The organism is Hydrogenophaga sp. (assembly GCF_050182545.1).
Lineage (GTDB): Bacteria > Pseudomonadota > Gammaproteobacteria > Burkholderiales > Burkholderiaceae_C > Hydrogenophaga.
Map to the genome: position 1 here is coordinate 1 of NZ_JBFXCD010000002.1, position 55,764 is coordinate 55,764.

Genomic DNA, 55,764 nt, shown 5'->3' on the forward strand with positions numbered 1-55,764 from the left:
GTGGCTGCTCGGCGGCCTGTACGTCGCGGTGCTGCTGGCGCTGGCGCTGGGCAGCGTCAGCGGCGTGTGGGCCTTTCCCGCCATCTGGCCGCAGTCCTGGACGCTGGCGGCCTGGCATCAGGTGGCCAGCAGCAGCACGACCACCGTGACCACGCTGTGGCTCGCGGCGGGCAGCAGCGCCATCGCACTGGTCTGGAGCGTGGCCTGGCTGGAGCTCGCCCCGCGCCGCTGGGACGAGGCCCTGCGCCCCCTGCTCTACCTGCCGCTGGTGCTGCCCGCCGTGTTGTGGGTGGTGGGCCTGTACGCCGTGGGCCTGCGCTTGCGGCTGGAAGGCCAGGCCCTGGGCGTGCTGCTCGCACACACGCTCATGGTGCTGCCCTATGTGCTGCTGGCGCTCAGTCCGGCCTACCTGGGTTTCGACGCGCGCTACGCCCAGCTCAATGCCAGCCTGGGCCACGGCGCCTGGCGCTTTCTGTGGCGCGTGAAATGGCCACTGTTGCGGCGCTCGCTGGCATCGGCCGCGGCCGTGGGCTTCGCCGTCAGCGTGGCACAGTACCTGCCCACGCTCTACCTGGGCGCGGGCCGCTACGCCAGCGTGACCACCGAAGCCGTCACACTCGCATCGGGCGGCCAGCGATCGCTCACCAGCGCCTATGCCGGCCTGCAGATCCTGCTGCCGGTGCTGGCCTTCGCGCTGGCGGCCTGGGTGGGCCGGCCCCGCCGTTTCAGACGCAACCCCGCATGACGCTTGCCATTCACATCCACCGCCTGGCCACGCGCGACCACACGCTGGTGCAGGACCTGCGCTTCGAGGTCGCGCCGGGGCAGATCCTCACGCTCATGGGTCCCAGCGGCTGCGGCAAGAGCTCGGTGCTCGCGGCCATCGCGGGCACGCTCGACCACGAGGCCCTGCAGTGCGAAAGCTCGGTCCGGCTGGATGGGCAGGCGCTCGATGCCCTGCCCACGGCCGCGCGCGGCATCGGCCTGCTGTTTCAAGAGGACCTGCTGTTCGCCCACATGACCGTGGCCGAGAACCTGCTGTTCGCCGTGCCGGCGGGGCCGAAGCGCGATCGGCTGGATGCGGTGGAGCGCGCGCTGAGCGAAGCCGGGCTGGCCGGCTTCGGCGCGCGCGATCCGGCCACGCTCTCGGGCGGGCAGCGCGCGCGCATCGCGCTCATGCGTGCCCTGCTCGCACACCCGCGCGTGCTGCTGCTCGACGAACCCTTCTCGCGGCTGGACGCGGCCCTGCGCGACCAGTTCCGCGCCTTCGTGTTCGAGCACCTGCGCGCGCGCCGCATGCCCGCCGTGCTGGTGACGCACGACGCGGCCGACATCGCCGACCCGGCACTCGTGATCGAGCTCGGCCATGCTCGATAGCGCGCTGCAAAAACGGCTCAGGCCGCTGCTGGCCCACGCCGCCCGCAGCCTGGTGCGCCTGGGCATCGGCGCGGACGCGCTGAGCTTCATCGGCTTCGGCATCGGCATGGGTGCGGCGCTGTCGATCGCGCTGGGCCATTTCCTCACCGGCCTGGGGCTGCTGCTGCTCTCACGCCTGTTTGACGGGCTCGACGGCGCGGTGGCGCGCGCCACCACGCCCACCGACCGCGGCGGCTTTCTCGACATCACGCTCGACTTCCTCTTCTACGCCTCGATACCGCTGGCCTTCGCGCTGGCCGACCCTGCCGCCAACGCCCTGCCTGCGGCCGTGCTACTGGCCAGCTTCATCGGCACGGGGAGCAGCTTTCTCGCCTTCGCCATCGTCGCGGCGCAACGCGACCTGCACTCCACCGCATTCCCGAACAAGAGCTTCTACTTTCTGGGGGGCCTGACCGAAGCCACCGAAACCATCGCCGCCTTCGCCGCCATGTGCCTGTGGCCGCGCTGGTTCCCGCACATCGCCTACGGCTTCGCGGCCCTGTGCGCCATCAGCACCGTGCTGCGCATCGCCTGGGGTTACCGCCGGTTCCGCTGAACGCGCCTCCCTATACTTTGCGCACCATGCACCTCCACGCGCCCACCCCATGAGCCCCGCCACCGCCTGGCTCGAAGCCGCCTTCCTGGGCCTGATCCAGGGCCTGACCGAATTCCTCCCCATCTCCTCCAGCGCGCACCTGCGCATCATCGGCCCGCTGCTGCCCTCGGGCGGCGACCCCGGCGCGGCCTTCACCGCCATCACCCAGATTGGCACCGAGGCCGCGGTGCTGCTGTACTTCCGGCACGACATCGTGCGCATCTTCCTGGCCTGGTGGGCCTCGCTCACGCAACCGGCCATGCGGCAGAACCCGGACGCGCGCATGGGCTGGCTGATCATCATCGGCTCGCTGCCCATCGTGGTGCTGGGCCTGCTGTTCAAGGACGCGATCGAAGGCTCGCTGCGCAACCTCTACATCACGGCCACCATGCTGATCGTGTTCGCGCTCATCCTGGGTGCGGCCGACCGCCATGGTCGGCGCGAGCGCACGCTCGACAAGCTCAGCTGGGGCCACGGCCTGCTGTTCGGCCTGGCCCAGGCCATGGCGCTGATCCCGGGCGTCTCGCGCTCGGGCGGCACGATCACGGCCGGACTGCTCATGGGCTACACGCGCGAGGCCGCGGCGCGCTACTCCTTCCTGCTGGCCATTCCAGCGGTGATGGGCTCAGGCTTCTACCAGCTGTTTCGCAGCTGGCAGCACGGCAGCCCCGTGGCGCCGGGCCCCACCGCCCTGGCCACATTGATCGCCTTTGGCGTGGGCTACGGCGTGATCGTCGTCTTTCTCAAGCTGGTGTCCACGCGCGGCTACATGGCCTTCGTCTACTACCGCATCGCGCTGGGCCTGCTGGTGTTCGCGCTACTGGGCGCGGGCGTGCTGAGCGCGCATTGAACCCGTCAAACGGCGGCTTCTGGACGAAACGTTGGTAAGGCGAATTGCTCAACAGACTGAGATAAATCACTCAACGCATTGAGTAAATTCACCAGCCCCTTTTTTCCACCGCGCCCAGTCGGCCGGTTCGTCCACATCCCACAGGGTCGTCAGTTCCTGCCATGACGCGCCCGCGGCGCGCAGGCGCTCGCGTGTCTGCGCCAGCACCTGCGGCGTGCTCCAGTCCACGCCGCTGAACACCGCCGGCAGCGGCCGGCGCAGGCCGATGAGCACGTAGCCGCCGTCCTCGGCGGGGATCAGCACCGCGTCCTGCGTGTGCAGCGCATCGGCGGCCTGCTGCAGGTGGTCGGCCGTGAGCACCGGGCAGTCGGTGCCGACGATCAGCAGCGGTGTGCGTGGCGCGCGGGCGAAGTGCGCGCGCATCGCCGCGGCCATGCGCTGGCCGATGTCGCCCTCGGACTGGTCCACCGCTTCCACGCCGTGGCGCCGCCGCAGCGCGCGAAAGAAGCGGTGGCCTGCGCCGGGCGCGCACCAGAGCGTGACCGGCCCAGTGCCGGCGGCGCGCGCGGTGCCGATCGTGCGCAGCGCAAAGGCGCGCTGCGCACGCGCCGCGCCCGCGGCCCCCAGCGCCGGAATGAGTCGGGTCTTGGCCAGGCCGGGTACGGGTGCCTTGGCCAGAACGGCCACCGCCGCCGGTGCGCGGGCGGTGTAGCCATAGCGCCTTGCCAGCGCGTGCGCGTCGGCGCCCAGCGCGAATGCCGCGCGCAGCCGCCACATCAGCAGCACCGTGCGCCAGAAGCCGTGCCGGTCCCAGCGCCGGCCCGAGGTGGTCACCGGCTCGCGCAGGCAGGCCGGTGGCCCGATGTGCTTCAGGCGCCGGCTCAGGTCGATGTCTTCCATCAGCGGCAGCGGTGCGAAGCCCCCCAGCGACTCGAAGACACGCCGCCGCACGAACAGGGCCTGGTCCCCGGTGGCGATGCCGCTCCAGCGCGAGCGCAGGTTCATGAGCGCGGCCACCATGGGCAGCAGGGCATGGCGGCCTTCGATGCGCACGTCGAAGCGGCCCCAGGCGCGGCCGGCCGCCAACGCCTGCGCGATCAGCCAGTCCGACTCGGGCGGCAATTGCGTGTCGGCGTGCAGAAACAGCAGCACATCGCCCGTGGCTGCGCAGGCCCCCGCGTTGAGTTGGGTGGCGCGGCCGCGCGGGGCGCGCAGCACCCGGTCGGCATGGGCCCGTGCGATGTCCGCCGTGCCGTCGCCACTGCCGCCATCGACCACCAGCAGTTCGGCGCCGCGCGCGCGCAGCGGCGCCAGCGCCTGCAGGCGCGCGGCCAGTGTGTCCGCTTCGTCCAGCACGGGCATCACGATGGACAGGCGCGTCATTGGGCCAGCTTCGCCCTGCGGGCTGCGGTGCGCGCTGGCCTGGGAACGGCCCGGCGCTGCGCTCATGGTTTGCCCATGAGCGGTTCGAGCGTGGCGAACTCGTCGCGCACCCGGGACACCACGGCCAGGCTGAGGTAGTGATCGACGCGCTCGCGCACGTGCGCCACGAGGGCGGCCTCGCTGTGCTCGCCCGACCAGTCCTCGCCATGCGCGGTGCCGCGCGCGGGCGCGCCCGATGTGACGCGCCACTTGGCGCACCAGGTCACGGACCACAGCCACATCGCGCGGCGCAGCGGCAGGTGCCAGGCCTGCGCCTCGTCGGCCAGCGCGCCCGCGGCGCGGGCCCAGGCCGCGTAGAACACCATCACCTGCGCGGGCGTGAGTTCGGCCCGCGTCTCCAGGTCCCAGGTGGTGGAGGTGTAGAGCGTGGCGTGCGCCAGGTCCAGGCCGGGGTAGCCATAGCGGCACTTCTCCAGATCCACCAGCATGGCGCGCCCATCGGCCTGCACGATGAAATTGCCCGGGTGGCCGTCGAAGGCGATCAGGCGGCGCGCCGGGCGGTCAGTGCGATCGGCGAGCGATTGCAGGCGCTGCCGCTCGATGTCGATGGCGCGCGCCACCCGGGGTGCCAGGCCTGCGGGCGCCAGGTAACGCGCCTGCGCCGCGATCTCGTCGACCAGCGCACGCAACGGGTCGGGATCGTCGCGCAGGGGCGCGCGCAGCGCGGCTTCGGGCAGTGGCAGTTGGTGCAGTGAGGCCAGTGCTTCGGCAATGGCGTCCAGATCGTCGGGCAGCGACGCGGGCCGACCGAGGATCTCGTCGACCAGCAGGGCGCCGCGCGGCAGGGCCTGCGAAGGTGGCAGCCAGCCGCGCAGCGCCGGGGTGTGCCCGCCTGCGGCGGCGCGCTCGAAACAGGTCATCTGGTAGGCCAGGTTGTCCGCCGCGCCCAGGTCCATCTGGCTCTGCTTGGGAATGCGCGCGAGCAGCCCGCTGCCCACCAGGCGCACATGGTCGTGTGCCAGCCCCTTGTCGCGCAGCGGCGCGAGCACGCCCTGTGCGCCAGCGTGGCCTTCGAGCAGCAAGGCCTGGCGCAGTCGCGTGGCGATGTCGTCCGTCGCGCTCAAGGGCGTCGCCCCTGTGGGAACGTCATCGATGTAAGAATGGCTGCGGCCTGGCGACCCATGGGCAGGCTTCTGATCGGATCCATCGTGAACATTCGCAAAATCCTGCTGCTCCTGGTGGTGGTGCTGGGCATCTCGGCCTTCTTCGCTTTCGATCTGGGCCGCTTCCTGAGCCTGGACTATCTCAAACAAAGCCAGGCCGCGTTCGCCGAAGTGCAGGCCCGCGCACCGCTGCAGGTGGCACTGGCCTATTTTGCGATCTATGTGGCCACCACCGCGCTGTCGCTGCCCGGTGCGACCATCATCACCCTGGCCGGCGGCGCCCTCTTCGGGCTGCTCTGGGGCACGGTGCTGGTGTCGTTCGCCTCCAGCATCGGCGCCACGCTGGCCTTCCTGGTCTCGCGCTTCGTGCTGCGCGGCAGCGTCGAGGCGCGCTTCGGCACGCGCCTGGCGGAGATCAACCGGGGCATCGAGAGGGACGGCGCCTTCTACCTGTTCACGCTGCGCCTCATTCCTGTCGTGCCGTTCTTCGTCATCAACCTGGTGATGGGCCTGACAGCGATGAAGGCGCGCACCTTTTACTGGGTGAGCCAGCTCGGCATGCTGGCGGGCACGCTGGTGTACGTCAACGCCGGCACCCAGCTGGGCCGGCTCGAATCGCTCCAGGGCATCCTCAGCCCCGCACTGATCGGCTCCTTCGTGCTGCTGGGCCTGTTCCCGCTGATCGCGCGCCGGATCGTCGCGGCCGTGCGCAAGCGCCAGGTGTATGCACGCTGGAAGCACGTACGCCCGGCGCGCTTCGACCGCAACCTGATCGTGATCGGCGCGGGCGCGGGCGGCCTGGTCTCGGCCTACATCGCGGCCACCGTGAAGGCGAAGGTCACGCTGGTCGAAGCCCACAAGATGGGGGGCGACTGCCTGAACTATGGCTGCGTGCCGAGCAAGGCCCTGATCAAGAGCGCCACGCTGGCCCACCAGATGCGCCACGGCTCGACCTACGGCCTGGGTGACGCCACACCGGCCTTCAGCTTCAAGGCGGTGATGCAGCGCATCCAGGCCGTGATCCGCGCGATCGAGCCGCACGACAGCGTCGAGCGTTACACCGGCCTGGGTGTCGAGGTGCTGCAGGGCCACGCCAAACTCACCAGCCCCTGGACGGTGGAGATCGCGCTCCACAGCGGCGGCACGCAGACCTTGACCGCGCGCGGCATCGTCATCGCCGCTGGCGCTCGCCCCTTCGTGCCGCCGCTGCCCGGCCTCGAAGACAGCGGCTACGTGACCAGCGACACGATGTGGGAGAAGTTCGCCGAACGCGACGAGTTGCCCCGGCGCCTCGTGGTGCTGGGCGGCGGCCCGATCGGCTGCGAGCTGGCACAGGCCTTTGCGCGCCTGGGCTCGCAGGTGACGCAGGTGGAGATGGCGCCGCGCATCATGCTGCGCGAGGACGAGGAGGTGAGCGAACTCGCGCGCCGTGCCTTGCAGGCCGACGGCGTGGACGTGCGCACCGGCCACAAGGCGCTGCGCTGCGAAAGGGTCGACGGCGAGAAACTGCTGGTGGTGGAGCACGCCGGCGCCGAGCAGCGCATTGCCTTCGACGAGCTGATCTGCGCCGTGGGCCGCAGCGCGCGCCTGAGCGGCTACGGACTGGAGGAACTCGGCATCCCGAGCGGCAAGACCATCGAGACCAACGAATACCTGCAGACGCTCTACCCCAACATCTACGCCGCCGGCGACGTGGCCGGGCCCTACCAGTTCACCCACGTGGCGGCGCACCAGGCGTGGTACGCGGCGGTCAACGCGCTGTTCGGCGACCTGCGCCTGTTCAAGGCCGACTACCGCGTCATCCCCTGGGCCACGTTCATCGACCCCGAGGTCGCACGCGTGGGCCTCAACGAACAGGAAGCGAAGGAACGCGGCATCGCCGTGGAGGTCACGAAGTACGGCATCGACGACCTGGACCGCGCGATCGCCGACAGCGAGGCGCATGGCTTCGTGAAGGTGCTCACCCCGCCAGGCAAGGACACCATCCTGGGCGTGACCATCGTCGGCAGCCACGCTGCGGACCTGCTGGCCGAATACGTGCTGGCCATGAAACACGGCCTGGGTCTGAACAAGATGCTGGGCACCATCCACACGTACCCCACGATGGCAGAAGCCAACAAATACGCCGCCGGCGAATGGAAGCGCGCGCACGCGCCACAGCAGTTGCTGGCCTGGCTGGGCAGGTTTCACGACTGGCGGCGCGGATGATCGGCCTGCGCTCGATCCTTTGTGCGCTGGGGGCCGGCATCGCGCTGCCGCTGGCGGCGCAGACCGCGTCACCTTTGCCACCCCTGCTGCAAGACGACGGAGCCCTGCACCCCGACTGGCGCTTCGTCGGCTTCCCCAAGCAGAAAGCCGATCTGCCGCCCACGCGCTTCGAGGCCGGCCGCGTGGGCGGCGTGCCCGCGGTGCAGGTGATCACGCGCTCCAGCTACGGCACGCTGGTGCACGAGGTGGCGGGCACGGCAGCGGCCCGGCTGCAATGGCGCTGGCGACTCGACGAGCCGCTCACCGGTGGCACCGCGCCGGCCGACATCCTCACCAAGGCCGGTGACGACGCGGCGCTCAAGGTCTGCGTGATGTTCGACCACCCGCTTGATCGCGTGCCCTTTCTGGAGCGCACGCTGCTGCGCATCGCGCGCGGCGTGAGCGGCGAGACCCTGCCCGCAGCCACCGTGTGCTACGTGTGGGACAGCACCCACCCCGCCCTCACGCAGGGCGCCAACCCCTACACCCGCCGCGTGCGCTTCATCAGCCTGCAGGGTCGCGGTGCTCCACTGGCGCGCTGGGTCAACGAATCGCGCGACGTGGCCCGCGACTTCATCGACCTGTTCGCGGACGAACTGCCCGAAGGCCGGGCCACGCCGGTGCGCGACGCGCCGCCGGTCACGCGCGTGCTGCTGGGCGCCGACAGCGACAACACCGCCAGCACCAGCAGCGGCTGGGTGGCCGATCTGCGCTGGGCCTCGGGCGCGCCTTGACACACCCCGTAACATCGGGGCCCATGCAACACCACGGCATCCAGAAGCTCCTGCTGCTCGGCGCCGGCCACGCCCACCTGCAGGTGCTGGCCCACCTGGCCGACCACCACCCCGCCGATCTGGACGTGACCGTGCTCACGCCCTACCCGCACCAGGTCTACAGCGGCATGACGCCAGGCTACGTGGCGGGGCGCTACACAGAGGACGAAGGCCGCGTACCGCTGGAGCCGCTGCTGCGCGCGACGGGCGCGCGCTGGGTGCAGGGCCGTTGCGACGGCATCGACACCGCCGCGCAGACCGTGCGGGTCGCTGCGGTGCAGGGTGCACCAGACACACCCGCCACGCTGCCCTACAACCTGCTCTCCATCGACACCGGCGCCGTGCTCGACCGCACGCGTCTGGAGGACGAAATGCCCGGCGCGGCCACGCACGCCCTGCCGATCCGGCCGATCGAGGCCTTCACCGCGCTGTGGCCGCAGGTGATGGCGCTGGCGCAGCGCCAGGCCGTGTCGCTGGCGGTGGTGGGCGCGGGCGCCGGTGGCATCGAGCTGGTGTTCGCGGCTGAACAGGCGCTGCGCCTGCACGGCCAGCCGGGCGCGCGCTTCACGCTCGTCACCGGTGGGCCCGAGGTGGCCGACAACTACAGCCCGGGCGTGCAGCGGCGCGCGCTGCGCCAGCTCAGGCGGCGCGGCATCACCGTGCTGCGCGAAGCCTGCACCGGCATCAGCGAAGGCGAGGTGCACCTGGGCAACGGCGCGCGCCTGGCCTGCGATGTGCCGCTGCTGGCCATCGGCACGCACGCGCCCGCCTGGCTGCAGGGCAGCGGGCTGGCCCTGAGCGACAGCGGGCATGTGCTGGTGAACGCCTGCCAGCAGAGCACCAGCCACGCCAACGTGTTCGCCGCCGGCGACGTGTGCAGCCGCATCGACCAGCCGCACGCACGCAGCGGCGTGTACGCGGTGCGCGCGGGCCCGCCGCTGGCGCACAACCTGCTCGCCGCGCATGGTGGCCAGGCGCTGCGGCCGCACCACCCGCCCCGCCACACCCTCAACCTGCTGTCCTGCGGCACCGGGCATGCCATCGCCAGCTACGGCCCGCTGCACGCCGAAGGCGCCTGGGCGTGGTGGTGGAAGGACCGGATCGACCGCGCGTTTGTGACCCGTTACCGGCGAGCCTGAGGCCAGCGACGTCGGTGGCTAAACTCGGGGGGGTATCAAACCTCCGTCCGAACACCATGACCGACCTGCGCCACACCCTCCTGCTCGCCAGCCTCGTGTTCTGCGGTGGCGCCATGGCGCAGGCACCAGCCGCAAACGCCACCAGCAAGTTCCACCCCTGGCAGGCCGCGGCGCCGCGCCTGACCGCCGAGGCCTACTTCACCAACCTCGAAGACGGCGACAAGATCGAGACACCCTATGTGCTCAAGTTCGGTCTCTCCGGCGGCTGGGGCCTGGCGCCCATTGCGCAGCCAGGCGGGCGCAAGAGCGGCCACCACCACCTGCTGGTCAACCGCGACCTGCCGCTGAACTTCAAGGAAGCGCTGCCTTTCAACGACCAGTACATCCACTTCGGCAAGGGCCAGATGGAGACGGTGCTCACGCTCGAGCCCGGCACCTACACGCTGCGCATGCTGCTGGCCGACCAGAACCACCTGCCGCACTTCGTCTACAGCAAGCCGGCCACGATCACCGTGACGAAGAAGAACCCGACCGACCCCAAGACGCTGTCGGTCAAGGGCGTGGGCATGATGGTGGATGGGCCCGTGGTCAGGAACCCGTTTCGCGTGCAGTTCCATGCCTCGGCGCTCAACGTGGCACACCGCTCGCAGCGCCTGCCCGACACCGGCCACTTCCGCCTGACCGTCACGCCCGCCAGCGGCGCCCCGGCGGTGATGGAATTCGACGATGGCCAGACCGAAGTCTGGCTCGCGCCCCCGGCCGGCAGCTACAGCCTCAAGCTCGAATTGCTGGACAACACCGCCGCCGGCAAGCTGCTCACGGAGCCCGCCACGGCCAGCGTGCGCGTGCAGTAGGGAGTCTTGAACCGCTACCTGGGTGTCAGGGTCACGTTGTATTGCCCTTGGGGGCCTTTGAGAGTTCCCTCAAATCCCGCACCAGAGGGCTTGAGATCAAAGGTGCGACCACATGTCGGCAGGCTCAGGTCTTTTGACGCATCCAGCAGCACCCGGCCTTCGGGGGTGACGACGCCGATCATCGGAAACGGCCGGCGACAAATGCTCGTGGCCTTGTAGAAATGGCTCGTGCCCGAGAAGGTGTTTCCCTCCACCTTGTCGATCGTGATGAGGAAAGCAAAATCGCCGTTCCTGGCATCGACATCGCCGCGGTATTCGCCCATCTTGACCAATCCTGCCGTTGATTCGGCCTGGGAAGCGAAGGACACGAAGCCAAGGGCAAGGGCCAACATGGGCGCACGGTGTTTGGACATGGTCGATTCCGTTGGTGGGAGAAAAGGCCCGCCGTCCCATACGGCAGCCCGAACAAGAGACGCGTGCGATGACCTTCATATCCTGCGGATGCCGCCAGCGGAACTCGGACAAACACCTACCGCGAGTCGGATAGTTCACCGCTCTTGCCTGACAAGCGCAGCTAGCATGCGATGGCGGAATGTCCCGCTGCTGGAAGGACCCCCCAATGAACTCCCATCGACGTCTGAGTCTGTTTGGCGTGTTGGCAATACTCGGCGGAATTTCCGCGTGTGCTGCTCCAGGTTCCGGTGCCAACTGGACATGCAGCGCCAACGGACTGATCACTTCCCGCTACGACGGCTCCGGGCAGGCCTATGTGCATCTCTCGGGTTTCACCAGCGGAGGGCACTATCCCGTGAAACTGAATGAAGCCAAGACCGAGGCTTCCGGTGTCACAGCCAATGGCACCCCCTTCACGTGCAAGAAAGCCTGACGGCATGCCGCAAGTGGAAACACGGATGCGGGCCGGCGCAGTCGTGATCGCATGGGCCTTCGCCCTTGGAGCAGGCGACGCACAGTCGCAGCCATGCTCCACGCCACTGCCGTCGGATGTCATCGTGGCCACGCCCTCGGCGACGGATGGCCCTCAGGCGTTTCTCGGCGTGTGGGGCGATGGCCAGTGGCAGGGCGTCCTGTGCCACACGCTCGTGGTGGAGACCCTGTCTGACGACAACTCCGTTGTGGCCGTGTACAGCCATGGCGCCTACCCGGGATGGAACATCAGGGCCCCCGGGTTCGTTCGTGTCCCCGGCCAGGTCAGGGACGACACGCTGCATATCGCCTTTCCCAACGGGTCTGCACGTGTCGAGTACCGGATTGTCGACGGCAAGCTGCAGGGTCGCTACATCACGCGAAGCAACGTCGCCACCGCCGTGCTCACGCGGAAGTAGCACTGCATCTACCCGCGAGCCGGCCTCAGCAGCCGAGCTGGTCGGCCAGGTCCAGAAAATCGCGCGCGTGCAGCGTGTTGGCCGCATCGGGTGACACGTCCTTGGGCCGCGCGGCGCCGAACTCCAGCGGGCGCTCCACGTAGGCGGTGGACAGGCCGCAGGCACGCGCCGCGGCCAGATCGTCCTGGTGCGCGGCCACCAGCATCACTTGCGCGGGCGGCACGCGAAACACCTCGGCCACGCCGAGGTAGGTGCGCGGGTCGGGTTTGTAGGCGCGGAACACCTCGGCCGAGAGCACGCAGTCCCAGGGCAGTCCGGCACGCTTGGCCATGTTGGTGAGCAGGCCGAGGTTGCCGTTGGACAGGCTGCACAGCGTGTGGCGGGTTTTCAGGCGGGTGAGCCCCTGCACCGTGTCGGGCCAGGGGTCGAGCCGGTGCCACACGCGGTTGAGGTGATCGCGCGCGGCCTCGTCCAGGTGCGCCAGGCCAAAGCGCGGCAGCAGCCCGTCGAGGATCAGGCGGTGCAGGTCGTCGATCAGCGTCCAGCCCAGTTCACCGGACCGCACACGCTGCATGGCGGGCTGGTAGCCCTCGCGCCAGGCGAGCGCGAAGGCGTCGGCATCCACCTGCGGGTACAGCGCCCGCACCTCGCGCACGATGCTGCCGTGCCAGTCGACCACGGTGCCGAAGACGTCGAAGGCGAGGATGGGGGTCGGGGTTCGGGGCATGGCGGGTGGTCAGTGCGTGGGTGTGCAAATTCAAGAAAAAATCTTGAACTTGCAGAAAATGCCTCAGGCCTGGCGCAAGGCGGTCACTTCGATTTCGATCTTCATGCGCGGGTCGAGCAGGCCGGCCGAGATCATCATGGCCGCCGGGCGCGCCCGGCCCAGGTGCTGGCGCAGCACCGGCCAGCACGCCTCGAACAGCGAGGCATCGGGCAGCACGTAGGTCACGCGCACCACGTCGTCCAGCGTCGCGCCCGCTTCGCGCAATGCGGCGGCGATGTTCTGGAAACACTGCTCGGCCTGCGCCACCACGTCGTCGGAAATCGTCATGCTTGCGTAGTCGAAGCCGGTGGTGCCCGAGACGAACACCCAGTCGCCCGCGACCACGGCGCGCGAATAGCCGATCTGTTCTTCAAACGGAGAACCGGAGCTGATGAGCGTGCGGGTCATGCGGTCTTTCTGAATCAGTCCACCAGCAGCCGCGCGCCATCGGCGCCCGCCGCCACGATCTCGCCGATGTCGGCCGCCGCGTCGAAGCCCTGCGCGCGGAATACGGCGAGCACGGCGTCCACCGCGTCGGGCGCGCAGGCCACCAGCAGGCCGCCGCTGGTCTGGGGGTCGCTCAACAGGGCCTGGTCCACCGGCTGCAGGCCCGCGCCCAGGCGCACCTCGTGGCCGTAGGCCGCCCAGTTTCGGCCCGAGGCACCGGTGACCATGCCGGCGGCGGCAAGGTCTCGCACGCCCTCGATCAGCGGCACGCGCGCCAGCTCGATGCGCACCGCCGCGTTCGCGCCGCGCGCCATCTCCAGCACATGACCGGCCAGGCCGAAGCCGGTGACGTCGGTGAGCGCGTGCACGCCGTCGAGCGCGGCCAGCGCCGGCCCGGGCGTGTTGAGCTTCGTGGTGTTCGCGATCATCTGCGCGTAGCCCGCAGGCGGCAGCGCGTCCTTCTTGAGCGCGGCCGAGAGCACGCCCACGCCCAGCGGCTTGCCCAGGATCAGGCGGTCGCCCACCTGCGCGTCGGCGTTGCGCTTGACGCGCCCGGGATGCATGAGCCCAAGCGCGACCAAGCCATAGATGGGCTCGACCGAATCGATGGTGTGGCCGCCCGCGATCGGGATGCCGGCCTCGCGGCACACGCTCTGGCCACCGGCCAGGATCTGGCCGATGGTCTCGGTGGAGAGCACGTTGATCGGCATGCCCACCAGCGCCAGCGCCATGATGGGCGTGCCGCCCATGGCGTAGACGTCGCTGATCGCGTTGGTCGCGGCGATGCGCCCGAAATCGAACGGGTCGTCCACGATGGGCATGAAGAAGTCGGTGGTGGCGATCAGCGCCTGCTCGTCGTTGAGCCGGTACACGGCCGCGTCGTCGGCGGTTTCGATGCCCACCATCAGCTCGGGCGGGATGGGCATGGCACTGGTGCCGCGCAGGATCTCGCTGAGCACGCCGGGGGCGATCTTGCAGCCGCAGCCACCACCGTGCGAGAGGCTGGTCAGGCGCGGCCGGGCGGCGCTGGATGTCAGAGGTGCGTTCATGGTCGGATGGGGTCGGAGGTGCGCGGGGCGGTCGCGCCGGCCCGCCATTGTGCGGCAGGGTTCAGGCCGGCGCCCAGAACACGCTGAACCAGCCCTTCGCATCGGTCCAGTGCCGGGCCGGGCCGAAGCCGGCTTCGCACAGCAGCGCCTCGAAGTCGGCAGGCTCCCACTTGCAGGAGCTCTCGGTGTGGATGCGCTCGCCATCGGCAAACACCCGCGCGCCACCGGGCCAGCGCACGGTCTGCGCGCCGCGCGCCTGCAGGTGCATTTCCACCCGCGATTCGTCGGCGTTGTACAGGCCCACGTGCTGCCAGGCGGCGGGCGCGAAATCGGAGCCCAGCACCCGGTTGACGTGCAGCAGCAGGTTGCGGTTGAAGGCGGCGGTGACACCCAGCGCGTCGTCGTAGGCGGGTTCGAGCACGGCGCGCGGCTTGACGCGGTCCACGCCAATCAGCAGCCCACCACCGGCGCCACCGGCCTCGCACACAGCGTGCACCTGGCGCAGCAACAGCAGGGCCTCGTCGGGCGTGAAGTTGCCGATGCTCGAGCCAGGGTAGAACACCAGGCGCGGCTGCTCGGCGAGCGCGCGCTCGCCGAGCCACGCGGTGGCCTCGCGGCCCAGCGCGAAGCGCGCCGAGAAGTCCATGCCCAGGCCGAGCATGGGCAGTTCCGGGTGGCGCTGCTGCAGGGCCGCGAGCGTGTCGCGCAGGTAGTCGACCGAGATGTCCACCGGCACATAGGCCGAGGGCTGCAGCACCGGGAACAGGCGCGCGGCCTTGGCGCAACTGCCCGCGCCCAGGTCGATCATCACCGCGCCGTCGGGCGCGTGGCGCGCGATGTCGGCCCGGTGCTGCGCGAGCACGGCCGCCTCGGTGCGCGTGGGGTAGTACTCGGGCAACTCGGTGATGGCATCGAACAGGCGCGAGCCGAGCGCGTCGTAAAGAAACTTCGGCGCGATGCGCGCGGGCACGTCCAGCAGGCCATCGATCAATTCGGGTCCGGCCTCGCCGGCCTGCACCCGGTGCAGCTGGACGAAGTGCGGCGTCAGGTCGGTGTATCGCATGAATGTCTCCATTCGCCGCAGGCGGCGCGGGGGTGGTTCATTTCGCCAGGCGCAAGCCGCTGAACTGCCAGCGCGCGTCGGTGGGGAAGAAGTTGCGGTAGCTCGCGCGGATGTGCGAGGCCGGCGTGGCGCAGGAGCCGCCGCGCAGCACCATCTGGTTGATCATGAACTTGCCGTTGTATTCGCCCACGGCACCTTCGGCGGGCTGGTAGCCGGGGTAGGCGCTGTAGCTGCTGCGCGTCCATTCCCACACGTCGCCGTACATCTGCAGCAGGCCCCCGCCGGCCGCGGACGCGGGCAGCGGGTGCAGCGCATTGCCGTCCTGCAGGTTGCCGCGCACGGGCAGCGGCGCGGCCGCGGCCTCCCACTCGGCTTCGGTGGGCAGGCGCGCACCGGCCCATTCGGCGTGCGTGGCGCCGGCCCAGCGCGCGAAGGCGTCGGCCTCGAAATGGCTGATGTGCGTCACCGGCGTGTGCGGGTCCAGCGGCACCTCGCCGTGCAGCGTGAACACGGTGGGCCGCGCGGCCGCGTCGTCAACCGGCAGCGTCCAGTACAGGGGCGCGCGCACGCCATGGGCGCGCACCCAGTCCCAGCCGGCGGCCAGCCACCAGCGCGGCTCGTCGTAGCCACCGTCCTGCACGAACGCCCACCACTCGCCATGGGTCACCAGCCGGTTCATCAGCGCGTAGGGCTCCAGCCATTCGCGGTGGCGCGGCAGCTCGTTGTCGAACGCGAAGCCCTCGCCCGCGTGGCCGGTCTCCACCAGCCCGCCGGCTTGTTCCACCCAGCGCGGCGCGGTCGCCGTCACCGACACCAGCGGCCAGTGGCGCCGGTAGGCCGGGCGAAGCGGGTTGATGGACAGCAGGTGCTTCACGTCGGTGAGCAGCAGTTCCTGGTGCTGCTGCTCGTGGTGCAGGCCGAGCTCGATGAGGCGCAACGCCTCGTCGCTGTCGGTGTGCGCGATCAGCTGCGCGATGCGTTCGTCCACCTGCTCGCGCCAGCGCCACACGCTGGCCAGGTCAGGGCGCGTGATCAGGCCGCGCTGCGGGCGCGAGAACTGTTCGCCCACGCCGTTGTAGTAGCTGTTGAAGAGCACGCGGTACGCCGGGTCGAAGGGCGCGAAGCCGGGTTCGAAGCGTTCCAGCACGAAGGTCTCGAAGAACCAGGTGACGTGCGCCAGGTGCCACTTGGCCGGGCTCGCGTCGGGCATGGACTGGGCCTGGGCGTCCTCGGGCGAGAGCGGTGCGGCCAGCGCACGGCTGCGTTCGCGCACCGTGGCGTACTGCCGCACCAGCGCTTCACGCCCGGAATGTGGCTGCGGGCGCGACGGTGGCGCGGCGGGTCGAGGCTTGCGGTGCATGGAATCAACCTCCGGGTTGGAGCCGCAGCAGTTGCCCGTTGCGCGCATCGGTAAGCAGGTAGATGAAGCCGTCCGGGCCCTGGCGCACGTCGCGCACGCGCTGGCCGAGATCGGGCAACAGCTTTTCCTCGCGCAGCACGCGCGTACCGTCCAGCGTCAGGCGCGCGAGGTAGCGAAACTTGAGCGAACCCACCAGCAGCCGGCCCTGCCACTCCGGGCCGTAGCGTTCGCTGGTCACGAAGGCCATGCCCGCGGGCGCGATCGAGGGTGTCCAGTGGAGCAGCGGCTGCTCCATGCCGTCCTGCCGGGTGATGCCCTTGCCGATGGGGCCGCCGCCGTAGTTCTCGCCGTAGGTGATGACGGGCCAGCCATGGTTCCTGCCGGCGCCGGGCCGGTTGAGTTCGTCCCCCCCTTGAGGACCGTGTTCGGTGATCCACAGCGCGCCGTCGGGGCCGATGGTCGCGCCCTGCACATTGCGGTGGCCGAAGCTCCAGATTTCGGGCAGTGCGCCGGCGCGACCGACAAAGGGGTTGTCCGGGTGCGCGCTGCCGTCGGGCCGCACGCGCACCACCTTGCCGAGGTGGTTGTCCAGCGTCTGCGCATCAGCCATGCGGCTGTAGCGGTCGCCCAGCCCGAGGAACAGGCTGCCGTCGCCGGCCTGCGCGATACGGCAGCCGAAGTGCAGGCGGCTCGCCACCTTGGGCTTCTGGCTGAAGACCACGCGCACGTCCTCCAGCGCGGCGCGGTCGGCCGACAGGCGCGCCGAAGCCAGCGCGGTGGAATTGCCGCCCAGGCCGGGCTCGCTGTAGCAGAAGTGCAGCGTGCGGTTGCGCGCGAAGTCGCGGTCGGCCACCACGTCGAGCAGGCCACCCTGCCCCACCGCGTCCACCTCGGGCACGCCCCTGAGCGGGTCGCCCACGCGGCCGTCGGCTTCCACCACGCGCATGCGCCCGGGCCGCTCCGTCACGAGCATGCGGCCCTCGTCGAGGAAGGCCAGGCCCCAGGGGTTCTGCAGGCCCTGCGCCACCACTTCGGTGGAAACGGCGGGCGATTGCGCCTGCGCCGTGCCGACCAGCATTGCACAGGCGACGGCGAGCAAAGCCGATGGAGTGAAAGACAGGCGGGTCATGTCCAGGGGTGTTGCAGTGAATCGAACCGGGTTGGTGTGTGCACGTGGCGTGGGGTTCCCCGGGTCAGTCTGTTTCAACCCATCGGCCTTACACCGAACAGCCAGGCATGCGCCCAGAACACGAAGACCGCGTACAGCGCCAGGCCACCCACGAGCGCGATGGCATCGTTGACCGGACTACCCGGGAGCGCTGGCGCGATGCGCGACATGCCGGCCGCCGCGCGCCGCTTGACCGAGATGCGGTCGGCCACGGCCCACACGAGAAAACCGCCGAACAGCAGCACGTCGGCCAGCGTGCCATTGGCCAGCAGATGGGCCAGCGCCCACAGCTTGACTGAGAGCAGCATCGGGTGCTTCGCCGCGCGCTGGATGCGCCCGGGCAGGTAGGCCGCCAGCAACAGCACGAACACGGGCAGCAAGAGCAGCGCCGCGAGGTGGCGAAAGCCCGCGGGCGGGGTGTAGAGCAGCACCGGCGCCTGCCGCGCCAGGCCATAGCCCCAGACGATCAGCGCCAGGCCCGCGAAGGCCAGCAGGGAGTACAGCCCCTTCCAGGCCCCCTCACCCATGCGCTGTGCGAGCGCATCGCGCCCGCGCGGCGACACGATGGACACCGAGTGCACGCCCAGGAACAGCACCAGACCGACGATCAACCAGAGCATGAGGGCACCTCCCGCCCGTCCAGCCCCGGAACACCCGGCGACTGCTGAGGCATCGGCGCACTGTAGCGCGGGCTTGTGTCAGGGGTGCATGTGCGGGGCATTTCCCCGCGGGGCAATCGGCGGGCCCGCTCAGGCCGGCTGGGCGCGGCGCAGCCGTTCGCGGCTGTTCGAGAGGTGGGTGCGCATGGCCGCGCGCGCGGCCTCGGCGTCGCGCGCGCGAATCGCGTGGTAGATGTTCTGGTGCTCCAGGTGCACGCGCCGCAGGTAGGCCAGGCGGCCCTCGGGCGCGCTGCTCGCGGTGTTCAGGCGCGTGCGCGGAATGATCATCGTGCCCAGGTAGGTCATGAGGTCGGCGAAGTGGCGGTTGCCGGTGGCGCGCGCCACCTCCATGTGGAACTGGAAGTCCGATGGCACGGCGTCGGAGGATTCGGCGATCGAGCCCTCGAACGCGGCCAGTGCGGCGGCCATGTTCTGCAGGTGGCCATCTTCACGGCGCTGCGCGGCCAGGCCTGCGGCCTCGCACTCCAGGCTGATGCGCAGTTCCAGCAGCGAGATCACGTCGGCCACGGTGGCGAAATCCTCCGGCGCGATGCGGAAGTTGCTCTGCTCGGGCGGCGCCATCACAAAGGTGCCCACGCCGTGGCGCGTCTCCACCAGGCCCGAGGCCTGCAGGCGCGAGATGGCCTCGCGCACCACGGTGCGGCTGACCTCGAAGCGGTTCATCAGCTCGGATTCGGTGGGCAGCTTGTCGCCCGTCTGCAGGCGGCCTTCGCGCACGTCGGCGGCCAGGGTGTCGACGATTTCCGGCACCAGGCCGCGCGGGCGGCGCACCCGCGCTGGCGGGGCCGCGAGCGCCGTGTTTTCGTCTCCTAGGGTTTTCACGGGGAGCATGGTTTTTTCCTTGACACGCCTGGGCGGCGTTCACACAATTCGCGCAAGTTGTCAGACAACCGACAACAGACAACAAGCCTGGGCGCACTGTAGCAAACCGCTCGCGAAAGTCCAAGCCCTCCGCCACAAGCCGCACGCCCGACATGTCACACGCCATCGCGATCAAGACCCACCGCCGCCTCCTGCTCACCGGCGCCGCTGGCGGCCTGGGCACCGCCCTGCGCCCGCGCCTCAAACACAACTGCGAGGTGCTGCGCCTGTCCGACCTGGCCGACGTCGGCGCGGCCCAGGCGGGCGAGGAAGTGGTGCAGGCCGACCTGGCGAACGCGGACCAGGTCGACGCCATGGTGGCCGGCTGCGACGCCATCGTGCACCTGGGCGGCATCTCGGTGGAGGCGCCGTTCGCGGCCATCCTGCAGGCCAACATCGTGGGCGCCTACCACCTCTACGAAGCGGCCCGCCAGCACGGGGTGAAGCGCGTCGTGTTCGCCAGCTCCAACCACGTCACCGGCTTCTACAAGCAGAGCGAGACCATCCATGCCGACCACCCCGCGCGCCCGGACGGCTTCTATGGCCTGAGCAAGGCCTTTGGCGAAGACCTCGCGCGCCTGTACTTCGATCGCCACGGCATCGAGACCGCCTGCGTGCGCATCGGCTCTTCATTCCCTGAACCGAAGGACCGCCGCATGCTCGCCACCTGGCTGAGCTACGACGACCTGCACCGCCTCATCACCGCCTGCCTGAGCACGCCGGTGCTGGGCCACAGCATCGTCTTCGGCATGTCCGACAACGCCGTGACCTGGTGGGACAACAGCCGCGCGCGCCACATCGGCTTCGTGCCGAAAGACAGCTCCGATGTGTTCCGCGACGCGGTGTACGCGCGCACCAGCGCACCCGACCTGAGTGACCCGGCCGCCATCTACCAGGGCGGCGCCTTCGTCAAGGCCGGCCCGTTCTGAACACCATGAAGCCCACCGCCGAACTGGTGCTCGACGCGCGCAATGGCGTGGGCGAAAGCCCGGTCTGGGACGCGCGGCGCCAGTGCCTGTTCTGGGTCGACATCCCCGGCCGCGCACTGTGGTGCTGGAGCGCCGCGAGCGGCCGTGCGCGCCAGTGGGCCACGCCCGAGATGACCGGCTGCATCGCACTGGCCGCTGGCAGCGAGACCTTGCCGCACGGCCGCTGGGTCGCGCCCATGGAGACCGGCGTGGCCCTGCTCACGCCGAACGAGGACGGCTCGCTGGACCATGAAACGCTCTCCTCCGTGCAGCACCCGCAGCCCGGCATGCGCTTCAACGACGGCCGTTGCGACCGCCAGGGCCGCCTGCGCGCGGGCAGCATGGTGATGGACATGTCACTGGGCGCGGCCGCCGGCAGCGTCTACGCGCTCGACGGCGCGCAGCCGCGCGCGCTGCTCAACGGCTTCATCACCCCCAATGGCATGGCCTTCAGCCCCGATGGCGGCACCCTGTACCTCTCGGACTCGCACCCGGACGTGCAGGCCATCTGGGCCTTCGACTACGACACCGCCAGCGGCACGCCGCACAAGCGCCGCCTGTTCGTGGACATGAAACCCCTGCCCGGCCGGCCCGACGGCGCGGCCATGGACGAAGACGGTGGCTACTGGATCTGCGGCAACGACGCCGGCCTGGTGCACCGCTTCACGCCCGACGGCCGGCTCGACCGCTCGCTGGCCGTGCCGGTGAAGAAGCCCGCCATGTGCGCCTTCGGCGGCAGCGGGCTCGACACCTTGTTCGTCACCTCCATCCGGCCCGGCGGCGATCTCGCCGACCAGCCGCTGGCCGGTGGCGTCTTTGCACTGCGTCCAGGCGTGAGGGGCCTGGACGAACCGCGCTGCGTGCCCTGAGGCGGCGGCGCGGATTTTTCTTCACCTCGTCACTTCAACCACCCAACGGAGACACCATGAAGACCCCCCGCCGACTGATCCTGAGCCTGGCCATGGCCAGCCTGCTGCCCTTGAGCGCCCACGCCCAGAACATGGTGCTCAAGGCCCACGACACCCACCCCGCCGGCTACCCCACCGTGGCCGCCATGGAAAGCCTGGGCAAGAAGCTCGAGGCCGCCACCAATGGCCGCATCAAGCTGCAGATGTTCCCCGGCGCCGTGCTCGGCCAGGAAAAGGAAGCGGTGGAACAGACGCAGCTGGGCGCGATCCAGATCGCGCGCATTTCGCTTGGCGTGATCGGCCCCATCGTGCCCGAGGTCAACGTGTTCAACATGCCCTTCGTGTTCCGCGACGTGGCCCACATGCGCAAGGTGATCGACGGCGACGTCGGCGCCGACCTGCTCGACAAGGTCACCAACAGCTCCTCGCGCCTGGTCGCGCTGGGCTGGATGGACGGCGGCTCGCGCAGCCTGTACACGAAGAAGCCGGTGCGCAGCCCCGCCGACCTGCAGGGCCAGAAGATCCGCATGATGGGCAACCCGCTGTTCGTCGACACCATGAACGCCATGGGCGGCAACGGCATCTCCATGGCCTACGGCGAGGTGTTCACCTCGCTGCAGACGGGCGTGATCGACGGCGCGGAGAACAACCCGCCGAGCTACTTCACCGCCAACCACTACACCACGCCGGCCAAGTACTACGCGCAGACCCACCACCTGATCATTCCGGAGATCTTCGTGATGTCCAAGGTCACCTGGGACAAGCTCAGCGCGGCCGACCAGGCGCTGGTGAAGAAGCTCTCGCGCGAGGCGCAGCTGGAGCAGCGCGCGCTGTGGGACAAGAGCGTGGAGGAGTACACCGCCAAGCTCAAGGCCGCGGGCGTGCAGTTCATCAACGTCGACCAGAAGCCGTTCTACGACGCCACCGCGCCGGTGCGCGCCAAGTACGGCGCGGCGCTGACCGACCTGATGAAGCGCATCGACGCCGTGAAGTAAAGAGCTCCCTCCTGCGCCGCTTTGCGGCTTCCCCCCCGGTGGGGGAACGTGCCCTGTGGACCGGCGCAGCCGGATCCACGGGCACCCTGGACGAGGCCTCCGCCTCCGGCTGCATTGCGGTTTACCGCCGTTCGAATCTCTTGAGTGATCACCATGGCTGAAACGATCCACCGCGCGCTCGATGCCGTCTACCTGGCCTGCATCTGGGTGGCCGGCACCTGCATCTTCCTGATGTCGCTCATCATTCCCTGGGGCATCTTCACGCGCTACGTGCTGGGCACGGGTTCGCAATGGCCAGAGCCGATCTCGATCCTGCTCATGGTGGTCTTCACCTTCCTCGGCGCGGCGGCGAGCTACCGCGCCGGGGCCCACATCGCGGTGGTCATGCTCACCGAGCGCCTGCCGCAGGCGGCGCGCGGCGTGCTGGTCTTCGTGGTCCATGTGCTCATGCTGCTGGTCAGCCTCTTCATGGTCTATTACGGCGCCAAGCTGTGCATGGGCACCTGGGGCCAGTCCATCCCCGAGCTGCCCTGGCTGCCCGTGGGCCTGACCTACGTGCCGGTGCCGCTGGGCGGCTTCGTCACCCTGCTGTTCGTGCTGGAGTTCCTGCTCGGCGGTGACCAGAGCCAGCGCCGCGTGGTGCGCTACGACCTGCTGGACGACGCGCAGGAAGGGGCCGCCTGATGGACGCGTTCATCCTGCTCGGCAGCTTCTTCGTGCTGATGCTCATCGGCATGCCGGTGGCCTATGCACTCGGTCTTTCTGCCCTCATCGGCGCCTGGTGGATCGACATCCCGCTTGACGCGGTGATGATCGCCATCAGCAGCGGCGTCAACAAGTTCTCGCTGCTGGCCATTCCCTTCTTCGTGCTGGCCGGCGCCATCATGGCCGAGGGCGGCATGGCGCGCCGGCTGGTGGCTTTTGCCAACGTGCTGGTCGGCTTCATCCGCGGCGGCTTGTCGCTGGTCAACATCCTGGCCTCCACCTTCTTCGGCGCGATCTCCGGCTCGTCCATGGCCGACACGGCTTCCGTCGGCACGGTGCTGATTCCCGAGATGGAGAAAAAGGGCTACCCGCGCGAATTCGCCACCGCCGTGACGGTCAGCGGCTCGGTGCAGGCGATCCTGATTCCGCCCAGCCACAACGCGGTGATCTACTCGCTCGCGGCCGGTGGTTCGGTGTCCATCGCCGCGCTGTTCCTCGCCGGTGTGCTGCCCGGCCTGTTGCTGGGGGCCACGTTGGCCGTGATGTGCCTGGTGATCGCCAAACGCAAGAACTACCCCAAGGGCGAGGTGATTCCGCTGCGCCAGGCGCTGCGCATCTGCGCCGACGCGCTGTGGGGCCTGATGACCATGGTGATCATCCTCGGCGGCATTCTCTCGGGCGTGTTCACCGCCACCGAGTCGGCCTCGGTGGCCGTGCTCTGGGCCTTCGGCGTGACCATGTTCGTCTACCGCGACTACCAATGGCGCGAGCTGCCCAAGCTGGTGCACCGCACGGTGAAGACGCTGGCCATCGTGATGATCCTCATCGCTTTCGCCGCGGGCTTCGGCTACATCATGACGCTGATGCAGATCCCGCTGCAGATCACCACCGCGTTCACCACGCTGTCGGACAACCGCTACGTGATCCTGATGATGATCAACGTCATGCTGCTCGCGCTGGGCACGCTGATGGACATGGCGCCGCTGATCCTGATCCTCACGCCCATCCTGCTGCCGGTGGTCACCGCCATCGGCGTGGACCCGGTGCACTTCGGCATGATCATGATGGTCAACCTCGGCATGGGCCTCATCACGCCCCCAGTGGGCGGCGTACTCTTCGTCGGCAGCGCGGTCGCCAAGCTGCCCATGGAGACGGTGGTGCGCTCGCTGCTTCCGTTCTACATCGCCCTGTTCGCCGTGCTCATGGCCGTGACCTACCTGCCCGCCATTTCGCTGTGGCTGCCCCGAGCGGTGTTGTGATGGCCCTCGCCCTGCGCCCAGCGCGTCCGGCCCGTCCCTGATCCACATTGCCTGAAAAACCTGACGTGACTTCGCACGCCATCCGCCACGTCCGCGTCACGCCGATCGCGTTTCGCGACCCGCCGCTGCTCAACGCCGCCGGCATCCACGAACCCTGGGCCCTGCGCTCGATCATCGAGATCGAAACCGACAGCGGTCTGGTGGGCATCAACGAAAGCTATGGCGACCTGCCCATGCTCGAATCGCTGGCCCGTGCCGCGCCCGCGCTCACCGGGCTCTCGCCCTGGGCGCTGAACGACATGGAAACCCGCGTGGCCGCGCTGGTCACGCCGGCGGCGCCCTCGGCCTCGGAGTTCCTTGGCCAGCAGGTGTCGCTGGCGCCGGGCACGCATGTCTCCAAGACGGTGGCCAAGGTGATCAGCGCGTTCGAGGTGGCGATGATGGACCTGCAGGGACAGCTGGCCAACGCGCCGGTGGTGGACCTGCTCGGCGGCGCGGCGCGCGAGAGCGTGCCGTTCTCGGCCTACCTGTTCTTCAAGTACGCCGAACACATCGGCACACCCTACGCACCCGACCCGTTCGGCGAAGGCCTCACGCCTGCGCAGATGGTGGCGCAGGCGCGGCGCATGATCGAGCAGTACGGCTTCCAGAGCATCAAGCTCAAGGCCGGCGCCCTGCCGCCCGATCAGGAGGTGGCAGCGCTGCTGGCGCTGGCGCAGGCCTTTCCCGGCGCGCCGCTGCGCATCGACCCCAACGCCAACTGGAGCGTGGCCACCAGCCTGGCGGTGGTGCAGCAGCTGCGCGGCGTGCTGGAGTACTACGAAGACCCGGCCCCGGGGCTGGACGGCATGGCCGCCGTGGCCGCGGCCTGCGAGGTGCCACTGGCCACCAACATGGTGGTGACCGACCTCGCGGAGTTCCGCCGCAACGCCGAGATGGGCTGCCCGGTGAAGATCGTGCTGAGCGACCACCACTACTGGGGTGGCCTGCGCGCCACGCAGCGCCTCTCGCTCATGTGCGAGACCTTCGGCCTGGGCCTGTCCATGCATTCCAACTCGCACCTGGGCATCAGCCTGACGGCCATGACCCACCTGGCCGCTTCGGTGCCGCACCTCTCGTACGCCTGCGACACGCACTACCCCTGGCAGGACGACGAGGTCGTCAGCGGCGGGCGCCTGCGCTTCGAGCGCGGCAGCCTGCCCGTGCCGACCACACCGGGCCTGGGCGTGACGATCGACCGCGAGGCCCTGGCCCGCCTGCATCACAACTACCTGCACTGCGGCATCCGCCACCGCGACGACCTCGCGCAGATGCGCAAGTACGACCCCACCTTCACCGGCCACCAGCCGCGCTTCTGACACCCGGCCACCAAGCCTTCACACCATGACGCCACAAGAACTCAAAACCACCATGTCGCGGGGCCTGCTGTCGTTCCCGCTGACCGACTTCGACGCCCAGGGCGACTTCAACGCCCGCGCCTACGCCGAGCGGCTGGAATGGCTTGCGCCCTATGGCGCGAGCGCGCTGTTCGCCGCCGGCGGCACGGGCGAGTACTTCTCGCTCGCCGGCAGCGAGTACGGCCGCATCATCCAGACCGCCGTTGACACCTGCCGCGGCAAGGTGCCCATCATTGCCGGCGCCGGCGGCCCCACGCGCCACGCCATTGCGCACGCGCAGGAAGCCGAGCGCCTGGGCGCACAGGGCGTGCTGCTGCTGCCGCACTACCTCACCGAAGCCAGCCAGGAGGGCCTGATCGCGCACGTGGAGCAGGTGTGCAGGAGCGTGAAGTTCGGCGTGATCGTCTACAACCGCAACGTCTGCAAGCTCACGCCCGACTCGCTCGCGACCCTGGCAGAGCGCTGCCCCAACCTGATCGGCTTCAAGGACGGCGTAGGCGACATCGAGCTGATGATGTCGATCTACCTGAAGATGGGTGAGCGCTTCGCCTACCTGGGCGGCCTGCCCACGGCCGAGGTGTACGCCGCCGCGTACAAGGCACTGGGCACGCCGGTGTATTCGTCGGCGGTGTTCAACTTCATCCCCAAGACCGCGATGGCCTTCTACGAAGCCGTGCGCACCGACGACCAAGCCACGCAGCACCGCCTGCTCAAGAGCTTCTTCATGCCCTACCTGGACATCCGCAACAAGGGCGCGGGCTATGCGGTGAGCATCGTGAAGGCTGGCGCGCAGCTGGTGGGCCATGGTGCGGGCCCGGTGCGCGCGCCGCTGACCGACCTCAAGCCCGCCGAAGTGGAGCAGCTCGACCGGCTGATCCGCGCGCTCGGCCCACAATGAGGGCATGAGCCCCTCCACACCGTTCCCGCATCTGCTCGACCCCGCCCGCTTTGAAGGCGAGGTGGACGGCCGCCCCACCGCCCTCTTCCTGCTGCGCAATGCGCGCGGCATGGTGGTGGCCATCACCAACCTGGGCGCCAAGGTGCTGCAGATCGTGGTGCCCGACCGCCACGGCGCACTGGCCGACGTGGCCCTGGGCTACGACGACCTGCCCGGCGTGATCGGCGGCTCGCCGTCCATGGGCGCCTTCGTCGGCCGCTACGCCGGTCGCATCGGCGGCGCGCGCTTCACGCTGGACGGGCGCGAACATGTGCTGGACGCCAACGCCGGCCCGCACTGCATCCACGGCGGCCCTCGCGGCGCGCGCCACCGCGTGTTCGACGCCACGCAGACCGACGCCCACACGCTGCAGCTGCGCCACATCTTCCGCAGCGAGGAAGACCGCTTCCCGGGCACGCTGGCGCTGGCACTGAGCTACCGGCTCGACGACGACAACGCGCTGGTGATCGAACACACCGCCACCGCGCTCGACGAACCCGGCCCGGCCAGCTTCACCAGCCACATCTACTTCAACCTGGACGGCGTGGGTGAGGGGTCCAACATTCACCGCCACGTGCTGCAGGTGCCGCACGCCAGCGAGGTGCTGGCCACCGGGGCCGACGGCATCGCCACCGGCGCCACCGTGCCACTGGACGGCCACGTGCACGACCTGCGCCAGCCCCGGCGCCTGGGCGATCTGCCCGACATCGACCTGAGCTACCCGCTGGACGGCGCGGCCACCGACACCGCGCGCCTGTGCGCCCGCCTGCACAGCGAGGCCAGCGGCCGCACGCTGGACGTGTGGACCACCGAACCTCTGCTGCAGGTTTACACCGCCGGCCAGCTCGGCGTGGCCGCAAAGCCCGACGTGGGCAAGCGCGGCGTGCGCCACCGCCCGCGCGCGGCGGTGTGCCTGGAACCCCAGTGGTTTCCCAACGCGCCCAACTGCCCGGCTTTGCCGCAGAACGTGGTGGCACCCGGGCGGCCCTACCGGGCCACCACGGTCTACCGCTTCGGCGTGGAGGGCTGAGGCGCCAGGCCCCCGTTCAGGGCGCGAAGGTCATGGAGTCGCGCCGGCACTCCGGCGGCTCGCCGTAGCCGGCCCCCCGCACCGTGCCCTCCTGCGTCAGCTCCACCTGGAACCAGCGACAGAACGGGTTTTCATACCGGTAACTCCAGATCTCGCCGCGCGCACGGCCCAGCCCCTGCACCTCACCCGCGCGGCCCAGGCGGCGGCGCACTGCGTCCGCGCTCATCTCCGGGTTGATCTGCGCAAAATTCTGCTCGGTCAGCACCTGCTCGGTGCGCACCGCACGGCCTGTAGCGTCCACGTCCACAAACCAGGTGTGCAGGCCATACGGCCCACGCGGGTACTCCAGCCGCGTGCCACCCCCGTCCAGCGTGCGCCGCGTCTCCGGCGGCCCCATCCGCGCCACGATCTGGTCCGCAGACGCTCCCGACACGCTGGCCGGCGGCGCATAGCCGCTGCAGGCGGTCAACACAACGGCCAGACTGGCCAGGCAACAAGCAGCTGCTGCACGCATGGGAAAGCTCCTGAGGGAAAGTTGGGCGGGTTGGAAGGGCTTGAGTTTCGATGAAATTCGGCGAGGCGAGTTCCGGCCGGTGATCGGGTAGTTAGGGACCGATTTTCGACCTCTGGTCGTTGCCTGGAAGCGCAGACGCTGAAGAGGTACGGCGTTTGGCATTCAATTGTTGTTGTTGCGCGGATTGCGCGCTCGACCGACTGTTCTGCAGCGGTTGCGGTCTCTCGTCGCCAACGGCAGAAAACACGCTCACCGGCAGCTAGCGGTCACTAGCCGCGGAGATCTAGAGCCCACGAGCGTCCCCTTAGAGAGGAGCCGCCACCTTGACCGAGACAAATACGTAGCTCAAGAACCTGGCAGCAAAAAGTCCGTAATCTGCTTTCCTGCCGTAATGGCGTCATTGAGCCACTTCGGGCGCCGCCCCTTGCCGTGCCATGTATTCCCCGCTTGGTCGGCGTACTTGGCTACACCTGCGCGCATAGCCTTCGTTGCGGTCTGGACAGCGCGGAAGTCCACTTGGGGCGTGGCATCGATTCCGACAATGCGCAAGAAGAGAGCAGGCTCAGCAGACTGAAGTTCTAGAGCTCTTGCTTCGATGAGACGAATCAAGCCATCGAAGTCCAGCTTCCCGCCCGCCGGGTTGTCCCACTGCTTCTTGCCCTGGAGCACGATGACGAAAAAACCAATCTTGGAGTTCGGAGCCTGCAAGTACTGCCTCTTCAACTGCTCGTCGAGCGCCACGAGGTAGTCCGGAACAGTCCAGCGCGCGGACATCTTGAGTTCCACCGTGGCACGAAGCTCGCCTAGTTGGCACAGGACATCGCGCCGTGTCGCCGCGGGAAGAATTGGCTCCAAGGCCACCCCGTAACGCCCACCGCTGGCATGGTTCAGCTCGCTTCCCAGAAGCGCTTGGAAGTCCTCTTCGAGTGCGATCCCTTCGGTGTTGGTCTTAATGTGCTTCATGACCACCAAGTTAAAAAGCCGCCTCAAGCTGAACTCGCCGTGTTCGATGTCTCGCTTCACCGCGAGCAAGTCGTTGTGCACTGCTTGCGCAAAGGCAATGAATCCGGTTACGGGTGGAGCAAAGTCACGCTCGAACTTGGGGTAGTCCCTCTGCGCCACCGGTGGAACGAAGGCCTCTTCCTCACGCATCTGGAACTGCAAGCGCCGGATGTACTTCGCACGCACGCCAGTGCTCTTCTTCCGAAGCGCATCGAGCACCTCGTAGGCGCCCTGCGATCTGGCACTCGCTATTGCGGGAAGGATCGAATCTCGGAGACTTTGAGCATTATCTCGAGCTCCCACGAAGTAGGCGCGTCCATCCTCGTGCTTGAGGTCATCCTGTTCTTGAACGACCGTGATCACCCATTCGTAGAGCGCCGCGAGCGTATTGAGCCCGTCTTTGCCACGCTGTGCAGCTTCGCGTAGGCGAGACTGTCGGTCTTAGCCAATATACGCGGCCAAGTCGAACATGAACTCTTCCGCGGCGTGGCTCTCTGCGTCACGCCAGCCTTCCCACATCACACCGAATGTGGCCGGATGGCGGAGCAGCCAAAGCAGTCCCCAAACAACAGCGTTTCCCCGAAGGCGAGTCATCTCCTTGGTACGCGCCTCAAGCTCAGTGCGCGTCGCCTGTTCCTCAGAATTACTAGGTGGGGTCAGCGAACTTAAATCGGGCAGGACGCTCCGGAAGGCAGCCGGAATACGGGACCAGGCCGCGGCCTCAAAAGTGTCTTGATCAGCTCCGCCCCCATGCGACAAGGCACATGCAAGAGCGGATTCGAGAGCGTACGAATCGACCCGAGCGGAGCCCGTAGCGTAGGCCCACGCTGGCGCGCTGAGTGCTTGCTGCACGAACTGAGGCGCCTCCGTCAGATGCCGAATCAAGGCGTCCGCTTTGTCTGCAGACACCGCACCGGCTCCAGCCGCCGCCAGCACGCGTTCGAACTCTTCAGCAGCTACGACCTCGTGTGTGCGAACGACAGGCCAGAACCACTTCGGATAGCCGTTGATTTCAAATCGAGCATAGGTAAGCGCCTGACGCACCTCGGCGTCGGAGAGCTTGGGCAACGCGGTGCCGTCCCCTAGGTCCAGATGCAGACCCTGAAGTCCTGCAACAGTAGAGTAGTAGGTGGAATTGGCCTCGGGTTCCTTGAACTCCGGCGCTCGCCGGCGCCAGATGGCGCTGAGTCCAAGACGGGCCGCGGTGGCGAGCGGCTCACCGGCTGCTCGCTCGAACATGGAAAAGTCGCACTCCCCATAGCGAGAGTTGCGATTGGTCTGGCTCAGCCATCTGGCAATCCACGCAAGCGCCTTGATGTTCGTGCCATCTCGCACGCCGTCAACTTGTGTCAGCAGAGTTGCCTTCGAGGTCTCGTCGAGTTCTAGCGTCTCCTTTCGGGCCTTCTTAGACTTTGAGGTCGTCGCGTGGGCTTGGCCGTTGGCCGCCAACGTGCTCACGAGCTCGGAAAGCCCTGGCTCGGCGAGAGCCTCAACGTCACCGTCGCGCCACGGCGAATACAACCCGAAAGAGCAAAACGTCCTCCAAATTCCGTCAGCAGTACGGTCACTAAGCGCAATGATGGACTGAAGCAGACGCTGTCGGACATCCGAGGAAGACTTCAACGCGTTCTGGAGCTCAGCTTGGTTGCCTCCGGCGAAGTGAAATTTTCCGTTAGCCTTGTAGTAACTCAGGCAAAGCGCTGCGGCACGGTCAACGGTAAGCGCCGAACTGCGAACGACGATCGCAATCAACTCTTGAACAACCTCGGCAAAGTTGTACAGGCGTTCACCGTATGCGTCTCCCGTAGCCTCGAGGTGCTGCACCATCCGCGATAGCAACTCTTCAGCCAAGCTCGCGAGCTGATCGGCGCTTGCAGAGTCCGCAACCTCATGCGTGAGGGCCCAGCTCAGGTTGAAGCCGCCGCCTTTGCGCAAATACCATTTGGCTGCTAGCTCTGCAATGGTTTTGGCGTCCAAGTACTTCCATGCCAAATCACTCAGAAGTAGCTGCAGTGTCCGTTCTTCGAGCTGCGAGTTCGCCTTTGCGGCGGCGACCAGCGCCAGCGAGTCGTCATCTCTGCCAAGAGACATCAGATAGACGAGTTCTGCAGAATGCTCCAACAGCATTCCGTAGTCGTTGTTGTGCTCCGAAAGCACTTTGGTACGGAGGACCTCCAGTCGTGCGTACGTCGCGATGTCGAGAAGTGCGATTCGTGCGTGCCAGTTCGCGCCGACTCGGTCGTAGAGCTCAGAAATCGTCGGCTCAATCCCTGGCTTGGCAGCCTGCCAGTAGTTCTCCGCAGTGAGCGTGAATTGGTTTCGGCCTAGCGAATCACCCAAGACGTCCAAACGCGCGAGGCTTCCTTCGATGGCGGCGGCGGCATCGGCCAGAGAAATTTGCGGGCTTCGCAAATCTCCGAAGAACGCCACAGCTTGCGGCTCCACCTCAAGGAGTTCATGCCGGCAGTGCACGTTGAAAGTTGCAAGCCAACCCGCAAGCGTTAGATAGGCTCGATGGACACCGCATTCGCCAGTGGCCGACCGCCAAGACAGAGCGGAGATGAGCCTTCGTGAGTCCTCCGGAGACCGGGCCAAGGACGACAGCCGCTTGGCCGCAAGATATGGCAACAGCTGCTCGGGATAAAGCTTGACCTGATGCTGTCCGGAGTCGATGAACAGTCGCGAACCCAGCAGATATGCCAGCGACTTTTCGGAGATCAGCGAGCCAACTAGGGGCCGGCAGGACAGCACACCGTCTCGCGTCCTGAGTGCATCCGACGCAAGTTCCATGTTCGGCAACTGGCAGACCGAAGAGGCCGCTGCAAGTTTCGCCACGGCCTCTTCAAGGCTCTCGGGGGACGGACGACCAACTAGTTCTTCGCGGGGGTCAGTGCGCTGCTGGGCCTGAACAGCCACCACCATGCGCTCGAAGATATCGGTGAGGTCGCGAGGAGGGTTTTCGACAGGGTCGACGTAGGCTAGTACGTCGAGGCTTCCAGGGCCGGCAGCCAGCTCAGCAAGGCCAAAACCGTAGGCTGATTGGAGCATCGCCTTGGGGTCGGCGACCCTATGTTGCTTCTCAAGGTACAGCCTGGCGGCGCGGCTGGACAGGGGCAGCAGTCCGTAGACCTTGAGATGCTCCTTCTCCACCGTATTCGCCTTGACAGTTCTGCTGGCGTCAAACGCCGCCAGTCCAACCGCGGGGACGTCGGTGCTCTCGGCTTCCTCAGGCGATTCAACAGGCGAGTCGTTCTCCATCTCGCCAACATAGAGGGTTGCGCCGAGTTCGCTTTGAACGATGTCCAATACCGCCAGTGTGAGCGTAGCAGGACGAGAAGAGAGCACCCAGCTGATGTCTGCGCCCAACCGACGCACAGCCTTAACCACCCTACGAAGTGCTGATTGGAGGCCGGCATCTCGGCTCAATACGGTCTCGTCCAGCGAATCGACGAACATGAAGAGCCGTTCGTCAGACCTATCCTTCCAAGAGGTGAACGCTGTGAACTCGGCCGCGTCCAGCGCGACTTCAAAGTCGGATTCCTCAAGGAGCCGATGGAGCGGCACGAATACAGCATGACGGCCCTCCTCTCGCAGGCGCTTTGCGCAAGCCCTCAGCTCCATTGTCTTGCCGAAGTTGGCGCGAGCGGTAACGAGCGAATACCTGCCTTCGAGCACCTGCCGCCAGTCGAGGCGCTTCCGGCCCATGGCATCGACCACCAAAAGCTCCTCGACCGAGTACTCTGTCAGGAGCCCAAAACGTCGTTCTAGGTCGAGATAGGCAGTCATGCGGCGTCAGCTCAGTCGAGTTCTCTTTGACTATCCTCGGTCAGGACGAGTTTGGGGATCGCAGTTTGCTCATCGAGTATGCCCGCTTTGACTATCGAGTCGTTCCGAAGCAGTCATCGGCCGGAGAATCCGCCACGCTGATGCTCGGACGTCTGCTATCCGAAGGGGCGCGCACCATTGGCGACGTCCGTCAACTGAATGCTCTCCGCGAAAGCGGCCGTTCGAGCCACCGCAACGACTGACTCAGTTCAGTCTGAACCCGACTCCCCCACTCACCCCAACAAAGCCTCAATCCCCCCATCCGGCTCAAACCGCTGGTTGCGGTGCACCAGCCGCGTGGGCCCGTCCCACACGCGCTGGGGGATGCTGTGCCGGGGGTCGCCGGGGTAGCAGATCACGCGGTGGCCTTGTTCGTCGAAGGGTTCGGGGGCGATCAGTGCGGGGGGGCGGCTGCGGGCGGTGGCCAGCACCTGGGCCACGTCGGCCAGGCGGGCGAGCTGGCACAGGCTCATGATCTGGGGCGGTGCCAGGTCGATCTCGCCGGCCCAGTAGCGCTGCAGGCCCGTGCGCGGCGCGAGCCACACGGCTTCTGTGGCTTCGCGTTCGCAGTGCACCACTTCCTGGCCGGCGGGTGCCACGGCGACGAAGAAGCGCGTGTCGAAGCGCTTGTTGGTGACGGAGGGCACGCGCGGCGTGACCCAGCGCGACCAGGGCACGACGCAGGCGGTGTTCAGCACCAGGCCGAGTGCGGGCAGCGCCGCCGCGAACGGGGTGCCGGCGGCGGTGGCTTCGCGCACGCGGTCGGCCAGCCCGGGCTGATGGGTGTGGCCCAGCAGCAGGGCGCATTCTTCAAACGTTTCGCGCAGCGCGGCCACGTGCAGGCCGAGGGCGGTGGGTGCGTCCAGGCCCGGCTCGCCCAGGTGGTGCAGGCAGTCCGCGGCGGGGCGGTCCAGTGCGGCGGGTTCGGCCAGGCGGTCGGCCGCGTCGAGCTTGCCGCCGGGGAACACGTGCACGCCACCGAGCACACCCGAGTTGCCGTGCCGGCGCACCAGCAGCACCTCCAGGCCATCGGGCCCGTCGCGCGTCACCATCACCGTGGCGGACGCCACGGGCGGGGTGAGCACTTCCTCTGAATTGATTGCGATGGCCATGGCGCTGGATTGTCGCCGCGCCCGCCCCTGTGGCGCGTCGCGGCGGGCTCACCGGGGCGCCCTCAGGTTCTGTTGACCGACACGCCGCCGTCCACCTGCATGGCGGTGCCGGTCACGAAGCTGGACGCGCTGGACGCGAGGAAGAGCACGGCCTGCGCGATTTCCTCGGGGGTGGCCATGCGCTTGAGTGCGTGCAGGCCTTCCACAAAGGCCAGCACCTGGGGCGTTGCGCCCGGGGCGTTGGTGATGCTGGCGGGGGTGTCGGTGCCGCCGGGCAGCACCGCGTTGACACGGATGCCCTTGCTGCCCAGCTCGGTGGCCAGCGCCTTCACGAGGCCGATCTGCCCCGCCTTGCTTGCGGCATAGGCGGCCATTTCGGGCATGCCGGCGGTGTGGCCCACGAAGGACGAGGTGAAGATCAACGAGCCGCCGCCCCGCTCGATCATGGCCGGCACCTGGTGCTTGGCGCCGAGGAAGGCGCTGGTGAGGTTGGTGTCCAGCACCTCGTGCCAATCGTCGAGTCCGATGTCGCCAATGGCGCCGATCTTTCCGACCATGCCCGCGTTGTTGAAGGCGATGTCCAGGCCGCCAAACTCGGTGACAGCCACGTCCACCAGCCGCCGGGCAAGCTCTTCGTCGCCAATGTCGCCCGCCACGGCCTGGGCTTGTCCGCCCAGGCGTTCGATCTCGCTGACCAGCGCGTCAAGCTCCTCGCGACGGCGCGCGGACACGACGAGCCTGGCGCCCTCGCTGGCCATCAGCAGAGACGTGGCGCGGCCGATACCCGAACTGGCCCCCGTGACGATGGCGACCTTGTTCAACAGACTCTTCATGCAAATGGCTCCAGTGATTGAAAGAGCCTGGAGTCTGCGCGGCGGGTGGCGCGCTGTCGCGCCAGTTTCGGACCTGTGATTGCACAGGGCGGTCGTGCTGTTCCCTCAGGCCGCTGGCGCGTCCCAGCCACCACCCAGCGCGCGGATGAGCCGCACCGTGGCCTGCTGCTGCGCGGCTTCCACGCGCTGCACCTGGCGGCGGTTGAACAGTTCGTTGCGGCGCGCGTCCAGCAGTTCGAGCTGGCTCACCAGGCCGTTGCGGTAGCGCGTTTCAGAGATCGCGCTGGCGCGTTGCGCCGCGCTCACCGCGCGGCCCTGGGCTTGCGACTGGTCCTGCAGCAGCCGCAGGGCGGAGAGCTGGTCTTCCACCTCGCGGAAGGCGTTGAGCACCTGGCCCCGGTAGCTGGCGGCGGCGGCGTCCAGCTGCGCCTGGGCGCCCTGCACGCCGGCCTCGCGCCGGCCGCCGTCGAACAGCGGCAGGGACATCAGCGCACCCACGCCCCAGGCGCGCGCCGACCACTTGAACAGGTCGCCGATGTCGGGCGAGGCATAACCCGCCGCCGCGGTGAGCGACACGCTGGGGAACCACGCGGCCTGGGCCACGCCCAAGCGGGCCTGCGCGGCCAGCAATGAGGCCTGGGCGGCGGCCATGTCAGGCCGGCGCGCGAGCACCGTGCCGGGCACGCCGGCCGGGATCACCGGCAAGGCGCGCGGGCCGGTGGCTGGCGCGAGCGTGAAGGCCGAGGCCGGTTCGCCCACCAGCACGGCCAGCGCGTGTTCCAGCTCGGCGCGGCTGCGGCTGAGCGCGAACACCTCGGCCTCGGTGGCGGCCAGTTCGGTCTGGATGCGGATCACGTCGAGCTCGGCCACGTCACCCGCGTCAAAGCGGCGCTGCGTGAGGCGCAGGGTGTCGGCGTAGGCGGTGGCGGTGTCCTGCACCAGCGCGCGTTCGTTGTCCGCGGCGCGCAGGGCCAGGTAGGTCTGGGCCACCTCGGCCTGCACCAGCAGGCGCGTGCTTTGCAGCAGCGCCTCGCGCGATTGCGCGTCGAGTTCGGCCGCGTCGCGCACGCGCGCCAGCCGCCCGAACAGGTCCACCTCGTACGACAGGTTTACGCCGGCCTGCAGCAGCGTGGCTGGTGTGGCACCGTTGGCGGTGTTGGCACCCGCACCGCGCGAGGCGTCAGCCCCCACGCCGATCTGCGGCGCGCGATCGGCCTGCGCACCACGCACCAGCGAGCGCGCCTGGGCCAGGCGGGCGGCGGCTTCCTGGATGCTGGTGTTGCGGGCACCGGCGCGTTCGGCCAGGTCGTCGAGCACGGGGTCGTTGAAGGCCTTCCACCAGGTGCCGCGGCTTTGCGCCTCGGCGGGCCGGGCAATGATCCAGTGCTCGTTCTGGCGGGGCTGTTCCTTGAACTGGGGCGGCGTGTCCACCCCGCCCGGCAGCGGGGGCAGCGCGGTGGCGCAGCCGGCCAGCACCAGGGCGGCGGTGAGCGGCAGCAGTCGGTTGAGCAGCGTTGTCATGGCAATGTCTTTCAATGGGTCAGCGGCGCCGCGGGCACGGCGCGGGCACTGCCGCCACCGCCACCGGCGAAGCCTTCGAAGTGAGGAATCGCGCCGTGCTGGCGCAGCGGGCGGTTGCCCGTGAGCTGGCGCAGCAGCACGTAGAACACCGGCGTGAGGAACAGGCCGAACGCGGTCACGCCGATCATTCCGGCGAACACGGCCACGCCCATGGCCGAGCGCATCTCGGCGCCGGCGCCGGTGGCCAGCACCAGCGGCAGCACACCCATGACGAAAGCCAGCGAGGTCATGAGGATGGGGCGCAGGCGCAGGCGGCTGGCCTCGATGGCGGCCTGCACCGGAGTGCGGCCGGCAAATTCCAGCTCGCGCGCGAACTCCACGATCAGGATCGCGTTCTTCGCCGACAGCCCCACCAGCACCATCAGCCCGATCTGCGTGAACACGTTGTTGTCGCCGCTGTTCAGCCACACGCCCGTCATGGCCGCAAGCAGGCCCATGGGCACGATCAGGATGATGGACAGCGGCAGCGTGAGGCTTTCGTACTGCGCGGCCAGCACCAGGAACACCAGCAGGATGGCCAGCGGGAACACCCACATCGCCGAGTTGCCGGCCAGGATCTCCTGGTAGGTGAGCTCGGTCCACTCGAAGCCGATGCCCGAGGGCAGCGTTTCGGCGGCGATGCGCTCGATGGCGTCCTGCGCCTGGCCGGACGAGAAGCCCGGTGCGGGGCCGCCGTTGATGTCGGCCGTGAGGTAGCCGTTGTAGCGCATGGCGCGTTCGGGGCCGAAGCTGGAGTTGACCTTCATCAGCGCCGACAGCGGCACCATCTCGCCCGTGTTCGAACGCACCTTGAGCAGGCCCACGTCTTCGGCGCGGGCGCGGTAGGGCGCGTCGGCCTGGGCGCGCACGCTGTAGGTGCGGCCGAAGCGGTTGAAGTCGTTCACGTACAGGCTGCCCAGGTAGATCTGCATGGTGTCGAAGATCTCCGTCACCGGCACGCCGAGCTGGCGCGCCTTGGTGCGGTCGATGTCGGCGTAGAGCTGCGGCACGTTGACCTGCCAGCTCGTGAACATGCCGGCGAGCTCGGGCGTCTGGTACGCCTTGGCCATGAAGGCTTTCACCGCCGCGTCCATGGCCTCGTAGCCGAGCGATGCCTTGTCTTCCAGCTGCAGCTTGAAGCCGCCCGTGGTGCCCAGGCCCGCCACCGGCGGCGGCGGGAACATGACCACGAAGGCGTCCTGGATCTCGCCATAGGCCTGGTTGAGCTGGGCCGCCACGGCACCCCCGCTCTGGTCGGCGCGGGTGCGCTCGGCAAAGGGCTTGAGCGTGGCGAACACGATGCCCGCGTTGGAGCTGTTGGTGAAGCCGTTGATGGACAGGCCGGGGAAGGCGATGGCGTCTTCCACGTTGGGGTTGCGCATGGTGATTTCGCCCATGCGCTGGATCACCTCGTCCGTGCGGTCCAGCGTGGCGCCGTCGGGCAGCTGCGCGAAGCCGATCAGGTACTGCTTGTCCTGCGCGGGCACGAAACCGCTGGGCACGGCCTTGAACAGGCCGACCGTGAGGGCGGCGAGCGCGAGATAGAGCACCATCATCAGCGCCTTGCGGCCGACGACGCGGCGCACGCCACCGCTGTACGACTCGGCGCCGCGGTGGAACAGGCGGTTGAAGCCACGGAAGAAGCCGCCGAACACACGGTCCATGCCGCGCGTGAGCGCGTCCTTCGGTTCGTGGTGGCCCTTGAGCAGCAGGGCCGCCAGAGCGGGCGAGAGCGTGAGCGAGTTGATGGCCGAGATGACCGTGCTGATCGCGATGGTGACCGCGAACTGCTTGTAGAACTGGCCGGTGAGGCCGCTGATGAACGCCAGCGGCACGAACACCGCCACCAGCACCAGGGCGATGGCGATGATGGGGCCGGACACCTCCTTCATCGCGCGGTAGGTGGCCTCGCGCGGGCTCAGCCCCGCCTCGATGTTGCGTTCCACGTTCTCCACCACCACGATGGCGTCGTCCACCACGATGCCGATGGCCAGCACCAGGCCGAACAGCGACAGCGCGTTGATGGACAAGCCCAGCAGGTGCAGCACCGCGAAGGTGCCCACCACCGAGACCGGCACGGCCAGCAGCGGGATGATGGACGCGCGCCAGGTCTGCAGGAACAGGATCACCACCAGCACCACCAGCGCAATGGCTTCGAGCAGGGTGGTGATGACCGAATCGATGGAGGCGCGCACGAACTGCGTGGGGTCGTAGGCGATGCGGTATTCCACGCCTTCGGGCATGTGCTGCTGCAGCTCGGCCATGGTGGCGCGCACCTGGGCCGAAATCTCCAGCGCGTTGGAGCCCGGTGCCTGGAACACGCCCATGCCCACGGCGGGTTTGTTGTTCAGCAGCGAACGCAGCGAATAGTCGGCCGCGCCCATCTCCAGCCGGGCGATGTCGCGCAGCCGGGTGATGGCGCCGTCGGCGCCGGTCTTGACGATGATGTCGCCGAACTCTTCTTCGGTCTGCAGGCGGCCCTGCGTGTTGACGGAGAGCTGCAGGTCCACGCCGGGCAGGCCGGGCGATGCGCCCACCACGCCGGCGGCGGCCTGCACGTTCTGGCCGCGGATGGCGGCCACCACGTCGCCGGCCGAGAGGCCGCGCTGCGCCACCTTCTGCGGGTCCAGCCAGACGCGCATGGAATAGTCGCCACCACCAAACACCTGCACCTGGCCCACGCCTTCGATGCGCGCCAGTCGGTCCTTCACGTTCAACACCGCGTAGTTGCGCAGGTAGTTGATGTCGTAGCGGTCGTTCGGCGAGACCAGGTGCACCACCATCGTGATGTCGGGCGAGCTTTTCACCGTGGTCACGCCCAGGCGGCGCACCTCTTCGGGCAGGCGCGGCTCGGCCTGCGAGACGCGGTTCTGCACCAGCTGCTGCGCCTTGTCCGGGTCGGTGCCGAGGCGGAAGGTGACGGTGAGCGTCATCACGCCGTCGGTGGTGGCCTGGCTGCCCATGTAGAGCATGCCTTCGACGCCGTTGATGGATTCCTCCAGCGGCGTGGCCACGGTTTCGGCGATGACCTTGGGGTTGGCGCCCGGGTACTGGGCGCGCACCACCACCGAGGGCGGCACCACCTCGGGGTACTCGGAGATGGGCAGGCCGCGCAGGGCGACCAGGCCGGCGATCAGGATCAGCAGCGAGAGCACGCCCGCGAAGATCGGCCGGTCGATGAAGAATTTCGAGAGATTCATGGTGTTCTTTTCATTCGCGACTTTTGTTCATTCGTTCGCGGAGATCAGGAGCCGGCCACGGTCACCGCGGGTGTCGCGGCGCGCGCATTCATGGGCACGACCTGCGGCTGCACCACGTCACCCGGGCGCACGCGCTGCAGGCCGTTGACGACGATGCGCTCGCCCGGCTGCAGGCCACTGAGCACGGTGCGCAGGCCGTCGACGGAGCCACCCAGCGTGACCTCGCGGTAGGCGGTCTTGTCGCCCTCGCCCACCACCAGCACGTACTTCTTGTCCTGGTCGGTGCCGACGGCGCGTTCGCTCACCAGCAGGGAGCGCGCGGTCTGCGGCTGGCCCATGCGGATGCGCGCGAACTGCCCGGGCATGAGGCTGCCGTCCGGGTTGTCGAACACGGCGCGCACGCGCACCGTGCCGCTGCGCGGGTCGACCTGGTTGTCGATGAGCTGCAGCGTGCCGGTGTAGGGCGTGTCGCTCGTGGCGGCGGTGCCCATCTGCACCGGAATGCGCTCGACCGCGGTGCGCGCGCCACCGCCCGCCAGGCCCTTGAGCGCGCGGGTCACGGTGGCTTCATCGGCGTCGAAGCTGGCGTAGATCGGGCTGACCGACACCAGCGTGGCGAGCACGGGCGCGCCCGGCCCGGCGGCGATCAGGTTGCCCACCGTCACCTCCAGCTGGCCAATGCGCCCGGCCACCGGCGCGCGCACCTGGGTGTAGCCCAGGTTCAGGCGGCTGCTCTGCAACTGGGCCTGCGCGGCCTGCAGGTTGGCCTCGGCTTCGCGCAGGGCGCTTTCGCGGTCGTCGAGCTCGCGCTGGGCAATGGCCTTGTCGTCCCAGAGCCGGCGGGCACGGGCCTGCTCGTTGCGGGCGTGGGTGACGCGCGCCTGCGCCGCGGCGGTCTGCGCCTGGGCGCGCGCCACTTCGGCTTCATACGGTGCGGGGTCGATCGAGACCAGCAGCTGGCCCTTGCGCACCAGCGCACCTTCGCGGAAGTGCGTGGCCTGCACCACGCCGGCCACACGCGAACGGATCTCCACCCGCTCGACCGCTTCGAGCCGGCCCGAGAACTCGTCCCAGGCGGCGACTTCGGTTTCGGTCACGGTGGCCACGGACACCGGCATGGGTGGCGGTGCGCTGGGCGCGGCGCTGGCCTGCGCGGGGGTGGATTCCTGCATGAGCAGGACCACGGCCACGGTGATGGTGGCGAGTGCGGCGGCGGTGGGCCACCAGATGCGGCGCTGGGAGGTGGGCAGTCGGGGCATGGTTGTTCCTTTGTGAGGGCGAACGAGGCCGCCCCCGGTGGGTGACCGGGGTGGGCGTTTCAGGGGTGGAGAGAAAAGGGAAAGGGGCGCGCGCCGTCAGGACGGCGGCGGGTGCGGCCGGGTCGCCGCATGGAAGAAGGCGCTGACGCGTTCGCGCACTTCACCGGCGCACGGACAGTCGCCTGCGGGCTGCTCGTTCAGCGCATCGGGCCAGCCGGTGGCGGGCTGCAGCACGCCGCCGTGCACGGCGATGCCGGCCGCGCGCAGGCGTTCGGCATAGGCCAGCGCCTCGTCGCGCATGGGGTCGTCGGCACCGGTCAGGATCAGCGTGGGCGGCAGGCCGGCCAGGCGCTGCGCGAGCGCCGGCACGGCGTAGGGGTGCTCGGCGTCCATCGGGCCGCGCAGGTACTGCTGCCAGCCGTCGATCCATTTGCAGCAGGTGGCCTCGCCCATGTTCTGCCGCAGCGAAGCCGTGGCGCTGCACGGGTTCAGCATGGGCGCGACCAGGATCTGGCCGGCCAGCGGCGGGTGGGTGCGGTCGCGCACCATCATGGCCACGGCCGCGGCGATGTTGCCGCCGGCTTCCTCACCCGCCACGAACAGCGGCGCGTCCTTGCCGGCCAGGCGGGTGCGCTGCTTGTACAACCATTCCAGCGCCGTGTAGCCGGCCTCCACCGCGTCCGGGAAACGGTGCGCGGGCGCCAGCGGATAGGCCAGCGAAGCCACCACCGCGCCCGAACCGGCCAGCAGCTCGGCCAGGCAGGCACCGCTGTCGAGGTCGCCCGAGACGAAGGCGCCGCCGTGGAAGTGCAGCACCAGCGGCACCGTGTGGCCACGCGGCTTGCTGCCCCACACGCGCAGGGTCTGCGCGGGCGTGCCCGGCACCGACAGCGTCTGCGTCGGGGCCGATGGGGCGGCGATGGCGGTGGCGGTAGTTGAAACCATGGGCTGAACTATAGGCATACCTTCTTTGCGGATAAAGCCACCTGCAACCCATTGTCTGTTTCCATTGCAGGAACAATCCGCCCACAAAACAAACAGCACATCAAGGACAGAGGGAATGGACCAGATCCAGTCGATACGGGTTTTTGCGCGGGTGGTGGAAGCCGGCACCTTCACCAAGGCGGCGGAGTCGCTGGACCTGCCCAAGGGCACGGTGACCAAGCTGGTGCAGCACCTGGAATCGCGCCTGAAGGTCAAGCTGCTCAACCGCACCACGCGGCGCGTGACCGTCACGCCCGATGGCGCGGCCTACTACGAGCGCACCGTGCGCGTGCTCAACGACCTGGACGACATCGAGGCCAGCATGACCAACGCGCAGGCCAGCCCGAGCGGGCGCCTGCGGGTGGACGTAGGCACCTCGGTGGCGCGCGAGGTCATCATCCCCGCGCTGAGCGACTTCTACGAGCGCTTCCCCGACATCCAGCTCGACCTGGGCGTGACCGACCGCTCGGTGGACCTGATCGCCGACAACGTGGACTGCGTGATTCGTGGCGGCGAACTGCTGGACCAGTCGCTCGTGGCCCGGCGCGTGGCCAACCTGACGCTGATGACGGTGGCCTCACCGGCCTACATTCAGGCGCACGGCACACCTACCCACCCCGAGGAGCTGGAGACCGGGCACACGATGGTCAACTACTTATCCACCCGCAACGGCAGACCCTATGCGAACGCCTTCGAGAAGGACGGCCAGACCGTGGAGGTCGCAGGCCGCTACCGGCTCTCGGTGAACGAGAGCAATGCGATGGCGGCCGCGGCACTGGCGGGGCTGGGCATTGCGCGCATGCCGGCGTTCACGGCCATGCCGCTGATCGAACGCGGCGAACTGGTGCGGGTGTTGCCCGACTGGAAGGGCGAGACGATCCCGCTGTACGTGGTGTACCCGCCCAACCGCCACCTCAGCGCCAAGGTGCGCGCCTTCGTCGAATGGGTCGCCGACCTGTTTGCCCGGCACCCGCAGATGTCGCGGTGAGGGCCGCTGCGGCGGGGTGGTTCATACAACCCGCGCGGCCTTCAGCCTTTCAAGCTCCGCGGCATCCACGCCCAGCCGGCCATAGACGGCCGCGTTGTCCTGCCCGGTGGCGGGCCCCACGCCCGGCAGCCGCGGCACGCGGCCCACGAAACGCGGCACCACGGCGGGGGCCGGGATCGAGCCCAGTTCGGGATCGGGCAACTCGATGAACGCGTCGCGCGCCTGGAAGTGCGGGTCCTGCACGGCGTCGGCAATCGAGTACACCTTGCTGAAGGGCACGTCGGCAGCGGTCAGGCGCTCGGACAGGGCGGCCAGGGGCTCGCTGGCGCACCAGGCGGCCACGATGGCGTCGATGGCGGCCAGGTTGCGCGTGCGCTCCACATTGGTCTGGAAGCACGGGTCGCGGGCCAGCGCGGGGCGTCCCATGGCCTGGCACAGGCGGGCAAAGATCGGGTCCGACGACCCCACCAGGGTGATCCAGGCGCCGTCGGCGGTCTGGTAGACGTTCGAGGGCGCGGTGTAGCCGGCGCGCGAGCCGGTGCGCTCGCGCGACGCGCCCGAGAACCGGTATTCGGCGGCCAGCGGGTCCAGCACCCGCAGCAGGGCTTCGGTGGCGGACAGGTCGATCTCCACACCCTTCTGCTCGTGCGGCGGCTTCGCATTGCGCTCGGCCAGTGCCGTGGCGATGGCGAACGCACCGAACAGGCCCGCGATGGCATCGCCCAGCGGGTAGTTCATGTGCTGCGGCGGGCCGTCGGCTTCGCCTGTGAGGTGGGCAAAACCGCTCATGGCCTCGAAGATGCGCGCAAAGCCGGGCTTGCGCGCGGAAGGGCCGGTCTGGCCGAAGCCGGTGAGCCGCAACACGATCAGGCGCGGGTTGCGTTCGTGCAGCGTCGCCAGGTCCAGCCCCCAGCTGTCGAGCGTGCCGGTGCGGAAGTTCTCCACCAGCACGTCGAAGTCCGCGATGAGCTTGAGGAAGAGATCGCGCCCCGCGTCCTGGCGCACGTCGAGCGAGATGCCCTGCTTGCCCCGGTTGGCCGTCTTCCAGAACAGGGCATGCCCTTCGTGCACCGGTGCCAGACCGCGCAGGGCGTCATTGCCCTGCGGCAGTTCCAGTTTCACCACCTCGGCGCCCATGTCGCCGCACAGCGTGGCGGCAAACGGCGCGGCGAGCACCGTGGCCATGTCCAGGATGCGCACGCCTTGCAGCGGATAGCCTTGTGCCTTCATGGTGTCACTGCGTCTTGAGGTCCAGGGTCTTGAGCACCGGGTCCCAGACTTTGCGGTCGGCCTTCACGCGCTCGTCGAACGCGGCCAGGCTGGGGTTGAGCGTGGAAGCGCCCAGTCGGCCCAGCTTCTCCTTGAGCGCGGGCGAAGCCAGCGCTTTCGTCAGCGCCGCGTTGAGCTTGTTGACGACGGCCTGCGGCGTTCCCTTGGGCGCCACCAGGCCCATCCAGAGGCCGGCGTCCAGCCCGGGCAGGCCCAGTTCGGCAAAGGTGGGCACGTCGGCGGCGGCGGCAGAGCGCGTCTTGCCGGTCTGCGCGAGGATGCGGATCTGCCCGCTCTGCATGTAGGGCAGCGTGCCGCCCAGGTTGTTGCACATCACCGGGATGTGGCCCGCCATCAGGTCGTTCACCGCGGGGGCATTGCCTTTGTAGGGCACGTGCTGCAACTTGATCTTGACCTGGTGGTTGATCATTTCGCACACCAGATGCGATGGCGTGGCCACGCCGGCGGAACCAAAGATCATGGAGCCGGGTTTGGCGCGGTCAGCGGCCACCAGTTCGTCCAGCGTCTTGAAAGGCGTCTTGGCGTTGACGGCGATCACGTTGGGCAGGTCGGCCACCAGGCCGACGCCGACGAAGTCGTCCAGCGGATGCCACTTGAGGTCCTTGTGCACATGGGGCAGGAACACGTTGGTGAGGCCGGCCATCAGGATGGTGTAGCCGTCGGGTTCGGCCTTGGCGACCAGCTCAGACCCGATCAGGCTGCCGGCGCCCGGCTTGTTCTCGACCACGATGTTCTGGCCCAGCGCGGCACCCAGTTCCACCGCCAGCGCACGCGTGACGAGGTCGGTGCTGCCGGCGGCGGCAAAGGGCACGACGATCCGGACGACGCGATCAGGGTATTGCGCGAGTGCCGCGGTGGAACACAGGCCAATCATCAGCGTGAGTGCGCCGCGGCGCAGGGTTTGGGAAATTTTCATGGGTTGTCTCCTGGGGTGGATTGAAGGAATCGGCGCCCGAGCGTGGCCCGGTGCAACTCGGAAGCGCCGTCGTAAATGCGGAACGGTCGCAGTTCGCGCAGGATGAGTGCCACAGGGGCGTCTTCGGACATGCCCAGCGCGCCCATCAGTTGCGCGGCGCTGTCGGCCACCTGGTACAGCGCTTCGGACACGAACACCTTGGTCATGGCCGATTCGGTTTTCACCGGCAGGCCGGCGTCCATGCGCGCCGCGCAGTCCAGCGTCATGAGGCGGCAGGCATGCAGCTTCATATGGCAGTCGGCCACCATGGCCTGCACCTGCTGCAGATCGGCCAGGCGGTGGCCAAACGAATGGCGCCGCGTCACATAGGCCTGCGCCAGTTCCAGCGCGCGGCGCGCGCGGCCCGCCAGGCGCATGCAATGCGACAGGCGCGCCGGCTCCAGCCGCTGCTGGGCATAGACGAAGCCCTGGCCGACCTCACCGAGCACCGCGTCGTGCGCGACCTTGCAGTGGTCCAACACGATCTCGCCATGCCCACCGATGGCATAGGGGTCGATGGCCGGGATGGACCGCACCAGCCTGAATCCGGGGTTGGCCGTTTCGACGATGAATTGCGTGGGGCCTTCGTCCGTCTGCGCCAGCACGATGGCAAACCGCGCACCCACCGCACCCGTGATGAACCACTTGTGGCCCGTGATGGCCCATCCACCTTCCGTGCGCACGGCGCGGGTCTGGAGCATGGAAGGGTCCGAGCCCGCACCGGGCGCGGGCTCGGTCATGGCAAAGCAGGAGCGGATGCGGCCTGCGGCCAGCGGCTCCAGGTAGCGGCGCTGCTGCGCCGGCGTGCCCTGGCGCAGCAGGCTGATCATGTTCGGCTGGTCCGGCGCGGCGCAGTTCATGGCGCCGGGGCCGAGGTAGCTGCGCCCGGCCTCTTCCAGCACCACCGCGCGCTGCACCCAGGTCAGCCCCAGGCCGCCCTGCTCGCGCGGCAGTTGCGGCAGGTACAGCCCCTGGGCCTGCGCCACGGGTCTCAGCGCCGCCAGTGCCGCGTCGAGCGCGTCAGGGTGGTGCACGTGCGCGCGGTCTTCGAGCGCGATGGCGTGCCGGTCCACGAAGTTCCGCGTGCGCCGGCGCAGGTCCGCGATGGCCGGGTCGCGCTCCACGTCCAGCAGGTTCACTTAGATTCCCCTGCCCGTTCGCGCAGCGCCAGCTTGGCGATGTTCAGCTGGTGGATCTGGCTGGTGCCTTCGTACAGGCGGAACAGCCGCACGTCGCGGTAGTAGCGCTCGATGGGGCTGAAGTCGGCGATGTAGCCGGAGCCGCCGAACATCTGCACGCAGCGGTCCGCCACGCGGCCGCACATCTCGGAGGCGAAGTACTTGCACATCGACGCGGTGAGCGCGACGTCTTCCCCGCGGTCGCGCGCGCGCGCGGCTTCCAGGATCATCGAGCGCGCCGCAAAGATCTCGGTGCGGCAGTCGGCAATCATCCCCTGCACCAGCTGGAAGCTGGCGACGGGCTGGCCGAACTGCTGGCGCGCGCTGGTGTGTGCCATGGCCAGGTCCAGCATGCGGATGGCCGGGCCGGTGCACAGCGCCGCCAGGTGCATGCGCTGCTTGTTCAGCACCTTCATCACCGTCTGGAAGCCCACGCCCTCGCGGCCGCCAATGATGTGACTGGCCGGCACGCGGCAGTCCTCGAAATGCACGTCGGACACCGGCGAACCCGCCTGGCCCATCTTGCGGTAGGGCGCCCCGGTGCGCAGGCCCTCGCCCCGCTCCACGAAGAAGGCCGTGAGGCCGGTGTTGCCGCGCGTGCCCTCCTGCGTGCGGGCGATCACGGTGAACACATCGGCCAGCGGCGCGTTGGTGATGAAGCGCTTGGTGCCATTGAGGATGAAGTGATCGCCCTCGCGGCGCGCGGTGGTCTGGATGTTGGTGGCCTCGGACCCGGCGTCCGGCTCCGTGAGCGCCAGGCAGCCCGTGAGTTCGCCGCGCGCCATGCGCGGGAGCCATCGGCTTTTCTGTTCTTCCGTGCCATCGGCCACCAGGGCTTCGGAACCGATCCCGGTGTTGGTGCCCACGCGGGCGCGCAACGCCACGGAGGCTTGCGAGAGCTCCATGGCGCACAGCACGAGCTCTTCCGCCGTGAGGCCCAGGCCACCATAGGCTTCGGGAATGCTCCAGCCGAAATAGCCTTTGCGCCGCAGTTCGTCGACCAGCGCTTCGGGGATGTCGCCCGTGCGGTCGATCTCATCCTCCAGCGGATGCCAGCGCTCGCGCACGAAGCTGCGGACATCTTTGATGAGGGCGTTGAGTTGGTGGGTGTCTCGGATCATGGTGCCGGACTGTAGGCGTGGCACCATGCGGAGATGAACTGTTGTTCCATATATTGGAACAACGATGCAGTCTCGAACCCGTCCACCCGACAATGCGACCCGCCATGCCCACATCCCGCGCCATGTACCAGATCACGGACCAGAAGGGCCTGCGCCAGGTGCGCGAGTCCGACCCCGACTTCTCCGGCACCCTGGCCAAGGGGCTGATGATCCTGCAGTGTTTCGTGCAGGACCCGCGGGCGCATGCCAACAGCGAGTTTGCCGAGCGCCTGGGCATTCCCCGTTCCACGGTGAGCCGCCTGTGTCGCACCTTGCAGTCGCTGGGCTATCTGGACCACGACGACCGGCTGGACCGCTATTTCATCGGCCCCGCGGCCGTGGCCCTGGGCTATCCCTACGTCATCCAGACGCCGCTGCTGGCGCAGCTGCGCCCGGCCATGCAACAGATGGCCGACCGCTTCGAAGGCGCGGTGTCCGTGGGCGTGACCATGGACCTGGACGTGGTCTATGTCGAAACCAACGCGCACCTGCACGGCACGCTCAAGCGCCCCGGCGTGGGCGCCGTGCGCGGCATCGTGGAGACCGCCATGGGCCGCGCCTGGCTGGCACAGCACACGGTGTCGGAACGCAATGCCTTTCTGGCCCACGCAAGGCGCGCACGCCCCGACGAGTACACGCGCAGCACGGAAGGCCTCAAGGACAGCCTGAGCAACTACACCAAACGCGGCTTCGCGATCAACATGGGCGACGCGGGCCTGGGTGTGCTGGCGGTGGGTGTGGCATCGAACATCCGCTACGGCTCAAGGCGCTTGCTGTTCAACTGCGCGGTACCGGGCTACCGGGCCAAGCCTGCCGACTTGCTGAAAACGATCGGTCCGGCGATGGTGGAGTTCGTGCGGCTCGCCGACCGGCAGGTGGGCATGCGCTGAACGTCAGCGCCCCGCTGCCTCACTGCAACGGCAGGCGCAGCTGCAGCGTGCCGTCGGCGTTGCCGTGCATGCCGAAACCCATCTCGCGCGCCAGGCCCGCCATGCCGTGGTTGGTTTCCAGGCACGAGCCCACCAGTTCTCGTGTGCCACGCGCGCGCAGGTAGCCGATCAGCGTGCCGAGCAGGGCGTGCCCCAGGCCACGGCCCTGCCAGTCGCCGGCCACCTGCACGGCGAACTCGGCGGTGTCGTTGTCGGGGTCGCACACGGCGCGCGCTTCGCCGCACAGGGTGTCGCCGTCAAGCGCCACGAAGGCCATCTCGCGCTCGTAGTCGATCTGGCAATAGCGCGCCAGCTCGCTGGGAGGCACCTCGCGGCGCGTGAAGAAGAAGCGCAGGCGCAGGTCTTCGGGCGAGCAAGCGGCATAGAAGCGCGCGAGCCGTTCACCGTCGTCGGGGCGGATGGGCCGCACGCGCAGCGTGCCGCCGCCGATGGCCAGCTCGGATTCGAGCCCGGACGGATAAGGCCGCAGCGCCAGGTGCGCGCCGTCGCGCGTGGACTCGGCGGGGCGCACGCGCACGCGCGCGTCCAGCGCGATGGCGCCCTGCTCGTCCACCAGCAGCGGGTTGATGTCGAGCTCGGCCACGGGCGCAAGGTCGCTCGCGAGCTGGCTCAGGCGCAGCAGCACATCGACAATCGCGTCCTCGCTGGCCGGCGCCCGACCGCGGTAGCCGTGCAGCAGGCCGGCCACGCGCGTGCGCGCGATCAGGTCGCGCGCCAGCACCGCGTTGAGTGGCGGCAGCGCGATCGCGCGGTCGGCGCGCACCTCCACCGCGGTGCCGCCTTCGCCGAACAGCAGCACCGGGCCGAACACCGGGTCGCTGCCGATGCCGACGATGGTCTCAATGGCGCGCGGGCGCACCGCCATGGCCTGCACGGTGAAGCCGCTCAGCGACGCGTCGGGCCGGGCGCGGGCCACGCGCTCGCGCATGCGCAGGGCCTCGGCCCGCAGATGGTCGGCATCGGCCAGGTTGAGCGCCACACCGCCCACGTCCGACTTGTGCAGGATCGCGGGCGAGACGATCTTGAGCGCCACCGGGTAGCCGATGCGAGCGGCCACCGCCAGCGCGGCGTCCACGCTGTCCACACGCTCGGTGGCGACGCACGGGATGCCGTAGGCGCCCAGCAGGCGCTTGGCGTCGAGTTCGTCGAGCCATTCCTGGCCACTGGCCAGCGCGGCCTCCACCAGGGCGCGCGCGCCTTCGCGGTCCGGGCAGACCAGCGCCGCGCGCGCTTCGGGCAACTGCAGCAGCGCGGCCTGCGCGGCATGGTGGTCGCGCAGTTGCAGCCAGGCGGCTGCGGCGCGCTCGGGCGTGGCATAGCAGGCGATGCCGTGTTGGCCGAACAGGGCGCGCGCGGCGGCCACGCGCCGGCCGCCGAGCCAGCAGGCCAGCACCGGTCGGTCGGCTTCGCGCAGCAGCGGCAGGCAGGCCTGGGCGATGGCGTCGGGCGAGGCGATCGCCGTGGGCGCGTGCATGAACAGAATGCCGTCCACCTCGGGCGCGGTGCGCAGCACGCGCAGGGCGTCGAGGTAGCGCGTGGGCGGGGCGTCGCCAATGATGTCCACCGGGTTGCCGCGCGACCAGTTCGGGGGCAGGCAGGCGTCGAGCCGCGCACGCGTGTCGTCGGACAGGGTGGCGAGCTCGCCGCTGCCCAGGGCGTCGGCGGCGAGCACGCCGGCGCCCCCGCCGTTGGTGAGCACGGCCAGCCGCGGGCCACGCCAGTGGCGCACGCGCGCGAGCGTCTGCGCGGCGTCGAACAGGGCCTCGAGCGTGTCCACGCGCAGCATGCCGGCACGGTGCACGGCGGCGTCGAACACCGCGTCCGAGCCGGCCAGCGCGCCGGTGTGCGAGGCCGCGGCGCGCGCGCCATCGGGCCGCCGGCCGGCCTTGACCAGCACCACCGGCTTGTTGCGCGCCGCCGCGCGCGCGGCCGACATGAACTTGCGCGCGTGCTTCACCGACTCGATGTAGAGCAGGATGGCGCGCGTGTGCGCGTCGCTGCCCAGCATGTCGAGCAGATCGCCGAAATCCACGTCGGCGCTGTCGCCCAGCGAGATGAAGTGCGAGAAGCCGATACCGCGTTCATGGGCCCAGTCCAGCATGGCCGTGGCCAGCGCGCCCGATTGCGTGACGAAAGCCAGCTCGCCCGGCAGCGCCTGCCCAGGCGCGAAGCTCGCATTGAGCGCCTGCCCCGGCACCAGGGCGCCGATGCAGTTGGGCCCGAGGATGCGCAGCAGGTGGAGGCGTGCCGCGTCGAGCATGGCCTGCTCCAGGCTGCGGCCGTCGGGCGCGCGCCCCTCGCGCAGGCCGGCGGTGAGCACGATGGCCGCGCGCGTGCCCAGGTGACCCAACTGCGCCACGAGGTCGGGCACGCTGTCCGCGGGCGTGCAGACGACGGCGAGATCGGGCGGCCCGGGCAGTTCATCCACGCCAGCGAACACGGTCTGGCCGTCGAGTTCAAACGGCCGGTGGTTCACCGCCCACAGCGGGCCCGCGAATCCGGCCGCGCGCAGGTTGCGCCACACCAGCGTGCCCACGGCGTCGGGCCGCCGCGAGACACCGATCACCGCCACGGAACGTGGCTGGAACATCCGGTCGAGGTGGCGAACGCTCATGGGTTCTGGGCCTGTTCATGCGGGCGGAATCGCCCTTTCGATGGGTGAATCATCCCGATCCCGGGCCTCCCCGGCTTGCGCCGGATCAACCCAATGCCATGACGCCCCCGGGCGTGGCACGCCTTCGGTGCCGAAAGCCGCAGACCCTGTCGGACAAGGAACTTCTGCTTTAGCACTCACTCACAGAGAGTGCTAATATTCTTGGCAGACCACCTGAGGAGGGTATTCACATGTCCCATTCGCTTGCCCCTGTTGCCACCGCCGCCAACGGCTCGCTCGCCGTGGCGAACCCCTGGGCGCTGGTGCCGCCCCTGGGCAACCTGGACGCCTACATCTCCGCGGTGAACCGCCTGCCGCTGCTCACGCTGGAGCAGGAGCAGCAGGCCGCGCGCCGCCTGCGCGACGACAACGACCTGGAGGCCGCGGGCCAGCTGGTGATGTCGCACCTGCGGCTGGTGGTGTCGATTTCCCGCCAGTACCTGGGCTACGGGCTGCCCCACGGCGACCTGATCCAGGAAGGCAATGTCGGCCTGATGAAGGCCGTCAAGCGCTTCGACCCGGACCAGGGCGTGCGCCTGGTGAGCTACGCCATGCACTGGATCAAGGCCGAGATCCATGAATACATCCTGAAGAACTGGCGCATGGTCAAGCTGGCCACGACCAAGGCGCAGCGCAAGCTGTTCTTCAACCTGCGCTCGCGCAAGCAGGGTTTTCGGGCCGACGCGCTGGACGGTGACACCCACCGCGAGGTGCTGTCCGACAACGAAGTGGGCGTGATGGCGCGCGAACTCAATGTCAAGCCGGAAGAAGTGCGCGAGATGGAAACCCGCCTCTCGGGCGGCGACGTGGTGCTGGACCCGGCCCCGGGCGACGACGGTGAAGACCGCTTCGGCCCGATCGCCTACCTGGCCGACGCCACCCACGAGCCGACCGCGATGCTGGAGTCGGCCCAGCGCGACCGCCTGGCCACCGAGGGCGTGACCCAGGCCATGAGCGAACTCGACGAGCGCTCGCGCCGCATCGTGAGCGAGCGCTGGCTCAAGGTGAACGACGATGGCTCCGGCGGCATGACACTGCACGAGCTGGCGGCCGAATACGGCGTGAGCGCCGAGCGGGTGCGCCAGATCGAGGTGGCGGCCATGAAGAAGATGCGCAAGGCGCTGGCCGCGTACGCCTGATCGGTTTCAAGCGCCGGACAAAAGGAAGCCGCCCAAGGGCGGCTTCTTTCATGGTGATTGCGCTCGGTCTCAGTGCTCCCGGCGCAGCGCGGGAAACAGGATCACGTCGCGAATGCTCGGGCTGTCGGTCAGCAACATCATCAGGCGGTCGATCCCGATGCCGCAGCCGCCCGCGGGCGGCATGCCGTACTCGAGCGCGCGGATGTAGTCGGCGTCGAAGTGCATGGCCTCGTCGTCGCCGCCGTCCTTGGCCGAGGCCTGGGCCTGAAAGCGCGCGGCCTGGTCCTCGGCGTCGTTGAGCTCGGAGAAGGCGTTGCCGAACTCGCGGCCAGTGATGTAGAGCTCGAAGCGCTCGGTCACCGCGGGGTTGGCGTCGTTGGCGCGCGCCAGCGGCGAGATCTCGGTCGGGTGGTCCATGATGAAGGTCGGGTTCCAGAGCTTGTCCTCGACCTTTTCCTCAAAGTACAGCACCTGCAGGCTGGGCAGGCTGCGGGTGGACAGCTGGTGCTTCTCCTCGCTCATGCCCAGCTTGCGCAGTTCCGCCTGCAGCCAGGCCGCGTCGTCCACGCGGTCACCGGCGTCGGTGTACTTCTGAATCGCCTCGCGGATCGTCAGGCGCTCGAATGGAGACATCACGTCCACCGGCTGTCCCTGGTAGGTCAGGGGTTCGTCGCCACGCACCTGCTTGACCACGTGTCGGATCAGCTGCTCGTTGAAGTCCATCAGGTCCTGGTAGTTCCAGTACGCCGCGTAGAACTCCATCATGGTGAACTCGGGGTTGTGCCGCACGCTGATGCCTTCGTTGCGGAAGTTGCGGTTGATCTCGAACACGCGGTCAAACCCGCCCACCAGCAGGCGCTTGAGGTAAAGCTCGGGCGCGATGCGCAAGAACATCTCCTGGTCGAGCGCGTTGTGGTGCGTCTTGAAGGGCTTGGCGTTGGCGCCACCCGGGATCGGGTGCAGCATCGGCGTTTCCACCTCGAGGAAGCCGTGGCTCACCATGAAATCGCGGATGCTGGACAGGGCCTGGCTCCGCGCGACGAAGCGCTTGCGCGCGGACTCGTCGGTCATCAGGTCCACGTAGCGCTGGCGGTACTTGATCTCCTGGTCGTGGATGCCATGGAACTTGTCGGGCAGCGGGCGCAGGCTCTTGGTGATGAGGCGGATGCGGTCGGCGTGGATGGTGAGCTCGCCCGTGCGGGTGCGCATGAGCACGCCCTCGGCGGCGACGATGTCGCCCAGGTCCCAGTGCTTGAAGGTGTTGTGCAGCGCTTCGCCCACGCTGTCGTTGTTCAGGTAGATCTGGATGCGGCCGCCCGAGGGGCCAAAGGACGCGTCCTGCAGCGTGGCAAAGCTGGCCTTGCCCATGACGCGCTTGAGCATCATGCGCCCGGCCACGCTGGCGCGCACCGGCTCGGCCTCCAGGGCTTCCTTGGTGCTCTCGCCGAAGCGCGCGAACAGGTTGGCGGCCTTGTCGGCGGGTTTGAAGTCGTTCGGGAACGCCACGCCCTGCCCCTGTTTCTGGGCCTCGCGCAGGGCCTTGAGCTTCTCGCGGCGTTCGGCGATGAGCTGGTTCTGGTCTTGCGCGGGCGCGCTGGCGTCAGTGGTTTGGGCTTGGGTCATGAATGAAAAATGGGTTGGGCACCGAAGTGCGCAACCCATGATTGTAGTTTTCGGGCCGGCAACGGCCCGAACCGCCCTATTCGCCCAGATACGCGGCGCGGACCTTCGGGTCGTCGAGCATGTCGCGGCCGTTGCCGGTCATGATGATTTCGCCCGAATCCATGACGTAGCCACGGTCGGCGATTTGCAGCGCGCGGCGGGCGTTCTGCTCCACCAGCAGGATGGTCACGCCCTGCTGGGACACGTCGCGCACGACCTCGAAGATCTTGTCGACCATGATGGGCGAGAGCCCCATGGAAGGCTCGTCCAGCAGCAGCAGCTTGGGCTGGCTCATGAGCGCGCGCGCCATGGCCAGCATCTGCTGCTCGCCGCCGCTCATGGTGCCGGCGAGCTGGTCCTTGCGCTCCTTGAGTCGCGGGAAGATGCCGAACATGCGCTCGATGTCCTGCGCAATGCCCGCCTTGTCGCCACGGATGTAGGCACCCATCTGCAGGTTCTCGGTGATCGACATGCGGGTGAACACGCCCCGGCCCTCGGGCACCATGGCCAGGCCCTGCTTGACCATGTCCCACGCGCCCCTGCCCTTGATGCTCTGCCCGAGATACTCGATGTTGCCGGCCTCGTAGCCGAGCGAGCCGGTGATGGCCTTCATGGTGGTGGTCTTGCCCGCACCGTTGGAGCCGATGAGCGAGATCAGCTCGCCCTCGCGCACCTCGAGATCGATGCCCTTGACGGCCTTGATGCCGCCGTACGCGACCTTCAGGCCACTGACTTTGAGAAGTGTGTTTGCCATTTGTGTCGGTCCTTGGTCAGTGGCCACCGGTGCCGAGGTAGGCCTCGATCACCTTGGGATCTTTCTGCACATCGGCGGGCGTTCCGGAAGCCAGCTGCTTGCCGTAGTCGAGCACGGTGACGCGGTCGCACAGGCCCATCACCAGCTTCACATCGTGTTCGATCAGAAGGATGGTGCGGTTGTCCTTGCGGATGCGGTCGATCAGCTCGCGCAGCAGCACCTTTTCGGTGGCGTTCATGCCGGCGGCGGGTTCGTCCAGCGCGATCAGTTGCGGGTCGGTCGCCAGGGCTCGTGCGATCTCCAGCCGGCGCTGGTCGCCGTAGCTGAGCGTGCGTGATTTGTAGTCGGCGAACTTCTCGATGCCGACGTAGGCCAGCAGTTCGCGTGCGCGCGCCGTGATGGCCGCCTCCTCGCGCTTGAAGCCGGGCGTGCGCAACACCGCGCCGATCAGGCCGGAATGCGTGCGCACATGGCGCCCGACCATCACGTTCTCCAGCGCGGTCATCTCGGCGAACAGCCGGATGTTCTGGAAGGTACGGGCAATGCCGGCCTTGGCCACCTCGTGCACCGCACTGGGCGTGTAGGGTTTGCCGGCGAGCTCGAACGAACCGCTGTCGGGCGTGTACAGGCCGGTCAGCACGTTGAAGAAGGTGGTCTTGCCCGCGCCGTTGGGACCGATCAGGCCATAGACCTGACCGCGCTGGATTTCAATGCCCACGTCGCTCAGGGCCTGCAGGCCGCCGAAGCGCTTGGAAACATTCGCTACCTTGAGAATGGTGTCGCTCATCTGTTGTCTCCCGTCACTTGCTCAAGGACTTGCCGTGCTCGGGCGCAGGCCACAAACCCTTGGGACGCAGCAGCATCACGATCACCATCGCCAGCGCAATCAGCAACTGGCGCAGGACTTCTGGGCCGAGGCGCCCGCCGGTCATTTCGCCCAGCGGCCCGGCCACATGGCGCAACACCTCGGGCAGGCCGGCCAGCACCAGCGCGCCCAGGATCACGCCCGGTATGTGGCCGATGCCGCCGAGCACGACCATGGCCACCACCATCACGGATTCCATCAGCGCGAACGACTCGGGTGAGACGAAGCGCTGGAAGGACGCGAACAGCACGCCCGACATTCCGCCGAAGGTGGCACCCATGCCGAAGGCCAGCAGCTTGAGGTTGCGCGTGTTCAGGCCCATAGCCTTGGCGGCGATCTCGTCCTCGCGGATGGCCATCCAGGCGCGACCGATGCGCGAATCCTGCAAGCGGTAGGACAGCACCACGGACAGGATCACGAAGAACAGGAACAGGTAGTAGTACATCGTCACCGGCTGGAAGGTGTAGCTCCAGTCGCCGATCGAAATCGTCTGCCGCTGTCCCATGTTGATGCCGAAAACGGTCA

The 55,764-nt window shown here is 68.5% G+C and carries 50 protein-coding genes (1 of these 50 only partly in view); 21 read left to right on the forward strand and 29 right to left on the reverse strand.

Features of this window, described 5'->3' with window-relative positions; all coding sequences use genetic code 11:
• The 4 genes from AB7P10_RS02075 to AB7P10_RS02090 form a co-directional block, all read left to right on the forward strand.
• On the forward strand, nt 1–745 hold a 745-nt coding region (locus AB7P10_RS02075), incomplete at its 5' end, for an ABC transporter permease subunit (protein WP_428292185.1).
• Nucleotides 742–1,377 (forward strand): ATP-binding cassette domain-containing protein, encoded by a 636-nt coding sequence (locus AB7P10_RS02080; RefSeq protein ID WP_428292186.1) that lies wholly within the window; start codon nt 742–744, stop codon nt 1,375–1,377. The genes AB7P10_RS02075 and AB7P10_RS02080, both read left to right, overlap by 4 nt.
• Nucleotides 1,367–1,972: a CDP-alcohol phosphatidyltransferase family protein gene (locus AB7P10_RS02085; RefSeq protein WP_428292187.1), complete on the forward strand. Its 606-nt coding sequence runs from the start codon at nt 1,367–1,369 to the stop codon at nt 1,970–1,972. The genes AB7P10_RS02080 and AB7P10_RS02085 overlap by 11 nt, the downstream gene beginning before the upstream one ends.
• A gap of 49 nt (nt 1,973–2,021) precedes the next feature.
• Nucleotides 2,022–2,861 (forward strand): undecaprenyl-diphosphate phosphatase, encoded by an 840-nt coding sequence (locus tag AB7P10_RS02090; protein WP_428292188.1) that lies wholly within the window; start codon nt 2,022–2,024, stop codon nt 2,859–2,861.
• 66 nt (nt 2,862–2,927) lie between these two features.
• On the opposite strand, the gene AB7P10_RS02095 is transcribed toward AB7P10_RS02090, so the two are convergent.
• Nucleotides 2,928–4,310 carry a TIGR04283 family arsenosugar biosynthesis glycosyltransferase gene (locus AB7P10_RS02095; RefSeq protein WP_428292189.1) on the reverse strand — a complete coding sequence of 461 codons (1,383 nt, stop codon included), beginning with the start codon at nt 4,308–4,310 and terminating at the stop codon, nt 2,928–2,930.
• On the reverse strand, nt 4,307–5,368 hold the full coding sequence (locus AB7P10_RS02100) for an aminoglycoside phosphotransferase family protein (RefSeq protein WP_428292190.1): 1,062 nt from the start codon (nt 5,366–5,368) through the stop codon (nt 4,307–4,309). The genes AB7P10_RS02095 and AB7P10_RS02100 overlap by 4 nt, the downstream gene beginning before the upstream one ends.
• Before the next feature lie 57 nt (nt 5,369–5,425).
• Here AB7P10_RS02100 and AB7P10_RS02105 point away from each other — a divergent pair, with 57 nt between their 5' ends.
• Genes AB7P10_RS02105 through AB7P10_RS02120 form a run of 4 tightly spaced genes read left to right on the forward strand, consistent with a single transcriptional unit; the run spans nt 5,426 to nt 10,420 of the window.
• Entirely contained in the window at nt 5,426–7,615 is a 2,190-nt protein-coding gene (locus AB7P10_RS02105) for an FAD-dependent oxidoreductase (RefSeq protein WP_428292191.1), read from the forward strand.
• Entirely contained in the window at nt 7,612–8,388 is a 777-nt protein-coding gene (locus AB7P10_RS02110) for a DUF3047 domain-containing protein (RefSeq protein ID WP_428292192.1), read from the forward strand. Before AB7P10_RS02105 ends, AB7P10_RS02110 begins: the two co-directional genes overlap by 4 nt.
• 23 nt (nt 8,389–8,411) lie before the next feature.
• Nucleotides 8,412–9,566 carry an FAD-dependent oxidoreductase gene (locus AB7P10_RS02115; RefSeq protein ID WP_428292193.1) on the forward strand — a complete coding sequence of 385 codons (1,155 nt, stop codon included), beginning with the start codon at nt 8,412–8,414 and terminating at the stop codon, nt 9,564–9,566.
• A gap of 56 nt (nt 9,567–9,622) precedes the next feature.
• A complete protein-coding gene (locus AB7P10_RS02120; RefSeq protein ID WP_428292194.1) occupies nt 9,623–10,420 on the forward strand; it encodes a DUF4399 domain-containing protein in 798 nt (265 codons plus the stop codon).
• A gap of 14 nt (nt 10,421–10,434) precedes the next feature.
• Here the strand turns inward: AB7P10_RS02120 and AB7P10_RS02125 are convergent, their stop codons facing one another.
• Nucleotides 10,435–10,833 (reverse strand): hypothetical protein, encoded by a 399-nt coding sequence (locus AB7P10_RS02125; protein ID WP_428292195.1) that lies wholly within the window; start codon nt 10,831–10,833, stop codon nt 10,435–10,437.
• A gap of 206 nt (nt 10,834–11,039) precedes the next feature.
• Here AB7P10_RS02125 and AB7P10_RS02130 point away from each other — a divergent pair, with 206 nt between their 5' ends.
• Both AB7P10_RS02130 and AB7P10_RS02135 read left to right on the forward strand, forming a co-directional pair.
• Nucleotides 11,040–11,306 carry a hypothetical protein gene (locus AB7P10_RS02130; RefSeq protein ID WP_428292196.1) on the forward strand — a complete coding sequence of 89 codons (267 nt, stop codon included), beginning with the start codon at nt 11,040–11,042 and terminating at the stop codon, nt 11,304–11,306.
• Nucleotides 11,307–11,310: 4 nt separating this feature from the next.
• Nucleotides 11,311–11,763: a hypothetical protein gene (locus AB7P10_RS02135; protein WP_428292197.1), complete on the forward strand. Its 453-nt coding sequence runs from the start codon at nt 11,311–11,313 to the stop codon at nt 11,761–11,763.
• A 25-nt stretch (nt 11,764–11,788) separates the two neighbouring features.
• Here AB7P10_RS02135 and AB7P10_RS02140 read toward each other — a convergent pair whose 3' ends face one another.
• From AB7P10_RS02140 to AB7P10_RS02175, 8 genes are all read right to left on the reverse strand, one after another.
• On the reverse strand, nt 11,789–12,490 hold the full coding sequence (locus tag AB7P10_RS02140; protein ID WP_428292198.1) for a haloacid dehalogenase type II: 702 nt from the start codon (nt 12,488–12,490) through the stop codon (nt 11,789–11,791).
• 63 nt (nt 12,491–12,553) lie between these two features.
• Entirely contained in the window at nt 12,554–12,937 is a 384-nt protein-coding gene (locus AB7P10_RS02145) for a RidA family protein (protein ID WP_428292199.1), read from the reverse strand.
• A gap of 14 nt (nt 12,938–12,951) precedes the next feature.
• Complete coding sequence (gene selD / locus AB7P10_RS02150; protein WP_428292200.1) at nt 12,952–14,025, reverse strand: selenide, water dikinase SelD; 1,074 nt, start codon at nt 14,023–14,025, stop codon at nt 12,952–12,954.
• A 61-nt stretch (nt 14,026–14,086) separates the two neighbouring features.
• Complete coding sequence (egtD, locus tag AB7P10_RS02155) at nt 14,087–15,088, reverse strand: L-histidine N(alpha)-methyltransferase (protein ID WP_428292201.1); 1,002 nt, start codon at nt 15,086–15,088, stop codon at nt 14,087–14,089.
• Nucleotides 15,089–15,125: 37 nt separating this feature from the next.
• A complete protein-coding gene (gene egtB, locus AB7P10_RS02160) occupies nt 15,126–16,448 on the reverse strand; it encodes an ergothioneine biosynthesis protein EgtB (protein WP_428292202.1) in 1,323 nt (440 codons plus the stop codon).
• A 4-nt stretch (nt 16,449–16,452) separates the two neighbouring features.
• The gene (locus tag AB7P10_RS02165) at nt 16,453–17,526 is read right to left on the reverse strand and encodes a PQQ-dependent sugar dehydrogenase (protein ID WP_428292513.1); all 1,074 of its coding nucleotides are present in this window, start codon (nt 17,524–17,526) and stop codon (nt 16,453–16,455) included.
• Between the two features lie 125 nt (nt 17,527–17,651).
• On the reverse strand, nt 17,652–18,236 hold the full coding sequence (locus AB7P10_RS02170) for an NnrU family protein (protein ID WP_428292203.1): 585 nt from the start codon (nt 18,234–18,236) through the stop codon (nt 17,652–17,654).
• Between the two features lie 129 nt (nt 18,237–18,365).
• Nucleotides 18,366–19,127: a FadR/GntR family transcriptional regulator gene (locus AB7P10_RS02175; protein ID WP_428292204.1), complete on the reverse strand. Its 762-nt coding sequence runs from the start codon at nt 19,125–19,127 to the stop codon at nt 18,366–18,368.
• A gap of 143 nt (nt 19,128–19,270) precedes the next feature.
• Here AB7P10_RS02175 and AB7P10_RS02180 point away from each other — a divergent pair, with 143 nt between their 5' ends.
• From AB7P10_RS02180 to AB7P10_RS02215, 8 genes are all read left to right on the forward strand, one after another.
• On the forward strand, nt 19,271–20,086 hold the full coding sequence (locus tag AB7P10_RS02180) for an NAD-dependent epimerase/dehydratase family protein (RefSeq protein WP_428292205.1): 816 nt from the start codon (nt 19,271–19,273) through the stop codon (nt 20,084–20,086).
• A gap of 5 nt (nt 20,087–20,091) precedes the next feature.
• Nucleotides 20,092–20,994 carry an SMP-30/gluconolactonase/LRE family protein gene (locus tag AB7P10_RS02185; RefSeq protein WP_428292206.1) on the forward strand — a complete coding sequence of 301 codons (903 nt, stop codon included), beginning with the start codon at nt 20,092–20,094 and terminating at the stop codon, nt 20,992–20,994.
• Nucleotides 20,995–21,050: 56 nt separating this feature from the next.
• On the forward strand, nt 21,051–22,028 hold the full coding sequence (locus tag AB7P10_RS02190; RefSeq protein WP_428292207.1) for a TRAP transporter substrate-binding protein: 978 nt from the start codon (nt 21,051–21,053) through the stop codon (nt 22,026–22,028).
• Between the two features lie 153 nt (nt 22,029–22,181).
• Nucleotides 22,182–22,712, forward strand: coding sequence for a TRAP transporter small permease (locus tag AB7P10_RS02195; protein WP_428292208.1), 531 nt, complete (start codon nt 22,182–22,184; stop codon nt 22,710–22,712).
• Nucleotides 22,712–23,992, forward strand: a complete 1,281-nt coding sequence (locus AB7P10_RS02200) for a TRAP transporter large permease (protein WP_428292209.1) — start codon at nt 22,712–22,714, stop codon at nt 23,990–23,992. The genes AB7P10_RS02195 and AB7P10_RS02200 overlap by 1 nt, the downstream gene beginning before the upstream one ends.
• A gap of 65 nt (nt 23,993–24,057) precedes the next feature.
• Entirely contained in the window at nt 24,058–25,350 is a 1,293-nt protein-coding gene (locus AB7P10_RS02205; protein ID WP_428292210.1) for a glucarate dehydratase family protein, read from the forward strand.
• Nucleotides 25,351–25,375: 25 nt separating this feature from the next.
• Nucleotides 25,376–26,287, forward strand: coding sequence for a 5-dehydro-4-deoxyglucarate dehydratase (kdgD, locus tag AB7P10_RS02210; protein WP_428292211.1), 912 nt, complete (start codon nt 25,376–25,378; stop codon nt 26,285–26,287).
• A 4-nt stretch (nt 26,288–26,291) separates the two neighbouring features.
• Nucleotides 26,292–27,356: an aldose epimerase family protein gene (locus AB7P10_RS02215; protein WP_428292212.1), complete on the forward strand. Its 1,065-nt coding sequence runs from the start codon at nt 26,292–26,294 to the stop codon at nt 27,354–27,356.
• Nucleotides 27,357–27,372: 16 nt separating this feature from the next.
• Here the strand turns inward: AB7P10_RS02215 and AB7P10_RS02220 are convergent, their stop codons facing one another.
• The 9 genes from AB7P10_RS02220 to AB7P10_RS02260 all read right to left on the reverse strand — a co-directional run bounded on the left by AB7P10_RS02220 (nt 27,373) and on the right by AB7P10_RS02260 (nt 41,606).
• Nucleotides 27,373–27,870 (reverse strand): hypothetical protein, encoded by a 498-nt coding sequence (locus tag AB7P10_RS02220; protein WP_428292213.1) that lies wholly within the window; start codon nt 27,868–27,870, stop codon nt 27,373–27,375.
• 345 nt (nt 27,871–28,215) lie between these two features.
• Nucleotides 28,216–29,235, reverse strand: a complete 1,020-nt coding sequence (locus AB7P10_RS02225; protein ID WP_428292214.1) for an H-NS family nucleoid-associated regulatory protein — start codon at nt 29,233–29,235, stop codon at nt 28,216–28,218.
• Between the two features lie 78 nt (nt 29,236–29,313).
• Nucleotides 29,314–32,658, reverse strand: a complete 3,345-nt coding sequence (locus AB7P10_RS02230) for a hypothetical protein (protein ID WP_428292215.1) — start codon at nt 32,656–32,658, stop codon at nt 29,314–29,316.
• Nucleotides 32,659–32,930: 272 nt separating this feature from the next.
• Complete coding sequence (locus AB7P10_RS02235; protein ID WP_428292216.1) at nt 32,931–33,809, reverse strand: NUDIX hydrolase; 879 nt, start codon at nt 33,807–33,809, stop codon at nt 32,931–32,933.
• Nucleotides 33,810–33,871: 62 nt separating this feature from the next.
• On the reverse strand, nt 33,872–34,642 hold the full coding sequence (locus AB7P10_RS02240; protein WP_428292217.1) for an SDR family oxidoreductase: 771 nt from the start codon (nt 34,640–34,642) through the stop codon (nt 33,872–33,874).
• A 105-nt stretch (nt 34,643–34,747) separates the two neighbouring features.
• Nucleotides 34,748–36,163, reverse strand: a complete 1,416-nt coding sequence (locus AB7P10_RS02245; protein WP_428292218.1) for an efflux transporter outer membrane subunit — start codon at nt 36,161–36,163, stop codon at nt 34,748–34,750.
• 11 nt (nt 36,164–36,174) lie between these two features.
• On the reverse strand, nt 36,175–39,402 hold the full coding sequence (locus tag AB7P10_RS02250) for an efflux RND transporter permease subunit (RefSeq protein ID WP_428292219.1): 3,228 nt from the start codon (nt 39,400–39,402) through the stop codon (nt 36,175–36,177).
• 44 nt (nt 39,403–39,446) lie between these two features.
• Nucleotides 39,447–40,661 carry an efflux RND transporter periplasmic adaptor subunit gene (locus AB7P10_RS02255; protein WP_428292220.1) on the reverse strand — a complete coding sequence of 405 codons (1,215 nt, stop codon included), beginning with the start codon at nt 40,659–40,661 and terminating at the stop codon, nt 39,447–39,449.
• Between the two features lie 96 nt (nt 40,662–40,757).
• Complete coding sequence (locus tag AB7P10_RS02260; protein ID WP_428292221.1) at nt 40,758–41,606, reverse strand: alpha/beta hydrolase; 849 nt, start codon at nt 41,604–41,606, stop codon at nt 40,758–40,760.
• Nucleotides 41,607–41,721: 115 nt separating this feature from the next.
• Between AB7P10_RS02260 and AB7P10_RS02265 the strand changes: the two genes are divergently transcribed.
• The gene (locus tag AB7P10_RS02265) at nt 41,722–42,633 is read left to right on the forward strand and encodes a LysR family transcriptional regulator (protein ID WP_428292222.1); all 912 of its coding nucleotides are present in this window, start codon (nt 41,722–41,724) and stop codon (nt 42,631–42,633) included.
• A 21-nt stretch (nt 42,634–42,654) separates the two neighbouring features.
• Here the strand turns inward: AB7P10_RS02265 and AB7P10_RS02270 are convergent, their stop codons facing one another.
• From AB7P10_RS02270 to AB7P10_RS02285, 4 genes are read right to left on the reverse strand one after another with little or no spacing between them, the layout of a single operon-like run.
• A complete protein-coding gene (locus AB7P10_RS02270; RefSeq protein ID WP_428292223.1) occupies nt 42,655–43,863 on the reverse strand; it encodes a CaiB/BaiF CoA transferase family protein in 1,209 nt (402 codons plus the stop codon).
• A gap of 4 nt (nt 43,864–43,867) precedes the next feature.
• On the reverse strand, nt 43,868–44,839 hold the full coding sequence (locus AB7P10_RS02275; RefSeq protein WP_428292224.1) for a Bug family tripartite tricarboxylate transporter substrate binding protein: 972 nt from the start codon (nt 44,837–44,839) through the stop codon (nt 43,868–43,870).
• Complete coding sequence (locus AB7P10_RS02280) at nt 44,836–46,017, reverse strand: acyl-CoA dehydrogenase family protein (protein WP_428292225.1); 1,182 nt, start codon at nt 46,015–46,017, stop codon at nt 44,836–44,838. Before AB7P10_RS02280 ends, AB7P10_RS02275 begins: the two co-directional genes overlap by 4 nt.
• Complete coding sequence (locus AB7P10_RS02285) at nt 46,014–47,177, reverse strand: acyl-CoA dehydrogenase family protein (RefSeq protein WP_428292226.1); 1,164 nt, start codon at nt 47,175–47,177, stop codon at nt 46,014–46,016. The genes AB7P10_RS02280 and AB7P10_RS02285 overlap by 4 nt, the downstream gene beginning before the upstream one ends.
• 104 nt (nt 47,178–47,281) lie before the next feature.
• Between AB7P10_RS02285 and AB7P10_RS02290 the strand changes: the two genes are divergently transcribed.
• Complete coding sequence (locus AB7P10_RS02290) at nt 47,282–48,106, forward strand: IclR family transcriptional regulator (protein ID WP_428292227.1); 825 nt, start codon at nt 47,282–47,284, stop codon at nt 48,104–48,106.
• 19 nt (nt 48,107–48,125) lie between these two features.
• Here the strand turns inward: AB7P10_RS02290 and AB7P10_RS02295 are convergent, their stop codons facing one another.
• Nucleotides 48,126–50,780 (reverse strand): GNAT family N-acetyltransferase, encoded by a 2,655-nt coding sequence (locus tag AB7P10_RS02295; RefSeq protein ID WP_428292228.1) that lies wholly within the window; start codon nt 50,778–50,780, stop codon nt 48,126–48,128.
• 230 nt (nt 50,781–51,010) lie between these two features.
• Between AB7P10_RS02295 and rpoH the strand changes: the two genes are divergently transcribed.
• Nucleotides 51,011–51,958, forward strand: a complete 948-nt coding sequence (rpoH, locus tag AB7P10_RS02300) for an RNA polymerase sigma factor RpoH (protein ID WP_428292229.1) — start codon at nt 51,011–51,013, stop codon at nt 51,956–51,958.
• Nucleotides 51,959–52,027: 69 nt separating this feature from the next.
• Here rpoH and lysS read toward each other — a convergent pair whose 3' ends face one another.
• From lysS to AB7P10_RS02320, 4 genes are all read right to left on the reverse strand, one after another.
• Nucleotides 52,028–53,581 (reverse strand): lysine--tRNA ligase, encoded by a 1,554-nt coding sequence (gene lysS / locus AB7P10_RS02305; RefSeq protein WP_428292230.1) that lies wholly within the window; start codon nt 53,579–53,581, stop codon nt 52,028–52,030.
• Between the two features lie 76 nt (nt 53,582–53,657).
• Nucleotides 53,658–54,374, reverse strand: a complete 717-nt coding sequence (locus AB7P10_RS02310) for an ABC transporter ATP-binding protein (protein WP_428292231.1) — start codon at nt 54,372–54,374, stop codon at nt 53,658–53,660.
• Nucleotides 54,375–54,390: 16 nt separating this feature from the next.
• The gene (locus tag AB7P10_RS02315; protein ID WP_428292232.1) at nt 54,391–55,161 is read right to left on the reverse strand and encodes an ABC transporter ATP-binding protein; all 771 of its coding nucleotides are present in this window, start codon (nt 55,159–55,161) and stop codon (nt 54,391–54,393) included.
• A gap of 13 nt (nt 55,162–55,174) precedes the next feature.
• A protein-coding gene (locus tag AB7P10_RS02320; RefSeq protein ID WP_428292233.1) for a branched-chain amino acid ABC transporter permease crosses the window boundary here: on the reverse strand, nt 55,175–55,764 show its 3' portion. The gene runs 508 nt beyond the window's last position; 590 of the gene's 1,098 nt are visible here — the last part of the coding sequence; its start codon lies off the right edge, out of view — the gene reads right to left on this strand; it ends in the stop codon at nt 55,175–55,177.

What these genes read in the sequence shown, in the direction of transcription:
- AB7P10_RS02130 (WP_428292196.1), top strand. Translation starts at nt 11,040, where the DNA reads ATGAACTCCCATCGACGTCTGAGTCTGTTTGGCGTGTTGGCAATACTC.
- AB7P10_RS02165 (WP_428292513.1), bottom strand. Translation starts at nt 17,526, where the DNA reads ATGCTGGTCGGCACGGCGCAGGCGCAATCGCCCGCCGTTTCCACCGAA.
- AB7P10_RS02145 (WP_428292199.1), bottom strand. Translation starts at nt 12,937, where the DNA reads ATGACCCGCACGCTCATCAGCTCCGGTTCTCCGTTTGAAGAACAGATC.
- AB7P10_RS02180 (WP_428292205.1), top strand. Translation starts at nt 19,271, where the DNA reads ATGTCACACGCCATCGCGATCAAGACCCACCGCCGCCTCCTGCTCACC.
- AB7P10_RS02270 (WP_428292223.1), bottom strand. Translation starts at nt 43,863, where the DNA reads ATGAAGGCACAAGGCTATCCGCTGCAAGGCGTGCGCATCCTGGACATG.
- AB7P10_RS02235 (WP_428292216.1), bottom strand. Translation starts at nt 33,809, where the DNA reads ATGGCCATCGCAATCAATTCAGAGGAAGTGCTCACCCCGCCCGTGGCG.
- AB7P10_RS02220 (WP_428292213.1), bottom strand. Translation starts at nt 27,870, where the DNA reads ATGCGTGCAGCAGCTGCTTGTTGCCTGGCCAGTCTGGCCGTTGTGTTG.
- AB7P10_RS02285 (WP_428292226.1), bottom strand. Translation starts at nt 47,177, where the DNA reads ATGATCCGAGACACCCACCAACTCAACGCCCTCATCAAAGATGTCCGC.
- egtD (WP_428292201.1), bottom strand. Translation starts at nt 15,088, where the DNA reads ATGCGATACACCGACCTGACGCCGCACTTCGTCCAGCTGCACCGGGTG.
- AB7P10_RS02115 (WP_428292193.1), top strand. Translation starts at nt 8,412, where the DNA reads ATGCAACACCACGGCATCCAGAAGCTCCTGCTGCTCGGCGCCGGCCAC.
- egtB (WP_428292202.1), bottom strand. Translation starts at nt 16,448, where the DNA reads ATGCACCGCAAGCCTCGACCCGCCGCGCCACCGTCGCGCCCGCAGCCA.
- AB7P10_RS02195 (WP_428292208.1), top strand. Translation starts at nt 22,182, where the DNA reads ATGGCTGAAACGATCCACCGCGCGCTCGATGCCGTCTACCTGGCCTGC.
- AB7P10_RS02095 (WP_428292189.1), bottom strand. Translation starts at nt 4,310, where the DNA reads ATGAGCGCAGCGCCGGGCCGTTCCCAGGCCAGCGCGCACCGCAGCCCG.
- AB7P10_RS02085 (WP_428292187.1), top strand. Translation starts at nt 1,367, where the DNA reads ATGCTCGATAGCGCGCTGCAAAAACGGCTCAGGCCGCTGCTGGCCCAC.
- AB7P10_RS02255 (WP_428292220.1), bottom strand. Translation starts at nt 40,661, where the DNA reads ATGCCCCGACTGCCCACCTCCCAGCGCCGCATCTGGTGGCCCACCGCC.
- AB7P10_RS02230 (WP_428292215.1), bottom strand. Translation starts at nt 32,658, where the DNA reads ATGACTGCCTATCTCGACCTAGAACGACGTTTTGGGCTCCTGACAGAG.
- AB7P10_RS02140 (WP_428292198.1), bottom strand. Translation starts at nt 12,490, where the DNA reads ATGCCCCGAACCCCGACCCCCATCCTCGCCTTCGACGTCTTCGGCACC.
- AB7P10_RS02200 (WP_428292209.1), top strand. Translation starts at nt 22,712, where the DNA reads ATGGACGCGTTCATCCTGCTCGGCAGCTTCTTCGTGCTGATGCTCATC.
- AB7P10_RS02240 (WP_428292217.1), bottom strand. Translation starts at nt 34,642, where the DNA reads ATGAAGAGTCTGTTGAACAAGGTCGCCATCGTCACGGGGGCCAGTTCG.
- AB7P10_RS02315 (WP_428292232.1), bottom strand. Translation starts at nt 55,161, where the DNA reads ATGAGCGACACCATTCTCAAGGTAGCGAATGTTTCCAAGCGCTTCGGC.
- AB7P10_RS02265 (WP_428292222.1), top strand. Translation starts at nt 41,722, where the DNA reads ATGGACCAGATCCAGTCGATACGGGTTTTTGCGCGGGTGGTGGAAGCC.
- AB7P10_RS02295 (WP_428292228.1), bottom strand. Translation starts at nt 50,780, where the DNA reads ATGAGCGTTCGCCACCTCGACCGGATGTTCCAGCCACGTTCCGTGGCG.
- AB7P10_RS02290 (WP_428292227.1), top strand. Translation starts at nt 47,282, where the DNA reads ATGCCCACATCCCGCGCCATGTACCAGATCACGGACCAGAAGGGCCTG.
- AB7P10_RS02110 (WP_428292192.1), top strand. Translation starts at nt 7,612, where the DNA reads ATGATCGGCCTGCGCTCGATCCTTTGTGCGCTGGGGGCCGGCATCGCG.
- AB7P10_RS02190 (WP_428292207.1), top strand. Translation starts at nt 21,051, where the DNA reads ATGAAGACCCCCCGCCGACTGATCCTGAGCCTGGCCATGGCCAGCCTG.
- AB7P10_RS02250 (WP_428292219.1), bottom strand. Translation starts at nt 39,402, where the DNA reads ATGAATCTCTCGAAATTCTTCATCGACCGGCCGATCTTCGCGGGCGTG.
- AB7P10_RS02245 (WP_428292218.1), bottom strand. Translation starts at nt 36,163, where the DNA reads ATGACAACGCTGCTCAACCGACTGCTGCCGCTCACCGCCGCCCTGGTG.
- AB7P10_RS02275 (WP_428292224.1), bottom strand. Translation starts at nt 44,839, where the DNA reads ATGAAAATTTCCCAAACCCTGCGCCGCGGCGCACTCACGCTGATGATT.
- lysS (WP_428292230.1), bottom strand. Translation starts at nt 53,581, where the DNA reads ATGACCCAAGCCCAAACCACTGACGCCAGCGCGCCCGCGCAAGACCAG.
- AB7P10_RS02105 (WP_428292191.1), top strand. Translation starts at nt 5,426, where the DNA reads ATGGGCAGGCTTCTGATCGGATCCATCGTGAACATTCGCAAAATCCTG.
- AB7P10_RS02175 (WP_428292204.1), bottom strand. Translation starts at nt 19,127, where the DNA reads ATGCTCCCCGTGAAAACCCTAGGAGACGAAAACACGGCGCTCGCGGCC.
- AB7P10_RS02310 (WP_428292231.1), bottom strand. Translation starts at nt 54,374, where the DNA reads ATGGCAAACACACTTCTCAAAGTCAGTGGCCTGAAGGTCGCGTACGGC.
- AB7P10_RS02090 (WP_428292188.1), top strand. Translation starts at nt 2,022, where the DNA reads ATGAGCCCCGCCACCGCCTGGCTCGAAGCCGCCTTCCTGGGCCTGATC.
- AB7P10_RS02170 (WP_428292203.1), bottom strand. Translation starts at nt 18,236, where the DNA reads ATGCTCTGGTTGATCGTCGGTCTGGTGCTGTTCCTGGGCGTGCACTCG.
- AB7P10_RS02215 (WP_428292212.1), top strand. Translation starts at nt 26,292, where the DNA reads ATGAGCCCCTCCACACCGTTCCCGCATCTGCTCGACCCCGCCCGCTTT.
- AB7P10_RS02135 (WP_428292197.1), top strand. Translation starts at nt 11,311, where the DNA reads ATGCCGCAAGTGGAAACACGGATGCGGGCCGGCGCAGTCGTGATCGCA.
- AB7P10_RS02125 (WP_428292195.1), bottom strand. Translation starts at nt 10,833, where the DNA reads ATGTCCAAACACCGTGCGCCCATGTTGGCCCTTGCCCTTGGCTTCGTG.
- AB7P10_RS02120 (WP_428292194.1), top strand. Translation starts at nt 9,623, where the DNA reads ATGACCGACCTGCGCCACACCCTCCTGCTCGCCAGCCTCGTGTTCTGC.
- kdgD (WP_428292211.1), top strand. Translation starts at nt 25,376, where the DNA reads ATGACGCCACAAGAACTCAAAACCACCATGTCGCGGGGCCTGCTGTCG.
- AB7P10_RS02260 (WP_428292221.1), bottom strand. Translation starts at nt 41,606, where the DNA reads ATGGTTTCAACTACCGCCACCGCCATCGCCGCCCCATCGGCCCCGACG.
- AB7P10_RS02080 (WP_428292186.1), top strand. Translation starts at nt 742, where the DNA reads ATGACGCTTGCCATTCACATCCACCGCCTGGCCACGCGCGACCACACG.
- selD (WP_428292200.1), bottom strand. Translation starts at nt 14,025, where the DNA reads ATGAACGCACCTCTGACATCCAGCGCCGCCCGGCCGCGCCTGACCAGC.
- AB7P10_RS02185 (WP_428292206.1), top strand. Translation starts at nt 20,092, where the DNA reads ATGAAGCCCACCGCCGAACTGGTGCTCGACGCGCGCAATGGCGTGGGC.
- rpoH (WP_428292229.1), top strand. Translation starts at nt 51,011, where the DNA reads ATGTCCCATTCGCTTGCCCCTGTTGCCACCGCCGCCAACGGCTCGCTC.